The 42,098-nt window shown below is 41.6% G+C and carries 45 protein-coding genes and 1 pseudogene; 16 read left to right on the top strand and 30 right to left on the bottom strand.

Annotation, left to right across the window (positions count from 1 at the left end):
- The first annotated feature begins 251 nt into the window (after positions 1-251).
- Entirely contained in the window at positions 252-2,903 is a 2,652-nt protein-coding gene (ligD, locus tag EXU57_RS24350) for a DNA ligase D (RefSeq protein ID WP_133270881.1), read from the top strand.
- 69 nt (positions 2,904-2,972) lie between these two features.
- Positions 2,973-3,173, top strand: a complete 201-nt coding sequence (locus EXU57_RS24345; RefSeq protein ID WP_133270880.1) for a hypothetical protein — start codon at positions 2,973-2,975, stop codon at positions 3,171-3,173.
- 923 nt (positions 3,174-4,096) lie between these two features.
- Here EXU57_RS24345 and EXU57_RS24340 read toward each other — a convergent pair.
- The gene (locus EXU57_RS24340) at positions 4,097-4,324 is read right to left on the bottom strand and encodes a hypothetical protein (protein WP_133270879.1); all 228 of its coding nucleotides are present in this window, start codon (positions 4,322-4,324) and stop codon (positions 4,097-4,099) included.
- Between the two features lie 370 nt (positions 4,325-4,694).
- Here EXU57_RS24340 and EXU57_RS24335 point away from each other — a divergent pair, with 370 nt between their 5' ends.
- Complete coding sequence (locus EXU57_RS24335; protein WP_133270878.1) at positions 4,695-5,204, top strand: hypothetical protein; 510 nt, start codon at positions 4,695-4,697, stop codon at positions 5,202-5,204.
- 367 nt (positions 5,205-5,571) lie between these two features.
- Here EXU57_RS24335 and EXU57_RS24330 read toward each other — a convergent pair whose 3' ends face one another.
- Entirely contained in the window at positions 5,572-7,479 is a 1,908-nt protein-coding gene (locus tag EXU57_RS24330; protein WP_133270877.1) for a kelch repeat-containing protein, read from the bottom strand.
- 725 nt (positions 7,480-8,204) lie between these two features.
- Between EXU57_RS24330 and EXU57_RS24325 the strand changes: the two genes are divergently transcribed.
- Positions 8,205-8,354 carry a transposase gene (locus EXU57_RS24325; RefSeq protein ID WP_133270883.1) on the top strand — a complete coding sequence of 50 codons (150 nt, stop codon included), beginning with the start codon at positions 8,205-8,207 and terminating at the stop codon, positions 8,352-8,354.
- Between the two features lie 92 nt (positions 8,355-8,446).
- Here the strand turns inward: EXU57_RS24325 and EXU57_RS24320 are convergent, their stop codons facing one another.
- On the bottom strand, positions 8,447-8,977 hold the full coding sequence (locus tag EXU57_RS24320; RefSeq protein ID WP_133270876.1) for a hypothetical protein: 531 nt from the start codon (positions 8,975-8,977) through the stop codon (positions 8,447-8,449).
- Between the two features lie 187 nt (positions 8,978-9,164).
- Here EXU57_RS24320 and EXU57_RS24315 point away from each other — a divergent pair, with 187 nt between their 5' ends.
- Positions 9,165-9,557 carry a hypothetical protein gene (locus EXU57_RS24315; protein ID WP_133270875.1) on the top strand — a complete coding sequence of 131 codons (393 nt, stop codon included), beginning with the start codon at positions 9,165-9,167 and terminating at the stop codon, positions 9,555-9,557.
- Positions 9,558-9,569: 12 nt separating this feature from the next.
- Here EXU57_RS24315 and EXU57_RS24310 read toward each other — a convergent pair whose 3' ends face one another.
- A complete protein-coding gene (locus tag EXU57_RS24310; protein WP_133270874.1) occupies positions 9,570-10,562 on the bottom strand; it encodes an SMP-30/gluconolactonase/LRE family protein in 993 nt (330 codons plus the stop codon).
- Positions 10,563-10,947: 385 nt separating this feature from the next.
- Here EXU57_RS24310 and EXU57_RS24305 point away from each other — a divergent pair, with 385 nt between their 5' ends.
- The 3 genes from EXU57_RS24305 (at position 10,948) to EXU57_RS24295 (ending at position 12,259) form a co-directional block, all read left to right on the top strand.
- Positions 10,948-11,103, top strand: a complete 156-nt coding sequence (locus tag EXU57_RS24305) for a hypothetical protein (RefSeq protein WP_133270873.1) — start codon at positions 10,948-10,950, stop codon at positions 11,101-11,103.
- Positions 11,104-11,510: 407 nt separating this feature from the next.
- Positions 11,511-11,912: a hypothetical protein gene (locus EXU57_RS24300; protein ID WP_410528419.1), complete on the top strand. Its 402-nt coding sequence runs from the start codon at positions 11,511-11,513 to the stop codon at positions 11,910-11,912.
- Between the two features lie 32 nt (positions 11,913-11,944).
- Entirely contained in the window at positions 11,945-12,259 is a 315-nt protein-coding gene (locus EXU57_RS24295; RefSeq protein ID WP_133270872.1) for a transposase, read from the top strand.
- Positions 12,260-12,368: 109 nt separating this feature from the next.
- Here the strand turns inward: EXU57_RS24295 and EXU57_RS24290 are convergent, their stop codons facing one another.
- The 6 genes from EXU57_RS24290 to EXU57_RS24265 form a co-directional block, all read right to left on the bottom strand.
- Positions 12,369-13,019: a hypothetical protein gene (locus tag EXU57_RS24290; RefSeq protein ID WP_133270871.1), complete on the bottom strand. Its 651-nt coding sequence runs from the start codon at positions 13,017-13,019 to the stop codon at positions 12,369-12,371.
- 1 nt (position 13,020) lies between these two features.
- Complete coding sequence (locus EXU57_RS24285; RefSeq protein ID WP_133270870.1) at positions 13,021-13,380, bottom strand: hypothetical protein; 360 nt, start codon at positions 13,378-13,380, stop codon at positions 13,021-13,023.
- Between the two features lie 13 nt (positions 13,381-13,393).
- Positions 13,394-14,257 (bottom strand): hypothetical protein, encoded by an 864-nt coding sequence (locus EXU57_RS24280; RefSeq protein ID WP_133270869.1) that lies wholly within the window; start codon positions 14,255-14,257, stop codon positions 13,394-13,396.
- Between the two features lie 534 nt (positions 14,258-14,791).
- Positions 14,792-15,097, bottom strand: coding sequence for a hypothetical protein (locus tag EXU57_RS24275; RefSeq protein ID WP_133270868.1), 306 nt, complete (start codon positions 15,095-15,097; stop codon positions 14,792-14,794).
- Between the two features lie 767 nt (positions 15,098-15,864).
- Entirely contained in the window at positions 15,865-16,575 is a 711-nt protein-coding gene (locus tag EXU57_RS24270) for a hypothetical protein (protein ID WP_133270867.1), read from the bottom strand.
- A 25-nt stretch (positions 16,576-16,600) separates the two neighbouring features.
- Positions 16,601-17,164 carry a hypothetical protein gene (locus EXU57_RS24265; RefSeq protein WP_133270866.1) on the bottom strand — a complete coding sequence of 188 codons (564 nt, stop codon included), beginning with the start codon at positions 17,162-17,164 and terminating at the stop codon, positions 16,601-16,603.
- A gap of 191 nt (positions 17,165-17,355) precedes the next feature.
- Between EXU57_RS24265 and EXU57_RS24260 the strand changes: the two genes are divergently transcribed.
- From EXU57_RS24260 to tnpC, 5 genes are all read left to right on the top strand, one after another.
- Positions 17,356-17,844 carry a hypothetical protein gene (locus tag EXU57_RS24260; RefSeq protein WP_133270865.1) on the top strand — a complete coding sequence of 163 codons (489 nt, stop codon included), beginning with the start codon at positions 17,356-17,358 and terminating at the stop codon, positions 17,842-17,844.
- A 10-nt stretch (positions 17,845-17,854) separates the two neighbouring features.
- Positions 17,855-18,139, top strand: a complete 285-nt coding sequence (locus tag EXU57_RS24255; protein ID WP_133270864.1) for a hypothetical protein — start codon at positions 17,855-17,857, stop codon at positions 18,137-18,139.
- A 391-nt stretch (positions 18,140-18,530) separates the two neighbouring features.
- Positions 18,531-18,827 carry an IS66 family insertion sequence element accessory protein TnpB gene (gene tnpB, locus EXU57_RS26005; protein WP_133270863.1) on the top strand — a complete coding sequence of 99 codons (297 nt, stop codon included), beginning with the start codon at positions 18,531-18,533 and terminating at the stop codon, positions 18,825-18,827.
- The gene (locus tag EXU57_RS24245; RefSeq protein ID WP_133270862.1) at positions 18,808-19,284 is read left to right on the top strand and encodes a hypothetical protein; all 477 of its coding nucleotides are present in this window, start codon (positions 18,808-18,810) and stop codon (positions 19,282-19,284) included. Before tnpB ends, EXU57_RS24245 begins: the two co-directional genes overlap by 20 nt.
- Positions 19,285-19,507: 223 nt before the next feature.
- Complete coding sequence (gene tnpC / locus EXU57_RS24235) at positions 19,508-20,194, top strand: IS66 family transposase (protein WP_165958291.1); 687 nt, start codon at positions 19,508-19,510, stop codon at positions 20,192-20,194.
- 608 nt (positions 20,195-20,802) lie between these two features.
- Here the strand turns inward: tnpC and EXU57_RS24230 are convergent.
- From EXU57_RS24230 to EXU57_RS24140, 19 genes and pseudogenes are all read right to left on the bottom strand, one after another.
- Positions 20,803-21,660, bottom strand: a complete 858-nt coding sequence (locus EXU57_RS24230) for a hypothetical protein (protein WP_133270859.1) — start codon at positions 21,658-21,660, stop codon at positions 20,803-20,805.
- 216 nt (positions 21,661-21,876) lie between these two features.
- Entirely contained in the window at positions 21,877-22,815 is a 939-nt protein-coding gene (locus EXU57_RS24225; protein WP_133270858.1) for a toll/interleukin-1 receptor domain-containing protein, read from the bottom strand.
- 95 nt (positions 22,816-22,910) lie between these two features.
- Positions 22,911-23,213: pseudogene (locus tag EXU57_RS26000) on the bottom strand (tyrosine-type recombinase/integrase); the annotation flags it as partial.
- Positions 23,214-23,942: 729 nt separating this feature from the next.
- Positions 23,943-24,278, bottom strand: a complete 336-nt coding sequence (locus tag EXU57_RS24215; RefSeq protein ID WP_133270857.1) for a helix-turn-helix domain-containing protein — start codon at positions 24,276-24,278, stop codon at positions 23,943-23,945.
- Between the two features lie 339 nt (positions 24,279-24,617).
- Complete coding sequence (locus tag EXU57_RS24210; protein WP_133270856.1) at positions 24,618-25,412, bottom strand: hypothetical protein; 795 nt, start codon at positions 25,410-25,412, stop codon at positions 24,618-24,620.
- A gap of 89 nt (positions 25,413-25,501) precedes the next feature.
- Positions 25,502-26,335: a conjugative transposon protein TraN gene (gene traN, locus EXU57_RS24205; RefSeq protein WP_133270855.1), complete on the bottom strand. Its 834-nt coding sequence runs from the start codon at positions 26,333-26,335 to the stop codon at positions 25,502-25,504.
- 21 nt (positions 26,336-26,356) lie between these two features.
- A complete protein-coding gene (gene traM / locus EXU57_RS24200) occupies positions 26,357-27,613 on the bottom strand; it encodes a conjugative transposon protein TraM (RefSeq protein WP_133270854.1) in 1,257 nt (418 codons plus the stop codon).
- Positions 27,614-28,074: 461 nt separating this feature from the next.
- The gene (gene traK / locus EXU57_RS24195) at positions 28,075-28,692 is read right to left on the bottom strand and encodes a conjugative transposon protein TraK (protein ID WP_133270853.1); all 618 of its coding nucleotides are present in this window, start codon (positions 28,690-28,692) and stop codon (positions 28,075-28,077) included.
- A 403-nt stretch (positions 28,693-29,095) separates the two neighbouring features.
- The gene (gene traJ, locus EXU57_RS24190) at positions 29,096-30,310 is read right to left on the bottom strand and encodes a conjugative transposon protein TraJ (protein WP_133270852.1); all 1,215 of its coding nucleotides are present in this window, start codon (positions 30,308-30,310) and stop codon (positions 29,096-29,098) included.
- 10 nt (positions 30,311-30,320) lie between these two features.
- A complete protein-coding gene (locus EXU57_RS24185; protein WP_133270851.1) occupies positions 30,321-30,956 on the bottom strand; it encodes a TerB family tellurite resistance protein in 636 nt (211 codons plus the stop codon).
- Between the two features lie 2 nt (positions 30,957-30,958).
- Positions 30,959-31,603 carry a hypothetical protein gene (locus EXU57_RS24180; RefSeq protein WP_133270850.1) on the bottom strand — a complete coding sequence of 215 codons (645 nt, stop codon included), beginning with the start codon at positions 31,601-31,603 and terminating at the stop codon, positions 30,959-30,961.
- A 23-nt stretch (positions 31,604-31,626) separates the two neighbouring features.
- Entirely contained in the window at positions 31,627-32,301 is a 675-nt protein-coding gene (locus EXU57_RS24175) for a conjugal transfer protein TraI (RefSeq protein ID WP_133270849.1), read from the bottom strand.
- A 7-nt stretch (positions 32,302-32,308) separates the two neighbouring features.
- Positions 32,309-32,680, bottom strand: a complete 372-nt coding sequence (locus EXU57_RS24170; protein WP_133270848.1) for a hypothetical protein — start codon at positions 32,678-32,680, stop codon at positions 32,309-32,311.
- A gap of 34 nt (positions 32,681-32,714) precedes the next feature.
- Positions 32,715-35,186, bottom strand: a complete 2,472-nt coding sequence (locus tag EXU57_RS24165) for a TraG family conjugative transposon ATPase (protein WP_133270847.1) — start codon at positions 35,184-35,186, stop codon at positions 32,715-32,717.
- Positions 35,137-35,520 carry a DUF4133 domain-containing protein gene (locus tag EXU57_RS24160; RefSeq protein WP_133270846.1) on the bottom strand — a complete coding sequence of 128 codons (384 nt, stop codon included), beginning with the start codon at positions 35,518-35,520 and terminating at the stop codon, positions 35,137-35,139. Before EXU57_RS24160 ends, EXU57_RS24165 begins: the two co-directional genes overlap by 50 nt.
- 10 nt (positions 35,521-35,530) lie before the next feature.
- Positions 35,531-35,863 carry a DUF4134 domain-containing protein gene (locus tag EXU57_RS24155; protein WP_133270845.1) on the bottom strand — a complete coding sequence of 111 codons (333 nt, stop codon included), beginning with the start codon at positions 35,861-35,863 and terminating at the stop codon, positions 35,531-35,533.
- 44 nt (positions 35,864-35,907) lie between these two features.
- Positions 35,908-36,393, bottom strand: coding sequence for a hypothetical protein (locus EXU57_RS24150; RefSeq protein WP_133270844.1), 486 nt, complete (start codon positions 36,391-36,393; stop codon positions 35,908-35,910).
- Positions 36,394-36,901: 508 nt separating this feature from the next.
- Positions 36,902-37,465, bottom strand: a complete 564-nt coding sequence (locus EXU57_RS24145; protein ID WP_133270843.1) for a Crp/Fnr family transcriptional regulator — start codon at positions 37,463-37,465, stop codon at positions 36,902-36,904.
- 31 nt (positions 37,466-37,496) lie between these two features.
- Positions 37,497-37,739: a helix-turn-helix domain-containing protein gene (locus EXU57_RS24140; RefSeq protein WP_133270842.1), complete on the bottom strand. Its 243-nt coding sequence runs from the start codon at positions 37,737-37,739 to the stop codon at positions 37,497-37,499.
- Between the two features lie 1,292 nt (positions 37,740-39,031).
- Between EXU57_RS24140 and EXU57_RS25270 the strand changes: the two genes are divergently transcribed.
- From EXU57_RS25270 to EXU57_RS24135, 3 genes are all read left to right on the top strand, one after another.
- Positions 39,032-39,178, top strand: a complete 147-nt coding sequence (locus EXU57_RS25270; protein WP_165958289.1) for a hypothetical protein — start codon at positions 39,032-39,034, stop codon at positions 39,176-39,178.
- A 211-nt stretch (positions 39,179-39,389) separates the two neighbouring features.
- Positions 39,390-39,566 carry a hypothetical protein gene (locus EXU57_RS25265; RefSeq protein WP_165958288.1) on the top strand — a complete coding sequence of 59 codons (177 nt, stop codon included), beginning with the start codon at positions 39,390-39,392 and terminating at the stop codon, positions 39,564-39,566.
- Positions 39,567-39,597: 31 nt separating this feature from the next.
- Positions 39,598-40,500, top strand: a complete 903-nt coding sequence (locus tag EXU57_RS24135; RefSeq protein ID WP_133270841.1) for a hypothetical protein — start codon at positions 39,598-39,600, stop codon at positions 40,498-40,500.
- 842 nt (positions 40,501-41,342) lie between these two features.
- Here EXU57_RS24135 and EXU57_RS24130 read toward each other — a convergent pair.
- On the bottom strand, positions 41,343-41,756 hold the full coding sequence (locus EXU57_RS24130; RefSeq protein ID WP_133270840.1) for a helix-turn-helix transcriptional regulator: 414 nt from the start codon (positions 41,754-41,756) through the stop codon (positions 41,343-41,345).
- Positions 41,757-42,098: the final 342 nt, after the last annotated feature.

The raw sequence follows: 42,098 nt of genomic DNA, 5'->3' as shown, positions 1-42,098 counted from the left end.
CAGCTTTTTTCGAGTTATTAGCCTTTACTTATTGCTACTCTATATCCGAGAAAATCATCTTCTATCTCTATCTCTCCGCAGGACAACTTAGGTCTACAGACAATAATGTTTGTTCCCATTAGCCTCAGTGTTTGAACAAATTGCTCCTTGTAGTTACAGCTCTAATATTCAAGTGTCTCGGTAATCAGACTTCCCTTAAATGGTACGATTTTGTTTTGCTTATTACTACCTCAAGTAAGCAGAATTCAGCCATGAGCTTAGAAACGTACAATAGCAAACGCGCCTTCAGCAAAACACCTGAACCCACAGGTGGGCAGCCCGACGACAGTAATCTGCAGTTTGTCGTCCAGAAACATGCTGCTTCCCACCTACACTATGATTTCAGACTAGAGGTCAGGGGTGTCTTGATCAGCTGGGCAGTCCCTAAAGGTCCTTCCATGAAAGCTGGTGAAAGTCGACTTGCCATGCAAACCGAAGATCATCCTTTTGATTACCTGCATTTCGAGGGTATTATACCTAAAGGGCAATATGGCGGAGGAACGGTAATCGTGTGGGATGCCGGTGTTTTTGAAACAACCTTGATAAAGGAGAAAGATAAGAAGGCGCAGGAACACTCCCTATTAAGCCAGTACTATAAGGGGAAGATCAGCTTTATCCTACATGGCAGTAAACTTAAAGGCAAGTTCGAAATTAGTCGTGCAAAGGATAAAGATGAGAAGTCCTGGTACCTGGTAAAACAACCAGACCGTTATGTTTTGAAAAGCGATATCATTAAAAAGGATACGTCTGTGTTGTCTGGACGCACTATTGAACAGGTAGCTGAAGATCCCAATGCAGCCGCGTGGCAAAGTAATCGCACTGGCAAGCCTGAAAAGTCTGCTAAGAGCGAAAGTAATCCAAGTGACGTTCCAGGAGCCGTAAAGGCGCCTATGCCGGATAACCTTGCACCCATGGAGTGCCGGCTCATCCAAAAGCCATTTAATGAGCCAGGGTGGATATATGAACTTAAATTGGATGGCTATAGGGTGCTAGCCTGGTGCAAGAACGGCGAAGTGAAGCTGCAATCACGCGGTGGGTTGAATTATACAAAGGATTATGAAATACTGCTGACACCGCTTAAATCCCTAGGAAAGGATTTCATTATTGATGGGGAGATAGTGGTATTAAATGAAAACGGGCACCCGGACTTCGATGCCTTGCAGCGGTATCGGCGAAACAAGGCAGCTGCCCGGCTAGTCTACTATGTATTTGACCTGGTGTGGCTGGATGGATATGACCTAATGGAGGTTACTTTGGAGAACAGGCGGAAAATACTCCGTGAACTGGTAAGGGAGAGTGATTATATCAGGTTTAGCGAGGATCTGGAAGAGGGCTTACTTATGTTTGATGTTATCAAGGAGTCGGCCCTGGAAGGTATTGTTTACAAAGCAAAGGACAGCATCTACCAGCCAGGGAAACGTGGAAATTACTGGCTTAAGCTACCCACCAGTATCCGGCAGGAATTTATAATAGGCGGCTGGACAGAAAGTGCATCCGGCCACGCCTTTCGCTCGCTTGTTTTTGGTGCTTATGAAAACGGATCGCTCACCTATATCGGCCATGCTGGCCACGGCTTTAAAGATGAAGACCGAAAGCGCATTCTGAGCCGTTTGAAGAAGCTTGAAATTATAGAAAATCCGTTTGTAAACCAGGTAGACACCGACACGCCGGTTCACTATATCAAACCGGAGCTTGTGGCTAACATACAGTTTGCGACCTGGACAACTGCCAAAAAGATCAGGAAACCAGCAGTCTTTCTCGGCTTTAGAGATGACAAGCCAGCTCAAACAATCTCCCGGGAGGTGCCGCTAACAGAAAAGGAGGAGGCAAAAGTTATCAAAGAGAAGAAGAATGCACCAGTCAAAGCTGCCCAGACTACCAACAAGCCTATAGCTACTCCACCCACAACAATAGCCGACAGCAACTGGCCAGAGCTGGAGGCACAGCAGATTACCAGCGAGGAAGTTTTTACCATTGAGGGTAAGGATCTGAGATTGACGAATGTCGAACGGCAACTCTGGAAGGGTGTGACTAAAAGTGACCTGATCATCTATTACCACAACATTGCAGACTACATACTCCCCTATCTCAAAGACCGGCCACAATCGCTGCACATCAAGCATAATGGTCCGGGAGCTACGGGAATATATATCAAGGATATGGAAGGACGACAACCTGAGTGGGCAGAGCTGTTTCCTACTGAGCGAAAGCATAAGAAAAAGGGAAAGCGGGACCAGATTGATTACCTTGTTTGTAATGATGAAGCTACTTTGTTGTACATGGCTAACCTTGGCTGTATTGACATCAATCCATGGACTTCCCGCACTCATAACTACCAGCAACCAGATTATATTATCATTGACCTGGATCCTTCAGATGAAGACTTTAAAAAAGCCATTACCACAGCACAAGCTGCAAAACAAGTATTTGATCAATTAAAGCTTAAAGCTTTCCCAAAAACGTCGGGCAAAACCGGTCTTCATCTTTATCTTCCATGTCAAGGTTTTTCCTTCCCACAGGCACGGAAGATTGCCGAACACATTTGTGAGCAGGTGCACAAGCTTGTACCAGATATAACAACAACGGAAGTGACCGTTTCTAAACGCGGTGACAAACTATACATTGATCCAAACCAAAATGATGTAGCGGACACCGTAGCTGCACCCTATTGTGTAAGACCTTACCACGTGCCACAGGTGTCAACACCACTGGAGTGGAAAGAAATAAAAGCAGGGCTTGAACCAGGATTGTTTACAATGGAAAACATACTAACCAGACTACGGAAAAAAGGAGATCTGTTTTCAAAGGTGCAGGATCAAAAAGTTGCAAACAGTAACGCCAAAGTTCTGTCCAGTCTCCTCTGAGGCTAGCTTAAGGCATCTTAAAGGAAAAATAATCGTTTACCACAATCAAAATAAAACCAATTAACCGCAATGTTAGACATCACCAAATTAATTGAAGTTGCAGAAGAGGTCGTAAGTGATCCACAGGTTGGATTTGCATCTGAGATCACCCGGCAAGTTCAGGAGATAAGTTATGATCAAGATGTGTATGTGCTTTCAGTAGTGCTCACAAATAAAACGGTGATGGAACAAAGACAGCGCAAAATGACACGCTATAAAGGAACCGATTAAACGGGGAAGAAGTGCAGCTTTTCAGCCGTGAGCAGAGCGACATCACTAAATCAAAGGTCTAAGTATTGAGGCCTAAGCCAGGGCTTTCTTTTAATTCCAGGTACACTACTATTATAATTCGTTTGAACACCACTCTGATGCTTAAGATGGAAATCTTGACCCTCTGAAGCATGCCCATCCTCTCTCGGAACATCCTTTAGGTAGACAGAATGATGCCTTGAGCATCCAATTCTAAATCGCCGGTGCTCCCAAGACTTCGGACGTTTGGCCTACTGCGGCGTTTGTTTTGGAAACCTGATGGTCGCTTTTTACCGAGTAGTCTCAGAGCCTCCTGAAGGTGATTAGCAGCAGACCAGTCGTTCTGGCTGCTTTCAACCGATCTCATTGGTCCTCTTTTTTGAAGAGTACCCAGGCTTCAAGAAATCTTATTAGTTTCACAAAGAAGACCACAATGATCCAAGATCGGGCAAGTTCCGGATCTAGCCTTGAGTTTTGACTAGTTCGAGGCATAGAAACCTAAGTTAGCGACGATTTTGGCTTGGGTCATATTTGGATATAGCTTTTGATAGATTTCCTGAATAGCTAGTTAGAACCGGCGTTTAATTTAAACGCTACGTTCCCGGTCTGCCAGGTTTGGCAAAAGTGAATATTTGCTCATGAAATAGGTCAAACTACGTGTAACATTTAAAGCAAACAGCAGGAAATATTCCGCTGTAAATTACGAAGAGTAATTGAACTTGATGCAGGATGAGGCAAGGGAAGACTTGCAAGACATACAAATAAAACAATTTCAATTATCTGCAGTATCCATTTCCTACGGTATTAAGCATCCCCGGCCAATGCTTATTGAAACCGTTAGCTCTTCACTGAAATAACGTATGGAGCCTCAATGCATCATTCTGATGTGTGGCAAACGGTCTCCATTATGCTTGTACATTACGCAGGTACTTTAACATCAGCAAAGAAACCATCAAGCGGATCGGCTTAGAAGGTTTGCCCATTTTCGCGCTGTAATGCTTCTTGAAACTGGTGTCAAACAATTCCCAGTTTATTTTATTAGCCAGCAAGTATAATGGATGTTTCTGATCTACCTGATCAGCCAGACCGTGAAACAACCCAAGTTGCGGATTGCGTTTTTGAGTAGAAAGCATACAGTAAATTGCAAGCTTTTTGAGAGTTTTTCAAATATACGTGTAACTTTTACTGGCAGAAACCCTTAAAACCAACGTCAGTCCTAGCTTACAGGGTTTTTAAGGGTCGACTATCTAAACTCCTTATTTATGTTTTGATAAGAATTTAATTTTCGTGACTGAGACTGAAGGCTCGTGACGCACAATTTAAATATGAACGCCTGTGAATGCTATTACCATCTCGTCTATAATAGCAGGCGCTATCCTATAAGACTACCATAACAGCTGAGTCATAATGATATCCGACGTTCAATTAGGATAATCGATTTTAGTTTTACTTGGAGGTTTATTCTGTTAACCTTATATTGTAAAAAGGCCTAAACTATGATCGATGGCAAATAAAGGAATAAGATCTGGATGCGCTAGAATAATAAACACAATTGTTTTGATATACTGTCTTTTTTTTGCAGTAACCGTGTTTTACTCTAACGCTACTAAAGTACCCCGTAATGTTATTCCTCTAAATGTCCCTGACCATCTGGCGCAAGAGACGATTGGGCTAACCAATGTGAACAAACGGACTGATCACCGAATAATTAAAGATGATAAATACGAGGTGAATATAAAGCAACGAATATTAGGCGCAAAGCAAAAACTGGAATTATTAAGACTCATTAAGGAAGGATTTGAAAAGGAATATACGCCCGGTTCTCATATAATGGTTTGGGTAGAAAAAGGCGATCGCGAAGCATCTATTTTTGGTAACGAAATAGCCAAATTTTTGCAAAGCCAAAAACTAAATGTGAATTCTCACGTTTTTAAAGCGCATGATCTAGAGAGCGGCCTTGGGGTAGGTCGTATGGACCGGCAAGTGTGTGTAGTAGTCGGAATGGGAAGATAATTACCACAACCCAAATTTGCACCCTCCGTATAACTCTTTTGAAACAGCTCAGGAAATATTACAACAATATGAGTTTTTTGAATGAAGTTCCAACCATGATTTTCAAATCGCCTCCCTCTTTATTCCATTCTTAATCTTGAACTCCTATTTTTTCTTGAAGCCAGTTGGCATTTCATGCTAAGTTAGTTCTTCAAACACATTGCTTAAATATAACCCATGCCTTCCCACTTGACTTCGATTTTATCTAATCAAACCATAAGGATCTTGCAACGTTGCTCTGGTGTGTCCAACAGTAGAGACCTGTGTTGACTATTACTAAAAGTAATGAGACGAGACATGTATTAGCCCATTGTGCCATACATTTTTTTTAGTACATAATCCTAAACGATTGCCTGCTGTTATCAGGGGCAATTACTTTGAGAGTATAATTGCCTTTGCTGATGTTGCTCCTGAATTTTATAATGTGTGTACTGCTGCCTGTTGGGTGGGTTATTTTTGTGGCCTGTATCAACTGGCCATACGCATTGAGCATTTGCACCTCGTACGATCCCTTTGGCTGATTTATGAATTGGAGAACCAGAGTGCTGCCGGTTACCGAATTGGGATATACCGCATACCCGCGCCTAACATTGCTTAATGCGACTTTTACTACCTGGCTGTACTTAACTTCTCCCCCCGTACCCGTGCTGCGCACGCGGTAATATCTGTTGCCCAACGATGTATTTACATCTACCCACGCATAGGTTGCCGTGCCGGAAGTATTGTTCTTGGCCATCTCCACTGCAGCTTTGGAAAACATGATGCCATCTGATGACTTTTCTATTTCGTATTGTTTGATGCCGGTTTCATTTTCCACCGTCCATTGTACTGCAATATGGTTTCCTTCCTGGTAGCCTTTCAAACTGCTAAAGGTTATTGGCAACACACCTAAGGAGTTTAATCTCCAAAGGTCATTTAATGTTCCGATTGAAGCCGTGGCTGCATAGCCTCTTCCGCCGAAGAGCCAAAGGTTTCCCGAGGCATCTTTCCAGCTGCTGGCCGATGATCTTGCACCCGGCACGTTACCGGAAGCAACGCCAGGTGTGCCATAAGTCCCAAATGTGCTAATCACATCGTTCATCCATGTCCAAAGGTTAGTAGCAAGATTGTATCGCCAAAGATCACTTTCATAACTTGAAGAACTAAACCCTCCAAAAAGCCAGAAGTTGCCGTAATCATCTGACCAGGCAACGCTCCTCAACCTTGCACCCACCCTGTTCGTTGGAGCAGCAATACCCTGTGTGCCGTATACTCCTTGCTCATTGTGACCAGTTCCTCCATTTACCCAAGTCCAGAGATTAGTAAGCGGGTCGTATTTCCACAAGTCATTTTTTGCATAATAATTGAAAGAGGAATAACCATACCCGCCGTAAAACCAGAAGTTGCCAAGTGCATCTGTCCACGTTGCGCTGTAACCTCTCGCACCAGGTCTGTTACCCGGTGCCGCTACACCTAACGTCCCGTATACCCCCTCCTGGTTCACGGTATTTGCGCCATTTATCCATGTCCACTCGTTAGTCACAGGGTTATATTTCCATAGGTCGTTGAAATAAGAATTCGAAATTCCACCAAACAGCCAGAAATTACCGGAGAGATCTGTCCAGGTAACACTACCCTGCCTTGCCCCCGGCCTGTTGGCCGCAGCAGGAATACCCCGGATGCCATACACCCCTTGCGCAAATGCAGAATTTGATCCATTTACCCATGTCCATTCATTCGTAACCGGGGTGTATTTCCAAAGATCATTTAAAGTACCAAATCCGCTAGATGAGTGCCCTTGACCCCCAAAAAGCCACAAATTGCCGGCTACATCCGTCCAGGTTGAGCTTCCGAATCTTGCACCAGGCTTGTTACCCGCAGCTGCAGTTCCTGCTGTGCCATATACGCCGGGCTGTTTAGTTACATTGTCGCCGCTTATCCATGTCCAACGATTTGTTATAATGCTATACTTCCAGAGGTCGTTGAAGGATTTGTCAAATGGAGGATTGCCAAGATCATCCACCCCACCAAACAGCCAGAAATTACCTGCCGCATCTGTCCAGCTCATGCCTTGGCTGCGTGCCCCTGGTGTATTAGCAGGTGCTGCGATGCCTTTAGTTCCGTATACACCGGGTGAGTTTAATACGTTTTCTCCCTTCATCCATGTCCATTGAGAAGAGGTAGTAATCTGGGCGTTTGAAGAAAAGACTAGAAAGAGGCATAAAGAAGCGTTAATCAGTTTGGAAATGACTTTCATATTTTATTATAACGGACTTTGGGTTGTTGTAGGTATATCGAACTAAATCTATGAATAAGACAGAACATGTTCGAATGTCTTTTATCATCAAACCATGCGCTTCAAACATAAGTGTAATGCCAGGAATAATCTGGCTTTCACAATGTGAATCACACAAATTTCAACAGGCATAACACTGCAATAGAACACAGAAACAAGGAGTATATTGATGCGTGTTGTGCAAGTTCTATCACCACCCTCTTGAAACGCTGCATATTTTGTAAAAACCGCACAGCTATTATTTATGTTGGTGATATTGATCTTCATGTTCCCGTGCCCGTTAAAGCGCCGGGTTCATCAACCGTTGCTTTTTTGCAGCTTGCCAGGGGGTGCAATCAGCTCAAGTTCCAGCGCTGCAAAGCCATTGTTGAAAAGTGCCTTCTATCAATGTTTAATTTATCTGAGGCTGTTAGTTGATGAGGTAAAAAATGCTTTATAAATAGGAGCCTCCCTTATACTTGCGGATGATTAACAATTGCCGGTCGAGATTATACGCCCAAAGAAGACAGGCCCATTTATGACGGGGAAATTGGTCAAACATGCCGCCTTTTGGTTACCATGATTCCCTTCAATTATCAGATCGGATCCCCATAGATAACTTTTATCGAAGGCTAACGACATCATCAAATTTTAAATAACTGTATAAACAAAACGCCGGATACTATGGAATTGAAGGCTAGCAAAGCATTGATCCGGTTGTATTTTTTAAGCTTATACTCACTGGCTACCTAGAGAACCTTGCCAGTGACCGTCGCATCATCAAAACCGTACGCAGGCGAATGGATATGCTCTTCTCTATTGGCGATGACATTGATGGAAGCCTCCCATCATGCTGATCAAAAAGACCGCCAGTGCCTTCCACCTGTTCTCGAAAACACTATTCACCATTTAGGTGACGACGGGTTGGAAGCGCTACGTAATACGACTTTTATTCAAACTTGATTAAGGTTTGGGCTTTTTCAGCTGCACTTCTTAGCTCCCTCCACTTTGCGCTGCTTCCGTTTAAGTTAAACACTACTCTTAGCCTACGTCCTGGTAATGCTGATCCAACAGCAGCGCCGGTCAACGACCCGAAAAATATTCCGAGCCCCATTAAGCTTTTTGATGAAAAACTAAGGGAACCTGCTTGAGGTTTTTCTCCTGCAAGTGTACCTAAAATGCCAAGGGATGCTGCTCCTACTAAGGCGCCTATCGCTGTATTGCGCGAAACGCTTCTCCTTGTTCTTATTTTACCAATATCCGAAATGAGGATTTCTACTTTCTCCTTGTTTCGATACACGTTGACCGAGCTTTCGGTTTTGCTTTTGTAAACATATACGGAGCTGTCAGTAGCGCCACCATAGAACCCGCTGAGCACCCTGTTGCCTGAGCTATTATAAATCCGTAAAAAGGTCTTTTGAGCTCCGGCTATAATGCACAACTGTGTTACTAAAATAAATAAACATAGTAATGTTTTCATGTGCGGTTATTTTTGTATGATTTAATTTCGTCTTATTGAAAGATACATTGCTCCAACAAATTCGCTAAATGGCAGGGACAGTTACTTGACAAAAGTCAAAATAATAAAATAAAGAATTAAAAGAACGGAATTAAGATGGATCAACTACAATAAGAGGTGAACGAGTCCGATCCATTCATTAGTAATAATGATCATTTTTAGAACCGATGTTCTTTTCAACGCCGGCATTTGTAATCGGCGTTGGCTAACATTGCTTGATCTTCAGTGGCTCTATAAGCGTACAGCCAAATACTTTAGAATTAAAGGCCAGCAAAGCATTGATCTTGTAGTATTCTTTAAGGTTATTCTCATTGGCTATTTGAAGAAACTTGCCAGTGACCGTCGCATCTATCAGCAAAATGCCGGGGTACCTTGGCGTTTACACAAGGGCTGTGAAGGAGACCCGGCAAGACAAAGCACTAAAACTTTTCCCGCACTCATGCACATGGACAACACCTACACTGGCGAAGGAGGGGGATTTAAAACAAAAAAGCCCTGGTTTTCACCAAAGCTCTTATTGAAACATTTTGAGAAAAAGTAAGTAGGTTAGATTTTAAAACTTCTCAGTGCCGGGTATTTGCTTTATGGTATATACTGATTGGCCCACTGCACGCCTGTTTAAATAGGCATACAATACAAAAACGCTTTTGCCCGTAGTAGTTGCGGTCGTTGGAAACACAGCCCCAGTCTCAAAGTTGTTTACGGCAACACCACTCTCCCATTTATTCTTTGAAGTAAATGTGGTAACCCTGCCATTGCCGCCACTTGCATTGCTTACTACAATTAAGTCTTTACCGTTTTTGCTTAACAACAAACCATCAGGACCAGCCAATGGTGCGTTTAAAGTAACTATATTGTAACTAGCAGGGTTTGCAACAGGAAACTTAATCACCTGGTTGTTGACAGAAAAAGCCACCAGTAAAAAGCCTCCATTTTGGTTTCCATACTCAACGCCGTTGAACCCAAAGCCAGTAGTTGCAAAAGCTGCATCCTGGAAAAAAATGCTGGCAGTTCCATCAACGCTTATTTTATAAATTACCGGGGTGCGACTGTTGGTAACGTAAGCGTTACCCTGGGGGTCTAATGCTATATCGTTTATAAAAAACGGGGCACCCGGTGACAGTGGTTTCAGGTCAATAAAGTTTACCCTTTCACCTGTATTAATGTTGTAGATACCAACACTGCCTGCACTTGAATTGGAAACATACAGCAACTTACGGGCTTCATCAATTTCCAAACCAGTACTACCAATTAGCGCAGGATCGGTAATAAAAGGAGTATAACTGCCATCGGCACCAACAATGCCAATATCGCCGCGGGTAGTACTACTTACATAAAAGCGGTTATTAAACTTATCGTAGACCACTCCTTCCGGAAACAGATTTTCCTGGTTAAATTCAATATCATGTACCTGGTTGGATTGATTTGCTGCATTAGCAACCTGGTTGTCGGGTGGAGATAAAAGCTGTTCGTCGGTAAGAGATGTTTTTGAGCATGCTGACAATAGAATTCCACCAACAAATGCAATCGTGCATATTTTTTTCATGAAGCAAAAATTTTTTTTAGATGAATGTTTTGAAGTTCAAATACTGATTTGTGCAAAGGTTTAGGCTACAGACTTAACAGTATGATCAGTTATAGGGAAATACCTAACAAGCATCCAACTATCTTGTTCAATTAGAGAAAGGTTTTTCTTCATGCTGAACCCAGGTTTATGGAAGTGTGCTTTCAATTTTTAGATCGTCTCAGCGTAGACAACTTCTATCGGAGGCTAACGACATTGTTAGCTCTAAACTGGCTCTATAAACAAACGCCTGATACTATGAAATTGAAGACCAGCAAAGCATTGATCCGATAGTATTCTTAAAGCTTATACTCATTGGCTACCGCGAGAAACTGCCCGAGACCGTCGCATCATCAATACCGTAAGCATGCGCTTTGATATGCTCTTCTTTTTTGGCTATGACATTGATCAAACACTTCCCTGGCAGAGCACCTTGAGCAGAACACGACAGTCATATGAAGAGGATGTTTACAAACAACTCTGTAAAGATGTACTCAGGCATGTATTGAAAAAGGCCTGGTAGCTGGTTAAAGACAAGCCATTGAAAGCGTATTTGTAAAAGCAAACGCAAGCATGGACAGCCTTGCTGAAAAAGAATTCGTAGCGATGGTGATCAGTATGCAGCTGATCTAACCGAAGATGAACCCACCGCGGTAGTGTCCGCTGAGGCTCAAACATTAAGTGCTGCACGGAACAAAAGCGTACAACAACATCATGCCTGGAAAGAAAAAGCTTACAAAGGAATGCCTGGCGCAAGACAAAACGGAGAGGCAGGTTGATGCAGGTGAAGAAAAATACCAATAACGTTATGTTGGCAATCATAGCCACTTTAGTACAACAGATCCGGATGGAAGAGTTAGCTTAAAACAGGGCAAACCAAGGCAATTAAACTACCTCGGACAGGTAAGTGTTGACACAGCTCATCATGTCATCACTAACATTGAAACACATCATGCTGATAAAAAAGACAGCCAGTGCCTTCCATCTGTTCTCGAAAACACCATTGATAACTTAGGTGACAACGGCCTACAAGTAGAAGAGATCCTCGCAGACACGGGTTATAGCAGCGGGGAAGCACTAAAGGATTTGGAGAGCAAGAATATTACCGGATACATCCCGAACTTCGGACTGTACAAACCCAGCAGGCCGGGCTTTACTTATGATCAGGAAAATGACCGTTATACCTGCAGCCGTGGTGCTCACCTCCCTTTCAAAAAAATAAACACTACAAACCTTGGGTATCGAATGAAGGTTTACCGGAGCAGTTCGAAAGACTGTGGAAACTGCTCGCTAAGAAGCACCTGCATTGGAAAGAGTAATTTCAAAAAATAGATGATACAATAGATAAAGAATACTATGACCGGATGCATGAACGGCTTCAAACAAACAAAGCCAAACGTTTAAAAAAACTTCGAAGTTCAACAGTAGAACCGGTGATAGGGACTTTGGTAAACTTCCTGGCGATGAAAAGAGTAAATACAAGAGGCATAATTCAAGCTAACAAGTGCCTGCTAATGGCTGCAGTGGCGTACAACGTAAAGAAGCTCCTGAACTGGAAAGACAATAACCGCAAAACAAACGTAAAAGAAATGGAGATCAAGATTAAAAAGTTCGTTTTTGAGCTCCTTTGCTACTACCATCACCTATTAATAATCATGCAACGATCTATCCAAACTTAAGCAGACTAAAACCTAAGAAATCAATGTCGCAACACCAAGTATCAATTCTTTACTTAAAAGTAAGTTGTGCATCAGCCACCACTGTTAGTGGCAGTTTATTCTTTTTAAATTAAACAATACAATAAAGCCTTCTTTCTTTTGGATTATAGTAAGGTCCTGTACCACCACTAGGACCTGGCACAATCATATTAAAATCCGGTGAGTTAAACCAATCGTTAGAGAGGTTTTCAAAATTATATCTGTCGACCATTTCATAAATATCTCTTTCTAAAGTTTGAAAATCTTCATTAGATAATTTCTTGCTTATCCGAATATTATATTTAACTCCACTTTCATCAAATATTTGGCTTACATATCCTGTAAATATTACTTGTGCATAGCCATCTTTGTCAATTAATAAAAGTACACCGGCTTGTGTATTAGAATTTAAATTTTCATGGGCTTTTACAAAATCTTGGCTATAATTTATTATTTCATCTCGTAAACTCCCGTAATTATAATCGTCTAATATCAAATCTATGCTAGGTTTGAGATTGGAATAATAGAACGCTTGTAAAATCAAACTTCCAGTAAAAAAAGTTAAAGTCGAAAGACTACTTGCACCTCGTATAGTATTGTAGTTTTTAGGATAATTTAAAAATGGCTTTGGAACTTCTGTTGTATAACTTAAAGAACTATTTCGAGATCCTACATTTCCAATATAATTAATATTGTCTAATGCATTACTAGTTACTTGTTGAGAATAAGTTTGGTACTTCATATTAATCAATTATCGCCAATTTTAAAACCAATATAATGTCTTGTATTGCATCAGAAGTAATATTGTTCCCCATTTGGTCTCCTAATGGAACAGTAAGACTCCAGTCGTCAATAATCAAAGGATTGAAATTAAAAAAACTTGTTGATTTTATAATTTCATCTGATGAAGAATTATATTTAGAAATATGAATTGAATTGATATTTAAATCTTTTGCATCCCAAATTTCATTATTGAAATCTTTCTGTTTTGGAACTCGTAATTTACAATTAAAAATGGATTCAATTTGATTACCCGAAGATGTTGAACCAAAGCTATGAAGTAAGCCTATACCACGCAATCTAGGAATCGTCTTTTGATCCAATATATTAGATAGGTTAAAAGTAAAAGCGGAATTTTTTTTCTTTAATTCCGCGTTTAAAAAAAGGAATTCTAGCCATAAAGCCTGCTCCATTTACAGTTCCACCATGTGCTAAAGATAAACAGAGAGTAGTCTCTTGGTCAGTTTCAAAAAGTTGATCCAATTTTATTAAGCTTCTTTTGAACCATTTATAATAATCATTGAGTAAAACAAATTTATTATAATTTGGAAGTCCTTCGTTTATACTATATACAGTTTTTAACCCTATATCAAGGCTAATTAAGAAGCTGAAAAAAGACTTAAAATCTTCCCAGTATAATTCTTTTAATTGTACATATCTGTTTAGGTAGTTCAGTCCCGAGTCATCTACATAATTTAACTGTTCATACCTATCTTGTAATTCATCGACTTTTTTAATATAAGTTGTAACTATTGTATTTTTTGAAGATTCGTAATCTTTTACTTTCTTCAGCGAATCGGGTGCTGCCGTGATATTTTTAGTATTATTTAATACACTAATTTGCTTGTTTAAGTTTGAGTTTAAAAAGTCTCTTTTTTTATTATCTAGGTCGGTTAAGGCAATATCTTTCTCCTTAACACTATTTGTTATTAATTTATTTGTACAAGTATTGAGAAGAGTTACTTCCAAATTTTTTAACTCATCTCTTTTTTGAATTAGACTTATGATTGACGAACTTACTTTATTTACCAAATTCTCAACGTTAAATGGATTATAGTTCCTTTGTTTCGAAATAATGTCCAACTCCTTAAACAGTCCGTCATTTTCAATCTCTGATTTTATTTTATCAATTACAGACGTGGGATACTTATCAATAATCTTAGTGTCTTGTAATAGTTGGAATAGTAAATCTGTTATCATATTTTTTTGTTTAAAATTTTAGTTCATTTGGAGTTTCTCAAATTGCCACTAACGTTAAAGTGTTTAAGCAGTGCTGGACTCTGTTTTACTTCTGCTTGCAAACAACTAGGATTATGTTACAATGGTAGCACAAGCACTTGCTAAGATCGTGAGGTTTAAGAAGCCAATTTTGTTGAAAATTAGTTGTTTCCGGAAGATGGATCGGAACCTTAAATCCGCTAGTCATTCGTATCTTCCCTTCTGCAAACCCCGTAACTTTTGGTTGCAGCTAGGTCAAAGGCATAAACCACCCCCCTAAAACTTGGACCGGACACTGGACGTGCTGAGACAGGGCAACCGCTTGAAGTTCTCCTATATTAGGCCAAGCCAAAACAGCAAGGTATTGAATTCGTGACCTTTAATCCTCTCGGTCTTCCGGGTCTCATCTTGCCAAAAGAGTTTGTAATCTGGCTTACTAAAACATTCCCGCTCGTAAGAAAATGATTGAAGGAGATTATCGATCGGCCTCTTAGGGTTAGACATGGTGAACTGCATTCATAAGCCAAAAAGCTTTTCTAATTTTTTAATAACTTCTTTGAATTCCTCTCTATCGTTTTCAGTTGTTAAATCAACAGCTTTTACTTTAAACCAATGCACAGCGTTTTGCAATTTTGTTCGCTCCTTTTCATCTGCTGCTCTTTTAGCACGGCTTTCTAAAATTTGCTCTAATTGAACAATAACCTGCGCAAACTTCCTTTGTTCTTCGTCAATAATCGAAGCTTTCATTTGCTGACGGAGTCTGACTATCCTTTTTTCGATTCGTTCTATCGATAATGAGTCAAAGTTTGAGTCTATTTTCATAATTTATAAATTACATTCCTAAAGCTTATAGATAGATTCAAACAACCACAAGGCAAGTACGTTACAACGGCCAGTAATGTCTATGGCTTGTGGATAGATGAGGAAACAGGCAGAATCAAGCAAGCGGTTATCCAAGAAGATGATTGCAAAGGACACCAACGTGTAAATTCAGAAAAGTCAACCCAGACTTGATGGGATGTTTGTCTTGAGGTACTTTTATGCAACTGTCAGATACACTTAAGGCAACCGGACATAATTAAACCTACACTGTTGCAGTCTAGGGTAAAAAATTAAAATTGCAGGCTAACTCACTGTTTTCATTTTTTGTACCGGGCCCAACATTTGGCCAAAAGATGCTACTTTCTTTCTTATCAAATTCATTTTTTAAACAAACACGATCCAGCTCACTGTCGGTTTGGATTAACCGAGCAACAGCAATTCTTGCACACGAATTCCTTCTGAATAACATCTACCGCTTACCTGCTAGAATAAGTTTATTGGTGGATTATTGCGAAAGTCGTTTTAGGGGAAAAAGTTATACAGGGTATTATGCAAAAGTTCCCGTATGTGAGGTTTAAAGAGAAGAAGACGATATTAGTCTATGGAAATTAAACAGTATCAACTTTCTCGACGCGTTGAGGGGGTTACCGAACGTTATAACCTGTTTTACTAGGAACAAACCCTAATTTTAGTTTTTTCCTTTGCTGAATGTTTTAAACAATAATGGACAAACGCTAAAGCAGCTTGGGATGTCTAGCGTGCTTATTTTAAACAGCACCTCTTTTTTTTACCCCAAGTTTATTTTTATCACCCGAAGCGACCTTGCCATTCTTTTGTTGGGAGGCCCGCAAATCATCCCCATTGAGAGCAAGTAAATCGTCTGCCAACCCAGCATTAAATCCAATGTCGTCTAAAATATCGATCAATTGGCTTTCCGTCACTTTATGTTTAGAGCAGAATGCTTTTATGTTAGGATCATCCGGCAACATGATGGGAATATTACAAACACTCTGTAACCATATAACGGCAATCCTGTGCGCGGGAGCGTTGTCTATACCGCAACTTTCCAGCGAAGTTTTCAATTCTTTAACCATGCCCACCCCGCTCTGTCGGACAAAACGTTGAATGTACCCTTCCCATTTATTACAAACCAGCATTGCAAATTTTATAAGAGACCTTACTGCTACGCTTGCCACGTCAGGTTCAATATTCTGCACCAACAACACTTGTTCAACAAAACTAACTCGCTCATCATTCATATTAGTTAACGCCTTGGGTGTAAGTACACCTAAGTCTTGAAGGATTTCTACGGTTTGCGACGATTGCTCCGGTGTTATCCCCAGCCCACTAAACATGCAGGTCACTAGTAAAGCCCAGCGGTCCCCCTCTTTCTCCCACGGGTATTCCATTAAAAAAGGGGTGCTTTCAAGGTACATATCTGAGAGTTCCTGGATCATTTTGTCGTTTTGTTTAGCCATAGTTGTAAGTATTTACATATACGCGTTAACTGATCTTGAACACTTTGTCCATATAAGTTTTTCGAATGGCTCCCGCTACTTTATGAGCTCCATGCCACATCCCCCCAGGCTGGTTTTTAATTGTAAAAGCTTTAGAAGTTCGAGCATACGACAAGTCGGCTCTATGAATATTTTTCAAAGTCCGGGAATTCTGATACATGTTAAAGGGTCCTGAGGTGCCTAGCGGGGGTTGTGATAACTTCATTCTCTTAAAAATATCTCGATGCGGAGAAAATGGGGGCTTTAGATTTACGGATGGTTTATATGGTTTAACAGGCTTAATTACATTCAGCCAGTTATTTTTGGGCGGGTTTTGCGGTAATTGATTAGCATTCCCGGCTTTAAACAAATCAAACACCTTTTTTCCTCTATGATAATAGTCTGAACCGCGATCTACCACCTTGATAAGCTTGGCTGGTGCGGGACCAAGGGTATTAATTAGAGGTGGGACAAGTTTGTCCGACAATCGAAGCTGGCGGTCTGCAGCGGTCCCAACCGCATATCCAAATTTGAAGGCTTTATACCCTTCTTTGATGTAGGTCCATAACATGAGAAGACTTTCAAGGTGAAAAAAAGCGCAGTAATGATGATTTTAAAATTAATATATGTTTTGTATATTTAAAAGTGTTAGTTGATTTCTTTTTACAGAAACTGAGGCTTTAGCCGGGTTATGACGAGCAAGTCCTTTCCCAAGACTACATTCCATTGAAATTCGCACCAGTTTTTCCCTAAAAATTTTTTATGGCTCAGGCGAACAGCGAAACGGAAGAGGAAGTACTAAAAAAGCAAATCTATGTGTCCCGTCTCGAGGCGCATTGTGATGATTGTAAGGAAGCAAGTAAGTACGCAATTCAGCGTTTTGATATTCTAATAATTACCTTATCGAGCGGAGCACTGATGTTTTCAATTAGTTTCTTAAAAGACGTTGGTAAGCTACCCCCGCACCATAATTTTTGGGATCTCAAAATTGCTTGGGCTTTATTCGGGTCAGCCATCATCTCAAATTTGTTTTCGCAGGTCACTTCGTATTACGCCAATAAACTTGAAATGAAGATTACCAAGAGCATTATTCGCAAGGAAACCGGCAAAGCTGCAGTTCCCAACGAAGCAGCGTTAGAGCAAAAAAAAGATCAATTAAACGCAACGACCATCATCCTTAATGGTTTGTCATTTTTCTTTTTCATAGTTGGCGTAGCACTTTTAATTGTATTTATGTTTACCCACTTCTAAGAATACATACATGGCAAAACAAAAAAAAAATAATAGGATTAAAATCAAGACAGATTTACAACGCCGGGAAGAACAAACAAAAAAGCAACAGGAGGGAAATAAGCAGGAGCAAAAGAAAAAAAACGACTTAACCGAAATTTCTGCGCCTGTCCAATTGCCCGACCAAGATACGGAAAACGACGACCTAGGAGGACCTGTCGAAGAACGGCCAGATCGGTTCCGGATGCCCGACCTAGATACGGAACACGACGACTCAGGAGAACCTCTCGACGAACGGGCAGATCCGCCCCTTTAGCGTCCGAGTTGAAGATTAGATAAAGAAGAAAGCTGACACAAAGTAAGCCCTCCGCCAAGTACAAATTGCTTACGGTTCTATTGTGGTTTAGCTTTGCGGTAAACGATTACAATGCAACCCAAATAAGTTCGTGAGCAAATGTTTGAACATATCAAGAGTTCGAAGTCCTGCGATTTATCTCAGAATAGTTTTTGCGAGCAACCTAACATCCCTAACCATGATTCTTACTGGTAAAAAGTTTACCGAAACTCAAATCGGCCTTCTGGAAGTTCGTTTAAAACTTAGGGTAGAACTATCCGTCGTCTTGTCAGTGTAAAGTTAATTTTACCTGATGGCGAACGAGTGGTTTTCCATGAGGCTGTTTCTGCCGATCACCTACAGGCTTTGATCAATGAAGATGTCGCACCTGTCTTCATCATGTCGTTATTATCTGTTTACCGGGCATACGGATATGCGCAAGGGCTTCGACAGCCTTATCGGTATTTTCACCTCTCAAATGAACTGCAATCCCCATAATAGGTCCGTATTCACTTTCTTCAATACAAGCACAACTAGGTTAAACTGTTGCTATGAGAAGGGGACGGGTTTGCCATTTATTACAAGCGCCTTGAAAAGGGAACCTGTGAGGTGGCTGCAATTGGTGATCAAAATACAAGTGCATCTTTTAGCTGCCAGCAATTACAATTGATGAGCTTAATAAGCTCCGAAAATTGATCCACGGCAGTAAGCATGAACGTTTTGTTGCTGCTGACAACCAGGATAGTGCTCAGCTGGTCCTAGATCTTGATGCAGAAACGATTGCAGCCTGCAAGATCACCGACGGCACCAAAGTCTCTGATATCCGCACTAAAACAGAAGTAACAGAAAAACCTAGAATACATCCCGGAAGAGCAAAACTTCCCGAACAACTACGTCGTGAGACTATTTTACTACATCCCGATGCGGATGTAACAGGCCTTAGAAAAATCGGTGATGAAACCAAAGAGATCCTGGATTATGTAAATGCAGAGCTGTTTGTAAAACAATATGTACGGCCCAACTACGTGCAGCCCTTTAGCGGCATTACAAGCGCTATCATCACAGCCTCACTTCCTGGTCACATTATGGGAAGTGCATGGGCGGAGAAGGATTACTTGCACAGATAGTTGTTGACAAATATGTCGATCACCTTCCACTTCACCGTCAAATGCAGCGCTTCAACGACTGGGTTAAAGCTGTACTTAACCACGTAGCAGCACTATACGAGGCACACAAAAAGATTCTACTGGCTTGTGGTTACCTACGATCAAAGTTTTGGATGAAAGTAAAAAAGGTACTACTCACCAGGGCTACTACTGGGTATATCACAACAGTTAGGACAACTTGGTGTTGTTCGATTACCGAAGAGGACGTGGACGGGAAGGCCCTGATGATATTCAAAAAGACTACCAGGGTTATTTGCAAACCGATGGATATGCTGCCTACGATGACTTTGATACAAGGAAAGGCATAACACTCATGCATTGTATGGCGCACGCGCGGCGAAAGTTTAGCGATGCACTCCAAAATGATAAAGTAAGAGCTGAATATGCATTAAGCATGTTCCAGAAGCTCTATGCGATAGAACGTAATATTAAAGACGAACAACTAGACACTGATGCAATCCTTGAACTAAGGCACCAGGAAGCCGTTCCTGTACTGAAGCACCTTAAAGATTGGATGACGGATGAATATCCGAAGGTCTTACCGAAAAGCCCGATTGGACAAGCAATAGCTTACAGCCTGCCGAGATGGGATAAGTTAAGCGTCTATGCAAGCAATCCAATTCTGAATATCGATAACAACCCAGTCGAAAATGCCATCCGACCTGTAGCTATAGGCAGGAAGAATTATCTGTTTGCAGGAAGCGATGAGGCAGCTCAGCGGGCAGCAATGATCTACTCACTTTTTGCAACCTGCCGCCTACACAAGATAAATCCATATGACTGGCTTAAAGACGTATTGGCGCGGATGCACTTATACTCCACTAGCAACATCTCCGAACTACTTCCACATAACTGGAAGAAGCTGGAATAAAAAAAATCAATGAAACTTGTTGGTTAGGGTACACCTGGGTTAGACGGTGGCTTACTTTGCATCAGTCATTACGGGATATGCAGCAGTACATCAAAGACAAAGAGCGCCGATGTTATTAAAGCCCAATTGCCGGAACTGCCTTCTTCAATCGTAGTCGTTAGCAGTATGGACAGCATTGAATCTTACAATCCAAAGCAATGCCCTTGTTGCAAAAAACTTAGCATGGAGGCAATTATGATGTTTGATCGTCGTGGCCCTCCACCGGAGTGGCAAGAACTGGCTACTGAATTACTGGTGTCAATAAAGGAAGCGTACAGGTTAGGCTAAAAGCTGCTGTTTAATACTGGCGGTTATTACCATGCTAATACAGTAAAAAAGAAGCTAAAAGGTCTGGAAATTCCTTTAAGGGCTAGTCAAAATTGATAAACTAAGATTAAAATGAAACTGTGCTTCGATACATACAACCTAAATCAGCGACTAAGCCTGGCGAATAGAACCCTGTGCTTGTAAAAGCAAATCGCAATCCCGTAAACTAGTCGAACTACCCAACGGTGTCGTACAACAGGAGCTTCATTGTTGGGCCTTCAGAGCCAGAAAAGGCTTAGCTGTTAGCGGAAGTGTTTGCCTTGTCTTGCCTCTTTAAGACCCTGGATCCTAAGTTCTATCCAGTCTTCTACTTCTTTCAAAAAAATAGGGAGGAATGCAAGTGTCACTACGTTTACTATTATGGAAGACTCGACCTCAAACTCACTAACATAGTAGCTAGTAAAAGGCACGTATGAAGTTTCTTCAATTGATAATTCAGAGTTGTTATCTAATTCTGCTTTCACTAGTAAAGCGTCTACAACCACAAGTGGTATAAATACATTTACAAGAGAAGGTCTTTGTAAGTCAATAGGTTCAAATAGATCACCTGCGAAACCATTATCATCCTTAGGTGTTTTCTTCTGCCGTTCGATTTCATTAGTAGTACGAAAGTGAAAACAGGCTTTAGTTACACTATCAATAGCCTTGTAGATATTAGAAGGCTCCGAATCCCTAAAAACTTCAGCGTAACTAGATGAATTAAAATCACAATTGTCTGTTGGAAATCCAACATACAATCTATCCCAAATTAGATGATTGATATTTCGATAACTAACACTTGAAAAAGTTCTGTGGTCAACCTTTTCGTCTCCAAATTCCTTTTGTATGTTTTGAATAAAAAATGCCCAAGGCTTTTCTGATTTTTTAACCTCAACAATTAAATGAGCGTCAAATCTTGCGTATCGAAAGTCATTAGAATTAGAGTGCTTTACACAGTAGAAATCGATTTCTCGACTTATAGCCTTTGTCTTGTCAACATAAATATAGTTGCTAATATTAAACCAATCTCTTTCGTTTAACACTTTCCCAACTTTCAATTCAGTGGGGAAGCCACCCTTCTTAAGAGAGTCAGCTATTTGTTTTTTGAGATCATCCTTCATTGAGGGGAAGTTATGCGTTTCCGCTAAAGTGGTAGCTTGGCGAAGGTTAAGTATTCAGAGTTCCTTTAGCCTCACGCCTAGCTTCGTTGTAGAATAAATGTATATCGTCCAGTGGCCATCCTCCCCCACCCAACTTTCGCCCAAGCCTATTGTTAGCAGCAGGCTATTAATATGGGCTATATTGATTATCGGGAGTTATAAAAATAAGAGTGGCTGTCAGTCATATATGGTAGAAAAATATATGACTTTCTCAAGAGCGGTCCAAGCTTCTTCAGCATGGTCGCCGAAATGATAATGTGATAGATAATTGCGGTAGGCACTTTCTGTATTTTCTCTTTTTGTTTTCATCCATAGCCATTGCTCGAAGAACTTATTATACTTATACTTAACTCCACGCATTGTAAAATATCTTCTAACTTTATACCACTCGAAAATTTCATGGTGGATACCTCGATATCTTGTAATTAGATTTTCCGCCTTTTTCCAATGACTGCCTAAAATTGTATTATCTAAGTATTCTTCATGGGATTCGATCGTATTTTCTTTACGCGCTTTTTCCCATAGAAACTTTTCTTTCTCGAAATCAGGACTTTCATCCTTTGGCCGTTCTTTTATGTGATATCCAAAATTAAAAGCCTCTGCAATAAATTTACCTTTTGGGTATCTTTGCATATATATCTTATATTTTGCCAGTGTGTTTTCTCTTCTTACCCAATCCCATAATATTTGCTCTTCTTTACTAGCTTCTTGATGAGTCGATGATTGTGGCTTTACTTTTATACTTAAATCCGAAAGAAGCTGTATGAATCCTGTAGAGTAATCTATTGACAAATCTATATGTTGAAGTCTTTTGATACGAAACGGAATCTCACAAACACTAAGTATAACTGGAATAATCTTTTTATCTTTTTCCAATGCGTAATAGACTTCATCAAGAACATTTGGTGAAGCGACAGAGCTTGGGGATAGAACAATAATCAAATACTTGCATGAAATTAATGCTTTTTGAACTTCTGAATCCCAGGTTGAACCTCCAGGAATATCTTTACTGTCAAGCCAAACACCAGCACCTGCTTCCTTAAGATCAGAAAAAAGCTTAAAAACAAATTCTTTGTCAGAACGAGAATAGCTTAAGAAAATATCTTGTTCAATCATAAGCCTATTCAGAAGGGATTTAAGATAAACTAAAAAACTAGTAGTAAAAAATATGAAATGGGAAGTAATGCTTGGCTGCCGATGGCGGAAACTCTTCACCAAGCTAATCTGTCTACGGGGCTTTGAACCAGGGCTAAGGTCTTTACTACGACATGAGTATACCGCAAAGTAGTTTTGATGTTACAGTCGTTACAGTGCCCTAAAAGCACCTGGATGTATCGAATGTAAGTCACATTTCCCAGCAAATGGGTCGCATAGGTGTGACGCAGCCTATGTATGCTGCCCTTTTTAGTGATCCCGCTGTGTTTTTTTGCAAGCTTTAGAACCTCCTGAGCACTTCGAGCTCCATACGCCTTCCTATTTTGCCGCTCAAACAGGTACAGTTTTGGTTTATACTGCTTATAGTACTTCCGTAGCGTTCTGCACTCTTACCGCGGAGGAACAAATTGGAATTTATTACCCTTTCCGCTTCCTAGGTGTATCATACGTTTGCTATCAACATCATAAACTTCAAAGGGAACAAGTTCATCCACCTGCGGCCGGGCACTATTTGGTAGGTTTGCTAGAACTCACTAAGCGTTCAATCTCAGAGCAAGAGAATAGACCCATTCCGAGAAAATGTAATTACCATCATCAGTAACCTCAAAGCGAATTGTACAACTTAAACCTGAGTAAACGGCAAGCCTACCCTCAGTCACAAAGGATAGCTATGCATTATACAAAAAACGGCTGAATTCCAAAAATATACTCGCTCGCGAGTACTTAGATACTCCCTAACGGATAAAAAAGCTCTTTTACTCGAGAAAACATGCTTACGATGTTGACCCGCGATTTTCCAGTAATTATACGGGTAATCACAACGAACAAAAAGCTCTGCACTTCCATGCACTTAATCAACAACACCTCCGTTTTACTGCATTATTACCGGAGCCAACAGCCCTTAGGCTATGGCAGACTCTACCGCTCAGCCTTGGGATGCCTAGTCGGTAAATACATACAACATGGAGGGCTCGACCCCCAATGGTTGACACGTCGGCTCGCCCCGGCTCCCTTAATGAACGATAGTTAACCAGCGCTCTGATCTCAAGAATTGAAAAAGGCTGCCTTTTTGAAGACAGCCTTGTGCTTTATTCCACCGATAGCAACTTTTGGGTATCATTCCAAAGAAAATATATACGCGATCGTATCTTGTAGGGGTGAAGTTTTCCATGCTTTACCCAGTCGTAGATTGTTGGACGAGTTACCTGGAAGAGGCTACATACTTCCGTGATCTTATACAACGGCTTGTAAGTTAGTCCAGGTGTTTGATATGTAGGTCCATCTTTCGTCTTTACGTGATCGCCTTGTATCTTCAGCTTTCCAAGCTCTTCCTGAATCAGGGTTCTTATTGATTTGTAGAAAACCTCAGGATCCATTGGAAACAACATCGGTGTTGCGGAGAGATCGTTTTTCGTTGTATTCATCACATTTCATTTTCACTTAAAGAAGGCTTGCTTTGGGGTGAGGCCCGAATGTCTACAAGCACTACTTTGCTCGGACATTTTGAACTATAAGAAGGATAGTATTGTATGTATCCCAACCTAATTAAATCATTCAGCTTTTTATGGTAAGTGCTCCGTCCGCCGACCTTACAAAGTGCCATAACTTCGGAGCTAAAGGCAGTGATCGGATTTTTGCAGCCCTGCAACTTATATTTCTCGACAAGTGCGACAAATATGCTGATATGAGTAGACGTTATGTAAGGGTCATGCGCGATTGCCATCAGAAAAACAGACAAATGGGAAGCAGATGATGAGCAATGATTAACTGATCCCTTGTCGTTTTGTCCTCCTTTTCTTGGAATTTTTACCAGCGGTGTTATCTTCCTCGTCTCCTTGTTCCACTTTTTCATTTTTGTCTTGTTTTGCACCGGGTTGTTGTTGACCTTTCGTTTCTCTTTGAACCTGGCTATTTGTTCGCTGCATCTTCGAGTCATAAACATTAAGCGTCTTAAAACGAGGGTTCGCTTCGAGAAACATTTTTTGCTCATTGTCGTGTTCTTTAAAAGTCACAGATTGCCTATTACCTTTTTGTAGCGATTGCACCAGCCGGGTTTTCTCTTGTTCATTGCCGAGCTCTTTAATCGGATGTGCACGCAGCTCTTTCTCCAGGTTGTAACCATAATTGTGATGATATTGGTTTACCTGGAAATTACCTCTCGCATCAATTTGCTTAAAGTCAAGTTGGATCCACGCATTGTAGAGTTGGCCTTCTTTGTTTGTCAGATCTTTATTTACCGCCCGTCCTTCCAGTAGGTTGAATGCTTCTTTACACGTGATCCCTTTACCTTTATTCAGGAAGAAAGTTTGACAGACGTGCTGATCCGGCCCATTGTTTAAAGATGCCTTATAGTTGTTAAGAAAATACATGTCGGAGTTGTCAGACTTTCTAAAATTCAAAGTAGCCTCGAAAGACTTCTGGTTGATCTCCGTTTTGTATTCAAGGCTAAATGAGTCCTTACCCTGGATCATGTTCTTTTCCAACGAATCATTTAGTGCTTCACCAAAACCGAGGTACTTGACATTATCTTTTAGGTATTCTAAATTCTGCTGGTTCATGATATCTATTTTAATGTTGTTAACGATTAATTACTTAATTATAGTCGCTCCTTGCTGGACAAGAGGTGAGGTTGTCACTGCTACTTACATCACAGATCCAGTAACCCGGCTTTAGTAAGTTGTCGGTTGTTGATCCGTAGTTGCAACTTGCGGCCGCCGTTCTTTTCACTGATTTCAACGGCTACATACTTGCCGGTAGGTAGGGTAAACTTTTGAACGGCTAGCACGAAAGTAGATTTGCTGTTTGCCTTGATAACGTCCGGTGTGATTGGGGGTGATAGGATGGCGAGCTCTTTCTCCTGGCTAGCGGTCCGCTTCATTTTAACGGCGTCTTTCACATAAAGCCTAACACCGTCTAACTCGTAATCAACAGTTGAGCGATTGTTACAGGTTAGTTTAAAGAACAGCATGTTCTCCTTAATGTAAAGGCCATCTAGCTTCGCATCCATCCCCCACGCATGGTCACTACTACCCCTAATGTTATCATCTTTAAACAGTACGCCCTTCTGGTAAAACGACAAAGCCGAGGCACTTAGAACGTTCTTTCCAAAAACAACATTACTCCCCGCGTTCTTGGGCGAATGACGATCCTGCACATTGAAGATCCAGTGTGCTGGTAAGCTATCATATTGAACCCTGAAAGAGTAGACTTTTCCTTCAGAGGACACAACCGAAAGATTTGTCTCAGGAAAGTTTCTGCGGCTGGCTTTAATAAGTAGGATGTTCTCCGCATCTTTTACCTGCTGCACGAGAATGTCACCTGTTCCAATATCGACATGCCTCACAGGAAATGGAAATACAAGGCTGGTTGTTTTAGTTGGCGATAAACATAAAAGCTGGGTGTTTACACCCGTAACGTCGAAGTCTTGCGCACTTGAATATGTCGAGGAAAACAGCATAAGCACAATTAAAGTAGCTTTCATAATGGAAGAATTTAATAGGGATTAATGTTTGGAGTTATCCTGCAGAATGACCTGGTAGCCGTTCCTCACAGTAACCTTAATTAGCTTTGCTTTGCGTGCAAGAAGCGACCTTACAGCAGAAATGCCTGCATTGGTTGCCTGGCCGGCGACGGAGGGCGTCATAGTCGAAAGCTCAATTGTTTGTAAGGCATTAGCTGAAGACTCTTTTGCAACATCGCGGCCAATTGCCCCAGGAATATGTAGGCCTTCTAAGCCGTCGAGATCATATAAGGTAAGTTTTACCGGGTAAACGCTATTACCATGCTTTATGGAGCTAATATTTACGTTTAGTCGTTGATCGTTCACTTGAACATTTCCAAATACAAAACCACCGGCTGGGATCAATATATCGCCGAGGTTAAGTTCCTCCAGCAGTTTAAGCTTAATTACCGAACCATTTACCACCGTCTGATCGCTGTAAATCGCGGCTAGTATTCCGCTGCCCGAAATTGCATTGCTTTCAAGGGTATCGGTCAACCCGTGGAATACAGCCACAGATTGCCGCATCATTGGCACCTTGCCCCTGGGTTCAAGCAGCGAAATGGTTATCCGTTGTTGGTTTGCCGATGCTGTGTGAAACCTCTCCTCTGGCTCCTCTCCTATTTTTGACCGCTCCTTGATTCTTTCAGGATGCTGTATGTCCATGATTTTATCAAGCGCGACATTCAGCTGCTGCATTTCATGATCTTCCGCGCTTTCTTCCCTGGCACTTCGCATGATGGCTTCGAGCCTATCAACGTCACGGCTATCAGCTGAATTGGACGCATTAAAATCATTGCCGGTTTGCCAACCTCGCTCCCGGGCAGTAGTTGGATTAAGGTGGCTATTTAGCTCGGCTAATTTCCGGTAAACCCTTGCTTCATTGGAATCGTTCGCGCCCGAAAGTGAGCTAAGTGAAGTTGTTGTCTTAGTATCGAACCCCATGCCTGGAGCGGTGCCATTGTCTATCCCGTTTCGATAATAAGGATCTGTTTTCTTTAATTCGCTCAACTTAGCTGACTCGCTTTCTGCCTGTTCATAAAAGCCAAGTTTATCAAGCCGCCGATCATCAACAATCCGCGCTGATGGCAGACTAAGATTTAGCCCCTTGCTGCCTGTATCCTGACCGGCAACTTCGCTACCCTTACCACCACCAAGTGACCAGAACAACAGCGTTACAAACGGGATCACCAGCACTGGCAACACCATTAGAAATCTTCGCTTTTTTAAAAAACGGATTGAGGGTGTTTTCTTTTCCATGGTTTTTTTATTTAGTGTGATTTGAAATACCTGGTTGGAGTTTTAGAGAGTCGAGAAGCGCGGGGTGAAACATTCGAAGTTTGTCAATAAGCGTATCCGGTAAGATGCGCTGCAAGCTTTCAATAGCATTATAATGATCATAAACGTAAGCTTGCTTGTGTCGATTGTTGATTAAGCTATCCCGAGGTAAAGTCAACGGCTCAGCCTGTTTAGGCAGCGTAATGAGCCTTTGGCCAGTCTCGCCCGAAAGTCCTGTTGCGATTAAAAAAATAAAGAACGTACCGGAACACATCAGAAAAAAAGCAAGTAACAAAACCTTCGTTCGTTTATCATATCGCGCTGAATGCTTTTGAAGTTTCTTTGCCAGTGCCAATAGGAAAACCCGCACGTGAGCGTTGATCTGTTCAAAACTCAGGTTTTGTTGGTTCTGCCTTTTCTTGTTTGCAATTGACCTCATGATGTCACCTGTTTAAGCTACTGATGTCCTTGTTTTCGATGATCTTCCATTTTTCAATAAGGAAGCCATGAGAATTGTGATCTGAACGCGACACGTTCCTAAGGACACCTTCTGTGGTTAAGCTTCTTATCACTATAGTGCTTGGCCTGATGATTTTTTGTATTGCGGAACACCTGAAACCGTAGGGATAACTTTCCATATCGAAGTGGATGCTATCGACCTCAATTTCCTGGCTGATATTACCAGCTATGATACCGGAGTAATAGCCATTTTCTTTCAGGCTCTCATATTGAATCTTTGCCGACTGGTCGGCGAGGTATATGGCTTTGGACAGGTTTGATTGAATGACTTTTTCATCGGGATCAAGCGTAAAGAACAATTCGTGAAATGTTCGGATGTGATCCCTTGCCTCAACGGGAATATTGTCTCTTCTGTCTGCTGCAACTGCTTCAAGCGCTTTTCCATTTGCAAGGATGTAAATACGCGACTCCACTTTCGCAACCATCCTAAAGCATGTGTGAACAACGAACGCGCAAATGATAACACTGCTTACAACAACTATTATACTGAAGGAGCGAAAACTTTGAAATGCAGTATCAATGTTTTTTGTTTTGGTAAACATGTTGATTGATTTAAAACGGATAATGGTTGGACCAATATGACGATAAGCCTGGCTCAATGGGTTTTAGTATTTGTTTGGGATTTTTTATGGAACCAGCAGGACCGCCGTGTAAGGACATTGTTGCGACGTCCGCCCGGCTGGAGCCATTCGGACGGGCTCCATTCAACATTTATTCTTTTTTGATCAAATATTTCGTAAGCAATAAGGCTGGATATCTAAACTATACTGTGCAGTTCCTGAGGTTAAACTATCGTTGCATATAGATAGATTAGTACAAGAGTGCGACCCACCAACGAGTTGCGCCAATGAGTTGGGGGCAAGACGCAACGATGTCTCATATACATACCTGTGCCCGGTCCATAAAAAATTCAATACCTATTATGCCGGAGCGCATAATAATTCCCTACGCTTTACCCGAGAGTTTATCGTGCATGTAATCAGGTGAATTGTCCTTTTTTGCTTCCGTAAAATAGCCGCCGTTTGTGCTTTGTGCAGTTATGCTATTTGCAATTGAGCCCGCGGCAGAACCAAGGCTATCCGATAACATTCCTGATGTTCCGGAAACAACCCGGATGCCGGAGCCGGTGGTGCTATTAAAGATGCTGCTGACTTTATGCAATAGTGCGTTTCCACCTCCGGCATGAACGATGTAGTTTGCCACAGAAGGAACAGCGAAATACCCAACAATACCTATAATGAGAAAGATGAGGTACGCAGTATCAGTTGAACTAAAAAAAGTATCACCGGCATCCTGTACCTGGTGAATATCGAGCTGGAGCATCTTTTCCTGGATCTTTCCAATGATACCACCGAAAATATTTGCAACGGGTAGCCATAAATAGATATTCAGGTATCGGGCAATCCATACGGTAAGTGTATGCTGGAAGCCGTCGAATACAGCAATCCCAAAAACCAAGGGCCCAAGAATAGCCAAAACGATCAGGTAGAATGTTCTGATGGTATTTATGCAAAGTGCTGCCGACTCAAACAACAGCTTTAATACTTCGCTCACCCATTCTTTTATGGAATTACGGAAGTTGTACGAAGCCTTGGCCATCGCAAACTTTATGTCGTTTCCAATTGATTCAAACACGCTTTCTCCTGAAGCATCGCCATCGTCCGGGTGGGTATATTTGTACCATCTATCCCGGTCACCAGCTCCGGTTTCTCCAACATACATCTGCCATACGTCTGAGCTTTTTATTGCTTCTTCTTTCTTTGCGATTAATACTACAATTGCCTGGTTGGAGTTTGCTACCATTGCCGACGTGGCCGTAACTGTGGGTTTCATTACGCCATTGATGAGATCAAGGACAGAAGGGAAAATCATGATTGCAAACCCGATTACGAAGGGCCTGAACAGGGGATAGAAGTCTATTGGCTCTGCATTCGCAAGGTGCCGCCATACCCTCGACGCAATATACCACGTTGCGGCAAAGCCTGCAATACCTCTGCCTACACTGATCAATTGGCTGCACAAAGGCAGCATCTCGGTGTACAGTTGATCAAGCACCGATTGCAGCCCCTTGATGTCACTTGTGACTCCCTGCGCACGCGACAGTGCAGGCAATCCTATCCCCACTGCTATCGTTAAGATAGCTCTTCCACACGTTGCCATAGTCTCAATTTTATTTGATCCCGTAGATGTTCCGGATCGTATTTACATCATTTTGTTCCTTTGCACGCTGTATTGCTAGTACCTGGATTTTACTATTGAACTGCCTGACAAACACAAGCTTCTCTGTAATATCCGCGTATAACTTGTCGATAGCTTGCAGCCGCTCGTCATCAGACATCCTAAGCTTGTCGGCTGTTATGATCGTTGCAAGTGCCTCCACATCTTCTAAGCTCTGATCGAAAAGCCGGGAGTAAACATCGGCCAGGTACTTAATTTCCGTTGCTGTAAAATGGTTATTGGACTTGAAGCGGGCAAAAGCACGTTTATACTCTTTAACAATCGTAACCTGGGTTGCAACAATATCGCCTACCCTTTTATACTTTCCTACAACAGGACTGACAGATAACAGACCATCAAGAAATTGTTTGTGCAAACTGAAGTTACCTTCAGAGAGGTCTTTTATGGTATTGTATCCTTTGTTTACTATCTCATATCCTTTATAGAGATTGTTAAGGATCGACTTAAGCTGGGCGAGTTTTTCAACGTTTAGCAATAATTGCTGCGCCTCTTCTGATTGAGCATGAAGATTCCCGTGAATCCCGCTTAGCAAAATCATAAAGAAGCCAATCGCAAATGCCTTTTTCATGGTCACTGATTTAAACCGTTTAGCAAACGAACTGCGTTAACGTTCCGCTGCTCCTTACCGCGTTGCGCAAGCAGATTTATTAATTGATTCTTGAAAGAACTGGCGAATTGCAACTTATCAAACATATCAGTATATAGTGCTTCGATCCGGTTGATCCGTTCGGCGTCATTCATTGCAACGACTCCATTTGATGTGATTTCAAACAGGCTGTTGATATTGTTGGCAGTACCCGAGAGAATGTTTCCGTACACGCTATTGAGATAATGCTTTTCGGTGGCACTAACGGCGCCGCTAGATTTTAGAATTTGCTGAACTTCCCGATATAGGGTAAGTATCCTGGATTGTAACTGGATAATATCCGCTACCCTTCCGTAGTTTTTTACCTTAGCATTCACTTTTTTTAAAGCTTGAAAGTGACTGCCGTGCACATCCAGGTCACCCTTTTTAAACTTGTTTATCGCCCCGATCCCTTGCGATGCAATTCGATATCCCGCGTTCAGGTGGTCAAGGTAGACTTGAAGCGAAGCGATTTGCTTTAACAGGTACTTTCGCTGAGTAGCCTTTTGGTTGATCCACTCTTCAGGCGTTTGTGCGAAAACGCTGAACCCAATGGAACACATCATAAGCATACACAAAGTCTTTTTCATACAGTTTCTTTTGTTACTTCAGCTCACCTAAGTTCATACAACATCCTTACGGTTTCAGCATTTCCGCGTTCTTTCGCCCGTTGGTAGCTCAACATAGCGCCCTGATTGTTGAAGGTCCTGATGGCATTGTAATGCTCATCAAGTTCATCGGCTACGTTGTCAATTAATGCCATCCTCCCGGCGTCTGACATTTGGGTTGAAAAAGAATTGATCACAAGGCTCATCCGATCGAGACTCTTCAGGCTTTCAGCCATAACTCCGGAGTAAAAGACAGCCATATATTGTATCTCCTCGGCCGTAAAATTTTTATCCTGTTTAAACAGCCTACTATATTGCTTGTATTGCTGTACAATTGCAAGCTGCTTATTAATGATCTCTTTTACCTGATGATGGTAGGCAATAAGCGCCTTGGCTCTCCATAGTTCATCGAAGTAATCCGAATAAAGTGCTTTTTGCTTTTGAGCCCAATTCCCTATCTGGGTTAACTGTAATTTCGACATCTTGTTTTCCACGACCTTCTGTGCATTCTGCAGCCAGATGGTTTCATTTTGTATCCGTTGAATTTGGAGGTCGACAGCTTTAATTACTTTTTTAATTCCCTCTTTAATGATGAGACTTATAGGATCCTGGGCAGAAGCGAATGAGGAAGGCATCATAACAACCATTATCCATAAACAAATTGCTAATCCTCTTTTCATAACATCTTTATTTTATTTTCTTATACTCAGCTTTACCAACCAATAACAAATTCTTTTCCGGCACAAATGACAATACTTTGCCTTTAGTGATTTCGTTCAGCGTTTTCTGTTCAGGGCGATAAATGGCAACCCACTTCTCTGTTTTTCGTTTTGTTGGCGAGAGCTTGCCACGTACAACTCTTCTGTACGAGCACCGCCGGTGTATATAATAGTTCCGACGATCTTCACTCGCAGCTAATATCTCGAGGGTGTCAGTTCCGATGCTGTATTCACTTGCTACCGGTCTGACATAAATGCCAGGAATTAGCTCCTCAAAGCTTTGTTCAGCAGTATTGCAACATGTAAGTGCAAGGGCTATCAAAGGGGATATATATTTCATATCGAAAAAGTTTCACGATCATCAAAAATCTTGCTTACGGATTTGCACTCGTATCCCTCAGATCCTGCACAAGAGCCGCAATTCCTTTTTGCATACCTCCGTACCTGGCTGCATACTCCTGCACCTTGATCTTTTCACTTTCTTCGGTGCTGTAGGTGAAGTACTCTTCCGGTGAAACTTCGGTCCGGTATACTTTTGAGAGAACGCCGCCAAGGCTGATGAATACTTCCTTGTATTTTCTGGCTGGGTCATTTGCCTTGTTGATTGATAATACAAGTGCCTTCTCTTTTTCTGTAAGTCCAAGCAACTCCTGGATCTGTGCAAATTTGTTCTGGTACTTACTTTGGTCAAGAAGGATCTTACAATCTGAGTTATTGATAATGGCTTGTTTTACCACCGGGGAGCTGATGATGTCTTCGACGTCCTGGGTAACGACAACTGCTTCACCGAAAAACTTTCGTACGGTCTTGAACAAATATTTAATGTATTCTGCCATTCCTTCTTTTGCTATCGCTTTCCACGCTTCTTCTATTAAGATCATCTTTCGGATGCCTTTGAGCTTGCGCATCTTGGAAATGAAAACCTCCATAATGATAATTGTGACCACGGGGAAAAGAATTGGGTGGTCTTTTATGTTGTCCAACTCAAACACGATAAAACGCTTGTTCAGCAGGTCAAGATTGGATGTGGCATTCAAAAGGTAATCGAACTCGCCACCGGTATAGTAAGGCCTGAGTACATACAGAAAGTTGTTAACATCAAAGTCCTTTTCCTTTACGCTATCTGCCGCTAATATTTTTACAAATTGATCCCGCAGGAACTCGTAGAATGTATTGAATGAAGGAAAAAGGCTGCTATCTCTCTCTAAGTGTGCATAATAGAACTGCAGGCAGCTGGAGAGCGCTACATATTCGGAGCGCCCGAAGGCTTCGTTGTCCTTCTTCCAAAGAGCAAGCAGCAATGTCTTTATGCTTTCCTTCTTTTCGGTATCAAGCACATCGCCGGGTGCAAGAAAAAAAGGATTAAAGCATATGGGCTTTCTCTCGTCGTAAGTGAAATAGTAGCCGTCAACCATATCGCATAACCCTTTGTAGCTATGCCCAACATCTACAAGCACAATATGCGTCCCCTGTTCATAGTAGCTTCGCAACATATGGTTGGTGAAAAAGGACTTACCGCTTCCCGAAGGGCCGAGAATAAACTTGTTACGGTTGGTACAAATCCCTTTCTTCATCGGTTCGTCAGAAATGTCAACATGAACCGGTTTGCCGCTTAGCCGGTCGCCAAGCCGGATACCAATCGGCGAAAGAGAGCTCCTGTAATTAGTTTCAAGATTAAGAAAGCAACAAGCCTGCTCAGCGAAAGTGTCAAACGTATCGTTGACAGGAAAGTCAGCTTCATTACCCGGCATGCCCGCCCAGAAGATCTGTGGCGCACCATCCAGTTCCTGTTTGGGTACAGCATCTATCTGGGCTAAGGCTGAGGATACCAGGTTTTTATGTTCTTTATGTTTTTCCTTGTCGGCTGTCCATACCAACAAATTAAAATGTGCTTTGACAGGCAACCGCTGAGACGCAATTGCTTCATTCAAAAACTCGTTTGTTGCGTCGCGGGTGACTGCATTTTCCCTTGAATAGGCTGACAGTGATTGCAACCGCAGGCGTTTACTTTCAAGTTTTCTGATTGTAAGCCGCGGATCATCTATAAAAACGTATTGGTTATACAAATGATTACAGGAGAGCAACTGTCCGATTGCAGCTGCAAAACCAACACTGAACTTTGAATTATCAGTAGAAAGCTTGTCGTAGTTAATTCTGGAACCACAAAACGCCGGCAGGTGTTCCGGTTCAGCAAGCGTAAATAACTGGCAATAGTCATCTCCAACCCGCAAAGGATTTTCGAAGCTGATGTCACGCAACATCGATGTGCCACCGTGCGAATTGAGGGTTAGGTAGCTTTCGATGATACCTGTTTTTTTTGATGTTCCGGCCAGATCCTCATCGCCGAGCCTCGACAGTTGAACAAGGCCACTTGCCTGCAATACGGCTACAAACTTGCCAACCTGGTCTAAAAAGTCCTGCAGTAAAGCGGCTTTGAGTGTTTGCTCGGGTACAATTGTTCGCCGCAAAAGGTTAGAGCTTATAGAAGTTGAACTCTTCCTGTTAGCAGCTTTCTTAGTAATGAAGATGTAGCAGTGATGGTCAAGGTATGGACGCTCATTAAAGAATCGTTCGCTACAGCGTAAAAGAAATGAAGTTTTTTCATTAAAGGTGGCCTCGTATCCTGCTTCGGTAAACCAGTCCTGCTTGTGAAAAACGGTGTGATGTGGCAGCGTCTTCACCGCCTTCAAGAAAGTGTAATAAAGTGCCTCGTACTCCTGCTCGGATAACGTAAACAGCTCCGGCAGCTCAACCCTGAATGCAACCGTGATATCGCCGTTTTTTGAAAGAATGGCATTATGTTCTATTCCGTAGATTGGCAATATGTGTTGTAGGTTTCTTTCCATCATTGATCGTTTTCACGCTACGTAAATTCAAAAAGGTTTTTCTGGAGTATAATTTAACGCTTCGCGGCAAACGCCGCCTGGCAAGTTGCTTCATCAAGCCGTGAACACCATACTTGTTATTCATTCTATAAGTATGAATGAATAGCAAAACACCAAGGGTAGAAACTAAGGCTAAACAAAAAAAGGTGTTGAAACCGCTGATGTATAAGGCGACAAAAAGTATCAACAGAACCACAAGGCCGATACCCAGGTACCCGATGTACTGTGCCTTGAGCCCTTTGAATTCAACAGGCTTATTTATACCCTTGTTTAGTTTGTAGACTGTGCCAGCCATTGGAACTGATTTAAATTCCGAAGAAGGCTTTGATAACGGTGGCAACTACCACCAGGAAAACGCAGCTACCAAACCATGCTGCTGCAACTCTGCCGGTGTCGGGATCACCGGCATTCCACTTCTGATAAACTTTCACGGCACCAATTAATCCAACGATAGCGCCGATGGCATACATCAGGCTTGTTCCAGAGGCGAAGTAACTTCGTACCTGCGTATTAGCCTGGTTTATTCCTGCATTACCATCCTGCCCGAAAGAGTTCACATAAAGACTTAAAAAGCCACTTATCACACCAACAATTAGCAACTGTTTCGTGAAACAAGATTTCCGGTTAAACATTTTCATACACACACTTGTTTTTTATTTTAAAAAAATTGCCCCACCACCTGTTACATCCACACCAAAGCCAACTCCTCTTCAACCAGGTGGATGGAGCAATGAAGTTCAGCCTGTAACTTGATGAAGATATTCAGCCGATTTACAAACCCACTCATCTTAACCGACGGGTACTTTGAAACTATTGCTTGTAACGCCCTGATTAGATCTGATTTCACCCAGGAACCATGGGATGCCTGGTGAAAAAAAGCTTCTATCTCGTCCATAACAGATTGGACATCGGCAGGTAGAATTGCAAATGACGGATCGACACCACGTGGAGTGTCATTCGCAGCAGATTTTGCCGGAACATTATCAACAGCTTGTAAATATTTCGAAGGATTATTACCGGACTTGTTACGACCAGTACTTAAGAATGCCCGTGAAAGCATTCCTTTACATTCCTGTGGATAGTAAATAGCAATTACAAGAAAATAATAAAAGGCTACTATTATTGAAATTGCAAACCAGTAGCTTGCCCAGCTGATATCGTTTATCATAACTCTTCATTTTCATTTTCACTAAAACAGGATTTAAACAGGACAGATTGAAAAAACCTAATCTGCTTATTGCATTTATTTATAGTTTCACAAAACGCATGTGAAAGCGGCGAATGCTAAACCATAATCATTTCCATTACAAATAGAACTGAAATGCAATTCATGTTAATTGATTACCACTTATAACATATCCTAATACAATGCCGTTTACTTAAGCAAATGCTTATGGACCCAGCTGAAAAACTATTATTAAACATCCTTGCGCCGTGCCCCAATTTTTATTGGCGGGCCGCACTCTTGTACATTTGTAGTACCCTGGCCAATCAAATTGTTTTTAGGCTTGAATAAACGACATTGTATCCTAATACCCCTTCAAAATAATCACTTAAACGAATGGAACAGAGAAGCATTATGGATTTACATAAGCAAGAAGATTTGTCGTACCGCTATGTTTCTTTAGTAAAATTAGATTGCTATTGCACGAATAGAATTGATAATAATCAAGAAATCACATTTTGCTACGGATACGACTGAGCGTTTCTTCGGTTATACCGAGGTAAGAAGAAAGATACTTTGAGGGTACGCGTTGAATTAACTCCGGGTGGTTGTTTAACAGGTAAGCATACCTTTCACGAGCACTTTTGCTTCGGAGCGATTTCGAGCGTTGCTCCGCAAGTTGATAGTACCTTTCGGTAAGTATACGGCCAATAATATTAAACTCGGGATAGGTGCTATAGATATGTTGTAGCTGTGCGTATTCGATTGAGTATACGTGACAATCTTCCAGGGCCTGGATGCTTTCAATGCTGGGCTTCTGTTGATAAAAGCTCTCAACGGATATGAACACATCCCCTTCTTTCATAAACCAGGATGAAACTTCCTTTGAGTTTTCATTGTGATAGCACCTTGCCAATCCTTGTTCTACGAAACGGATGTGCCGACAAGTATGCCCAGCCTTGAGCAGCATACATTTTTTTGGGAAAAGCTGCCGTTGAATAATTTCTGAGAGGTGTTGCTCTAACGCTGGTGAAAGCGGGTGAATAGATGCCAGGAGTCCTAGTAGGCGTTCCATACATATCCGGTTTAATGGTGCAGTGTCCAGTCTATAGCGGCTGCTCGGGCCAAAAGTCTTTTGGAGAACATTTGAATAACTTGGCCAGTTTATTCAAGTGTAGGGTGTTGTACTTAGCCCGGTGATTAGGGTTTTCTATATGGCCGATGAACCCGGTTGAAAGGTCCAGGTGAACTGCGACATCGTGTTGCGAAAGGTTGTTTTCAATCCTGAGTTGCTTTACCCTGTCGATAATAAACCAATCGATGCTGCTTTTCTTGTTTTGTATACCCATTGCCTTTTGCAAGGTTGGGAAAGAAAAAATTCAGATTTTCCTACACACGTATAGCAAATTGTGTTGGACATGTGGATCTACTCACATATTTTATAGTGATGAAAGTGAGTACATGTTTGTTCGTCTGTTGCACGTGCTTCCGGAATGTCAAAAATGGGTATTGAAAAGGAAAGCTTGTCTCAAGATGCTAGGACAATGGATGAAAGTGCTCAACTGCTATCAGGGATTAGAACAGTTTGACAAGATTTGTAGCCCAACCTCTAAGCAAACAACCTGTCTGCAGCGTTATACATAAAAATAGATAACCTCATCTTTAACTATAACTTGGAAACGGTCACAATCGGCTAAACTATAGCACTAACATAATGAGAAAGACAACTATAGAGCGGCAAAGTATCTTCATCTTTCAAGATCAGGGATTGTTACAAAGGGGCAAATGATTCCAAATGTGGCAAACCACTTTGTCGACCCTGGTGCAAATTCTCCAGACTCTTGTTTAGGCGTACAACGCTAGACAGGCTTAAGTATCATTCAGCCTTTTGCACTATCTTCTGTTAAAAGTAGCCACGATGATGTAGGACTTGCGTATATCTAATGAAAATACTGTCGAATATGTCCCCGCCCCAACGTGGTAAACCACCCCGATCTATCCAAATGCCCAAAATCCGAACTGCCGCACATTAGACATTTCCTGTAGAAACTCCCGTATTTACACGATCTAATTGCAGCATGATTGGTATATATTTCTAGGCAACCAGAAACACCTATGCCGCTAAGCTGGAACGAAATCAAAAGCAGGGCTTCTCCAAATTGGCGTTACTCTCCTCGACAGTCTCGCGAGGCTTCAAGGCTTATAGTTAAGAGGTCTTTCCTGTTCCAAATGAAAGCTTGTCAATGCTCCTGCGTCTTTATGCCTTGGTGATCCAGTAACAAGTAAGCAGCTCGCGGTTCGAGTTCGTTCTGTTGACTTGTTTTCTAAAGGTTTTGTCACCACGGGATGTTCCAGTAATGATTAACTAAATGGATCAACTAAGTTCAGCTTCTTTTCATGCCTTATAACACCTTTCAGAACAGATGTTCAGCACCAAGCCGTTAAAGCAAAGCACTTGTTAGTGGTTTGAACACCTCATTTGCAAACGTGTGTGGCAGGCCATCTTCTATTCAGCACTGCATCAATTATCCTATTGCAGGTTCAGTACACATCGGATAAAACCTAAAATATTCACATGCTGTGCAAAACCTGTATTATTTCGCTTGAAAATATGCACTAATTTTATTAGTAAACTTTTTCTATGGCAAATTCAAAAAAGACAACAAGTGCCAAAGCCGCAAAAGCAGCTTCTAAAGTGTTGAACGACGGACGTACTGGAAAAGATAGCAAAACTGCAGCCGGCAGCGCGTTGAGCCAAAAGGTAAGTAGCAACAAGAAATCAAAGTGACCACAGGGTAAAGTGGAACTAGAATTGAATCTTTAGAACGGCTATAGATTTAAAAGATAGTTTGCAAAGTTTTAAGCTCCGCTGCCGCACAAGCCCATCATCAAGGAGATCAAGCATGTATGTCTATGCTCAAAAATAAAAGAGACACGAAAACCAAGAATGGATATGATCCGACTGTATACAGAAGAGTTTCACCTACAGAAAATTAACAATGGAAGTTCAAAAAGAACTCTCCAAGCATTATAAACTTACCGTTGCAAATTCCACCTTCCGGAAGAGAAATATTAAAGAGCAATCAGGAAAAGAATTAAGTAAATGTTCGCAAAAAGAGCAAGTGCAAAAACCACTTTTTAGTAATAATGATAATGGATGGAATTCACATAATTAAACAGCGAACGTCAATAAAGTTGTCTGCTCAAATGAGCGAGAACGAAATTAGGGAAGCTCTTTCAAGGATTATGAGTATTCCGCTTGAACAATTGCCGCATACAAATTTTACGGAACAACTTGCCAAGATTCAATTGGAATCAGGAAGGGTGGATAAAATCATTTCCAACTACAAAACCAAATTGCAGTTCGATCCCAAGACCAGCCAGGACAAATATGAGGAACTCCAAGATATTGGTAGATTCATTCTCGCAAACGGCGATAAGCTTCATATTCCTATACCAGCCACTATTCCGGAGTATCCCGATTTTATTCTATCGTACAAAGGATGGACCATTGGAGTAGAGCATACACGATTAATGAGCAATAAAGGAAGGGCAGCCTATAAAGCTGCTAAATACTATCTTGCTAAAGCGGAAGACATAATCGGGAAGGATTTAGCCCATCTTTCCAAAACTGTGAACATCTTTATTGATCACAGTAAAAAGGTAATTGGCGAAGGTGATTTCCACAATAGGAGTTTTAGCGTACAGCAGCGAAATGAGCTGCCTCAAATTATTGCTAATTTCATTATATCTGAATTAACTGGTGGTATTGTACTAAAACCTGATTTCATTTCACGTATTGAAATTACGCCAAATCAAGATACACGAGTTGACATTGAGCTTGCAGAGAGTTACTTCACTGAAAATGAATTTTCTATATTGCTACTTGAACGAATTGCAAAAAAAGAACGTAGGGTTGATGATTACCGAAATGCAATAAAAGTAGATGCACTCTGGTTATTGATAGTTATTGACGACATAAACAGCTTTTCTGGCTTTAACCTCGAGTCAGCAACGATACCAAAGATCAAAAGCTCCAATTTTGACTATATCCTGATATTCGAAAAGTACAATGGTACGGTATATTCGCTTTTTTCAAAAACTCAATGAGATGTTATAGTCAGTTTTCAAAATAACTCTCTTACTTGCTAGTAGATAACCATTCATCTGTACTTCGTCCAATAAAAATGAGGTCGTTTGCAAATCTTCTCGCCTTTGGCCGGTCTTTTTTCTGCAATCGCAGCTTCATGGTGCTTTCTCCTTTAACTTGTACAGAGGTAGCCTAGCAAAGTTAGCCAAGTACAAGTACTTGACACAACCGATGTGGAGATGCACGATGCTATTATTACCTCCTGGAGGCAGAAATATATCTGTAAAGTTGTTCGTCCGGTCACTGTGACTAATCAATGTGTTAACAGTAATTGGCACTCCTTTTTGCAAACCCCGCCCGCTCCCGAAAATAACAGCCGGCACAGCAGTATATCAGCTGCTGCTGCAACAGTTCCAACTTACATTTTTGGAGATCATTTCGCTTTTGAAGACACCAGTGACCTTGCCTACATTGGCATGAAACAAAAATTTTCTTTTTCAATTCTGCTTTGCACAAAGTTTTTATAAACCGGTTATATGGTGGAATACTCTATAGAACTGGCATCGAAGCCGGCGGCGCCCAGGGTGAAGCGGCTGGAGAATATGTCATTTGTAAATTGTTGAAGGAGTCAGTAACACGGAACTTATAACCCGGCGTTTCAGTGCTTTGACATTGGTTTTACTTGCGGCAGAGCCCTTGAATGGCACTATCACATTCATATTGTACCCTCGAAAAATATTCAGTAAAGTTATAGAGTACAAGAGAGTGACACAACCGTAGCCAAATAGATATTCACTGCTAAGTACAAAAAAACCCAACCACCTTTCGGGAGCCGGGTATATATGCACAAAAAAACTAAAACTTACTTTCTATCCTGCAAAAGCCTTTCAAGCTTTTCAATCATCTCATTTTTCTCTCTTAGCATACGCTCGTATAGCTCGACCATCTTATCCAGAGGGTTAAATGTGCAATTATAATTACTTGAAGAGAAGAACGCCCCTGCCCCACTGCTGTCATGAAAGCTATTGAAATAGTTGACAGCCGCCTGCTCATCAAAGTTCTTAATTGCTTCTGGAGTAATATGTAAGGCCTTTCCGATCGCCTGCAGTACTTCATCCTCAATTACTTCCTTATCCTCGAGCCGCGACACTTTCTTCTGCGACCAATCTTCGCCCAATGAAAGCGCAAGTGCCTCTTGCTTGATCCCCAACATTTCGCGAAGCCGCTTTATGTTTCTGCCATGATGTACCTGTTCGGAGGATGTTGATGTTGTCATAGAGCAAATATAATTTTTTCCCGTCATTGATTAACCAAGATAAACTGTTCTAGAGTCTAGAAGTGATGGCTAAAACAGACTTCGTAGACGCTTAAGTAGTCACCGAAAGAATGTTATAGACGGACACGAAAAGGTTATTTCACGGCAAATAACAGCCATGATCATTGTCGACTTTCACATCCGATCAAAACCCATTCTACTATGGAGTATTCCACCCTAACACTGTAGATTCCGGAACATTTTGACCCCGTGGTTCCGGCCAAGCTGACCCCCTCATTCCGGGCAAACTGCCCCCCCTTTGACTCATCTTTGTTTGGCACGGATTCCGGGGCATCTTGACCC

This window comes from Segetibacter sp. 3557_3, from assembly GCF_004354985.1.
In the GTDB taxonomy this organism is placed as follows: domain Bacteria; phylum Bacteroidota; class Bacteroidia; order Chitinophagales; family Chitinophagaceae; genus Segetibacter.
The sequence above is the reverse complement of the archived record's forward strand: the minus strand, read 5'-3'. Positions and strand labels throughout refer to the sequence as shown.

Bases quoted from the DNA above. Each gene is read 5' to 3' on its own strand.
- traJ (WP_133270852.1), bottom strand. From the start codon at position 30,310: ATGGCAACGTGTGGAAGAGCTATCTTAACGATAGCAGTGGGGATAGGA.
- EXU57_RS24140 (WP_133270842.1), bottom strand. From the start codon at position 37,739: ATGGGTATACAAAACAAGAAAAGCAGCATCGATTGGTTTATTATCGAC.
- EXU57_RS24340 (WP_133270879.1), bottom strand. From the start codon at position 4,324: ATGCTTTCTACTCAAAAACGCAATCCGCAACTTGGGTTGTTTCACGGT.
- EXU57_RS24290 (WP_133270871.1), bottom strand. From the start codon at position 13,019: ATGAAGTACCAAACTTATTCTCAACAAGTAACTAGTAATGCATTAGAC.
- EXU57_RS25270 (WP_165958289.1), top strand. From the start codon at position 39,032: ATGGCAAATTCAAAAAAGACAACAAGTGCCAAAGCCGCAAAAGCAGCT.
- EXU57_RS24345 (WP_133270880.1), top strand. From the start codon at position 2,973: ATGTTAGACATCACCAAATTAATTGAAGTTGCAGAAGAGGTCGTAAGT.
- EXU57_RS24135 (WP_133270841.1), top strand. From the start codon at position 39,598: ATGAGCGAGAACGAAATTAGGGAAGCTCTTTCAAGGATTATGAGTATT.
- EXU57_RS24130 (WP_133270840.1), bottom strand. From the start codon at position 41,756: ATGACAACATCAACATCCTCCGAACAGGTACATCATGGCAGAAACATA.
- EXU57_RS24310 (WP_133270874.1), bottom strand. From the start codon at position 10,562: ATGAAAAAAATATGCACGATTGCATTTGTTGGTGGAATTCTATTGTCA.
- EXU57_RS24270 (WP_133270867.1), bottom strand. From the start codon at position 16,575: ATGGCTAAACAAAACGACAAAATGATCCAGGAACTCTCAGATATGTAC.
- EXU57_RS24180 (WP_133270850.1), bottom strand. From the start codon at position 31,603: ATGAAAAAGACTTTGTGTATGCTTATGATGTGTTCCATTGGGTTCAGC.
- EXU57_RS24295 (WP_133270872.1), top strand. From the start codon at position 11,945: ATGCATGAACGGCTTCAAACAAACAAAGCCAAACGTTTAAAAAAACTT.
- EXU57_RS24145 (WP_133270843.1), bottom strand. From the start codon at position 37,465: ATGGAACGCCTACTAGGACTCCTGGCATCTATTCACCCGCTTTCACCA.
- EXU57_RS24160 (WP_133270846.1), bottom strand. From the start codon at position 35,520: ATGGCTGGCACAGTCTACAAACTAAACAAGGGTATAAATAAGCCTGTT.
- EXU57_RS24155 (WP_133270845.1), bottom strand. From the start codon at position 35,863: ATGAAAATGTTTAACCGGAAATCTTGTTTCACGAAACAGTTGCTAATT.
- EXU57_RS24210 (WP_133270856.1), bottom strand. From the start codon at position 25,412: ATGAACCAGCAGAATTTAGAATACCTAAAAGATAATGTCAAGTACCTC.
- EXU57_RS24165 (WP_133270847.1), bottom strand. From the start codon at position 35,186: ATGGAAAGAAACCTACAACACATATTGCCAATCTACGGAATAGAACAT.
- traN (WP_133270855.1), bottom strand. From the start codon at position 26,335: ATGAAAGCTACTTTAATTGTGCTTATGCTGTTTTCCTCGACATATTCA.
- EXU57_RS24260 (WP_133270865.1), top strand. From the start codon at position 17,356: ATGGCTCAGGCGAACAGCGAAACGGAAGAGGAAGTACTAAAAAAGCAA.
- EXU57_RS24150 (WP_133270844.1), bottom strand. From the start codon at position 36,393: ATGATAAACGATATCAGCTGGGCAAGCTACTGGTTTGCAATTTCAATA.
- EXU57_RS24330 (WP_133270877.1), bottom strand. From the start codon at position 7,479: ATGAAAGTCATTTCCAAACTGATTAACGCTTCTTTATGCCTCTTTCTA.
- EXU57_RS24185 (WP_133270851.1), bottom strand. From the start codon at position 30,956: ATGAAAAAGGCATTTGCGATTGGCTTCTTTATGATTTTGCTAAGCGGG.
- EXU57_RS24280 (WP_133270869.1), bottom strand. From the start codon at position 14,257: ATGATAACAGATTTACTATTCCAACTATTACAAGACACTAAGATTATT.
- EXU57_RS24305 (WP_133270873.1), top strand. From the start codon at position 10,948: ATGCGCTTTGATATGCTCTTCTTTTTTGGCTATGACATTGATCAAACA.
- EXU57_RS24265 (WP_133270866.1), bottom strand. From the start codon at position 17,164: ATGTTATGGACCTACATCAAAGAAGGGTATAAAGCCTTCAAATTTGGA.
- ligD (WP_133270881.1), top strand. From the start codon at position 252: ATGAGCTTAGAAACGTACAATAGCAAACGCGCCTTCAGCAAAACACCT.
- EXU57_RS24170 (WP_133270848.1), bottom strand. From the start codon at position 32,680: ATGAAATATATATCCCCTTTGATAGCCCTTGCACTTACATGTTGCAAT.
- EXU57_RS24275 (WP_133270868.1), bottom strand. From the start codon at position 15,097: ATGAAAATAGACTCAAACTTTGACTCATTATCGATAGAACGAATCGAA.
- EXU57_RS24215 (WP_133270857.1), bottom strand. From the start codon at position 24,278: ATGAATACAACGAAAAACGATCTCTCCGCAACACCGATGTTGTTTCCA.
- traK (WP_133270853.1), bottom strand. From the start codon at position 28,692: ATGTTTACCAAAACAAAAAACATTGATACTGCATTTCAAAGTTTTCGC.
- EXU57_RS24315 (WP_133270875.1), top strand. From the start codon at position 9,165: ATGATCATTTTTAGAACCGATGTTCTTTTCAACGCCGGCATTTGTAAT.
- traM (WP_133270854.1), bottom strand. From the start codon at position 27,613: ATGGAAAAGAAAACACCCTCAATCCGTTTTTTAAAAAAGCGAAGATTT.
- EXU57_RS24230 (WP_133270859.1), bottom strand. From the start codon at position 21,660: ATGAAGGATGATCTCAAAAAACAAATAGCTGACTCTCTTAAGAAGGGT.
- EXU57_RS25265 (WP_165958288.1), top strand. From the start codon at position 39,390: ATGGAAGTTCAAAAAGAACTCTCCAAGCATTATAAACTTACCGTTGCA.
- tnpB (WP_133270863.1), top strand. From the start codon at position 18,531: ATGAAGATGTCGCACCTGTCTTCATCATGTCGTTATTATCTGTTTACC.
- EXU57_RS24335 (WP_133270878.1), top strand. From the start codon at position 4,695: ATGGCAAATAAAGGAATAAGATCTGGATGCGCTAGAATAATAAACACA.
- EXU57_RS24320 (WP_133270876.1), bottom strand. From the start codon at position 8,977: ATGAAAACATTACTATGTTTATTTATTTTAGTAACACAGTTGTGCATT.
- EXU57_RS24175 (WP_133270849.1), bottom strand. From the start codon at position 32,301: ATGAAAAGAGGATTAGCAATTTGTTTATGGATAATGGTTGTTATGATG.
- EXU57_RS24225 (WP_133270858.1), bottom strand. From the start codon at position 22,815: ATGATTGAACAAGATATTTTCTTAAGCTATTCTCGTTCTGACAAAGAA.
- EXU57_RS24255 (WP_133270864.1), top strand. From the start codon at position 17,855: ATGGCAAAACAAAAAAAAAATAATAGGATTAAAATCAAGACAGATTTA.